Here is a 57,671-nt window from a genome sequence, read left to right as displayed (position 1 = left end):
ATCCAGATAGCGAACAAAATACCAGATAAACTATTGTTATGCTCAAAGCTTTTATAAAGTATAGCTGTATTCCAATGAGGGATCATCCATAGTGAAATAAAAATCAGGATAAAAATAAAAGGATAAACTAAAAGGCTCATTACACGAATTATAAACTTCTGTCCAAAATTAATAATAAAAATTAGAGAAGCAATAGTAATAAAGCTTAAAAGCAGTCTACTAGGAACCTCACAATAGAGTTGATGATAGCAAAAGTTTTCTAAAGTGTTTGTTATTCCGACGCTATATATTAGTAAGATAGGGAATATTGCAAATAAATATAAAATATTAAATAGTAAGCCACCAATTTTACCAAAATAGTTATCAGCTACGGTTGTTATATCAGAATTAGCATTAGGATTTGATATTACAAATCTACATAGAGCTCTATGCGATAAAAAAACCATTGGGAAAATAAATAATAAAACTATAAGTACAGGAATAATCCCTGAGATTCCCGTTTGAATAGGCAAGAATAATACACCAGCACCAATAGCTGTACCATATAAGCTAAGTGTCCACATAAGGTTTTCATTTTTTAGCATAAAAAATAAATCGTAATATTTGGATAAAGAGATACTATATTCTATACAAAAAAATTATAAAATGGCTGTTTTACAGCTCAATACAAGTGTAACAATTTTGTTACAGTAAAATTGATTTATTTAAGAAGTAAATTTAACAAAGCCATTCTAATAGGAACACTTAATCTAACCTGCTCAAAGTATTTAGCACAATTTAGATTATCTATAGATCTATCCATCTCATCAACTCTTGGTAGTGGGTGAAGGATTATAAAATTACTATTATTAGAAATATGCTTTCTGTCTAGGTAGCAAAGGTCTTTATTTTCTAAATAGCTTTCTTCATCTGGAAATCTTTCTTGCTGAACTCGAGTTACATACAGTACATCTAAATCTTCTAGAGCTTCTTTATTTACTTCTTCTAACTCTATAAAAGAATTTTCGTTTTGCTCAACAAAACTTCTAAGTTTCTCAGGTATTTGCAACTCTTTTGAGGAGATAAACTTAAAAGAAGCATTATATTTAGCAAGAATATTGGTTAGTGAATGGACTGTACGTCCATATTTCAGATCTCCTAAAAATCCAATTTTTAGATTATCAAGAGAACCTTTCTCTGAGTAGATAGTATATAAATCAACTAGTGATTGAGTAGGATGTTCGTTTTCACCATCACCAGCATTTATAACAGGAGAATTGACATATTTTGAGAACTCTTCAACACTATGTGGCTTAGGGTGTCGCATAACTATGATGTCAGCATATTGATCCATCATGCGACCTGTGTCATCAAGAGTTTCGCCTTTTTGTGTAGAACTTGAAGAGCCATTTTCTAGCGATATAACTTTACCACCAAGTCTATTCATAGCAGATTCAAATGAGAATCTAGTTCTAGTACTTGGTTCAAAGAAAAGAGAAGCTAATACTTTATCTTCTAAATCTTTGATTTGTTCTGATTTTTCTAATTTATCTTTATAAATATCAGCTTGATTAAACAGTTTAGATAAATCATCTTTGGTAATTTGATCGCCTCGTAGAAGCTTTTGAAATGATAGCATTTGAATACCTTTTAGCTTGTTAAACTACTATAGTACACCTGTACTTTTAAGTTCCTTTATTACATTATGAACACCATTAAAATCAGTATAAATATCTGCATCATTATAAGTATTCTCGCCACCAACAAAAACAGATATATGGGCATTGTCTAACATCATAAAATCATTGTGATCATTACCGAAACAAATAGATTCTTGCATATTCAAACCACACTCTTTAAGTGCTATATATTTATTATTATGATTGGGCGTTATATCAAAAAGACTATCTTTGGTGTGCTTATTTAAATTAAACTTTTCATTGAAGGAACCAAGAAACTCAGTTACCTCGGACTCTTTTGTATTATCTAATATTAGTAATTTGGTTATTCCTTTTTCTATTAAATCATTCTCTAGATATTCATAATTACTTAGTGATTTGATATAGTCATGGAATGGATGTGTGATTTTAGATAACGAATAGTGCCAATCGCCATCTAGTACATAGGGAATATTTCCTTTTTTAAGAAAATTTACTACTTGTTTTATTATATTAGTTTCAAAATGATGGGTTTTTCCAAAATCACCATTTTTATAATGAATGCCACCATTACATCCTATTAGCAAAGATGAGTGAAACTCTTTATTAAGAATTGGTAACATATCTCTTATTGGTCGAGCAGAAGCAAAAACCACATTGTGTTTGTTATATAGAGATTTTATTTCCTCTTGTATATTTTCTTCTATATGCTTTCCATTATCACAAATTGTTCCATCTATATCGAAAATGATATTCATTAGAAAAAGCTCCTTTACAAATATTTTAATAGGCTATTATCAAATGGATAGAGGTTTTAACTATTAATCCACTCTTTTACTGTTTTAACACTAAACGAGTTATCAACTTTAGCCATATCTTTAACAGCTTCTGCAAAAGCTTCAAAAGCACCAGCTGTCGTGACATAAGGTACTCTACTCATAATTGCAGATCTTCTTAATGCCAAGCTAACATTTAACTCTTGTCTAATTGATGTATTAACAAGTAAGTCCACCTCACCATTTTCAATAGCATTTACTGTGCTATGTACTTGAGTGTTACCAATATTATCAGAAGCTTTATCAAATAATTTACACTCTATACCATTTTCTCTTAGAAAGCTTTCAGTACCTTTTGTAGCAAAGATATTAAAACCATGCTCAATAAGTTCTTTTACAGGTTTGATAATCTTTGGTTTATCAGCATTACTTACAGATATTAAGATATTTCCTTTTAATGGTAATTTGTTGAAAGCCATTTCTTGAGCTTTGTAGAATGCTACACCAAAAGTTCTATCCATACCCATTGCTTCACCAGTAGATTTCATTTCAGGCCCAAGATAGCAGTCTACATCCTCAAATCTACCGAATGGGAATACCGCTTCTTTCACCGAGAAATGTCTAGGAATTGGATTATTTAGTATAAAGTCAGCAAGCTTTTTGCCGATCATAAGCTTAGTGGCAATATTAGCGATACTATTACCAGTAGCTTTTGCAACAAATGGCACAGTTCTTGAGGCTCTTGGGTTTACCTCAATCACAAAAAGTTCATTATTTTGATATGCAAACTGGACATTCATTAGACCAATTACATTTAGCTCTCTAGCTAGCTTGATAGTAGCTTGTTTTACTTCTTCTATTTGTTCATAAGTTAGCGAACGAGTAGGGATAGAGCAAGCTGAATCACCAGAGTGAATACCAGCTTCCTCGATATGTTCCATAATACCTGCTACAAAGACTCTATCACCGCCATCAGCTAGAGCATCAACGTCTAGCTCAATAGCATTTTCAAGGAACTTATCAATTAAAATTGGACCTTCAAGAATACATTTAGCATTTTTCTCAATATAAGTATCTAGCTCTTCCTTAGAGTGAACAATTTCCATTGCTCTACCACCAAGTACATTAGAAGGCCTAACAACTACAGGGTAACCAACATTGACAATTTTTTTCTTCAGTTCATTGATAGTGTATGCAATTGTGTTGAGAGGTTGTTTCAGACCAACTGTATCAAGTAGCTCTTTAAATCTCTCTCTATCTTCAGCTAAATCAATCATATCAGGATCTGTACCTAATATAGGAATATTATTCTCATGAAGAGCTGATACTAGTTTTAGAGGAGTTTGACCACCAAACTGAACTATCACACCAAGCACTTCGCCTTTACGCATCTCATTTTTGATGATGTTTAAGACATTCTCAGCCATTAATGGTTCAAAATATAATTTATCAGAAGTATCATAATCTGTAGAAACTGTCTCAGGATTACAGTTAATCATAATTGTTTCAATACCTTCTTCTTTAAGAGACTTAGCAGCATGAACACAAGCATAATCAAACTCAATACCTTGACCAATACGGTTAGGGCCGCCTCCTAGGATTACAACTTTTTTCTTGTCAGAAATCTCAGATTCACAATCACGAACAATCTCTTCATAACTATAATGCTCATAAGTTGAATATAAGTACGATGATTTAGATTCAAACTCAGCAGCACAAGTATCTACGCGTTTGAAAGTAGGGTAGATTTCATTTCCAAAACGGAAGTTTCTAACATATCTTTCTGTTCTACCAACAAGTTCAGCAATTTTTGCATCAGAGAACCCAATATTTTTATAAACTGAGAATTCTTCTTTACTATTTGGTAGCCCTGATTTTTTAAGAGCTTCTTCTGCAGCAACAATATTTGCAATTTGCTCGATAAACCAAGGATCTATTTTAGTAGCTTCAAAAATTTCTTTTTCAGATAATCCGTATCTCAGAGCTTGAGCAACTCTTAAAATTCTCATTGGGCAAAGCTCTTCTAGAGATTTTAGTATTGCAGCTTTATTTTGTTCAGCAGAATTTGTCTTACTATAACCTGTGATTTCAACTTCATCCAAACCTTTTAGGCCAGTTTCTAATGATACTAAAGCTTTTTGTAAACTTTCTGAGAATGATCTACCGATAGCCATAGCTTCACCAACTGATTTCATTTGTGAAGATAAATTAGCTTTTGTTGTTGGGAATTTCTCAAATGTAAATCTAGGAACTTTTGTAACTATATAGTCAATTGTTGGCTCAAATGATGCAGGCGTAACTTTTGTAATATCATTATCAATCTCATCAAGTGTATAGCCAACTGCTAATCTTGCTGCTACTTTTGCAATAGGGTAACCAGTGGCTTTTGATGCTAATGCAGATGAACGAGATACTCGTGGATTCATCTCGATTACAACAAGCTTACCAGTATCTGGATTTACAGCAAATTGTACATTTGAGCCACCAGTTTCAACACCAATCTCTCTAAGCACAGCAATCGAAGCATCACGCATAATTTGGTATTCTTTATCAGTCAATGTAAGGGCCGGAGCTACTGTGATACTATCGCCAGTATGGATACCCATTGGATCAATATTTTCAATCGAGCAGACAATGATTGAGTTATCAGCTTTATCGCGGATAACTTCCATTTCATACTCTTTCCAACCTAAGATGGACTCATCAATTAGTACTTCATTTGTTGGTGATAAACTTAGACCATTTTTAACAATGCTTTCAAATTCTTCTTTAGTGTTAGCGATACCGCCACCGCTACCACCAAGTGTAAAGGATGGTCTGATAATCGCAGGTAGTCCAATATCTTCTAGAGCTTTATGAGCCTGTTCCATTGATTGCACTACAACATTTCTAGGAACTTCTAAGTCAATTTTTGCCATTGCTCTATTAAATCTTTCTCTATTTTCTGCTTTATCAATAGAGTCTGCTTTGGCACCAAGCATTTCAACATTATATTTTTCTAAAATACCTGCTTTATCAAGTTCTAGAGCACAGTTAAGAGCTGTTTGACCACCAACAGTTGGTAGGATTGCATCTGGTCTTTCTCTTTCTATAATTTTACCAACACTTTCAACTGAAATAGGTTCAATAAAAATTTTATCAGCAGTTGTTGGATCTGTCATGATTGTTGCAGGGTTTGAGTTTACTAGATAGACAGTGTAGCCATCTTCTTTTAAAACCTTACATGCTTGAGTTCCTGAATAATCAAACTCACATGCTTGACCAATAACGATTGGGCCAGCACCTAAAACTAAAATACTTTTTATATCTGTTCTTTTTGGCATTTTTATCCCCTTATTGACCTTTTTTGCTTTCTGCTATCATTTCAGCAAATTCATTAAATAAATATTTACAATCATGAGGACCTGGCGAACTCTCTGGGTGATACTGTACTGCAAAAGCTGGTCTATCTTTGAATCTTAAGCCTTCGACAGTTCCATCAAATAATGAGCTCATGTGAATCTCGATATTATCTGGTACAACATCATCACACACTACGAAACCATGGTTTTGGCTTGTGATAAGAACTTTCTTGGTATCAGTATCTAATACTGGCTGGTTTACACCACGATGACCTTGGTGCATTTTCTTAGTTTTTAAGCCTGCTGCTAATGCTAACAACTGGTTACCAAGACAGATACCAAAGATTGGCATTTTGATTTCTAGTAATTTCTTAATAACAGGCATTGTATAATCTATTGTAGCAAATGGATCTCCAGGACCATTTGACAAAAACACACCATCAGGATTGTGCTTCATAATATCGTCATAAGTACTATCAGCAGGAACTACTGTTACTTTAAAACCAGCATCTACAAGATTTCTTAGAATATTGTATTTAACACCGTAATCAATAACTACCACATTGTATTTGTAGTCTTGTTGGTGTTTGTAAGTTTGCTGACCTAATTCAAAAGTATGTTCATCCCACTCATATTCTCTATTTGTAGTTACACTGATTGCTAGATCTCTACCACTTAGGTTTGATTTATTCTTGATACGCGATCTTACATAGTTGGCATCTAGAAATTCACCTGGTTTTACCGATAGAATTGCAACCCTTACAGCGCCTTCTTTACGTACTTTACGTACAATTGCACGAGTATCTACACCACATATCCCTACGATATTTCTATTTTTAAGCCATGTATCGATGTGTTTCTTTGATCTAAAATTTGATGGGCTAGTTAGATTCTCTCTTACGATTAAACCTTTGGCAAATACGCCTAGTGATTCGTTATCTTCGTTATTTATACCAACATTACCGATATGCGGAAATGTAAATGTAATAATTTGACCAGCATATGATGGATCTGTCAAAGTTTCTTGGTAACCAGTCATGGAAGTATTAAAACAAATTTCGCCATCTGTCCAACCGCGAACACCTATTGATCTACCTAGATAGTATGTACCATCTGGAAAAACCAATATAGCATTAGTCATTTCATTTGCTAATATCATAATATAACAGCCCTTCTGTAATCAGTGAAATTAAAAGAAAAAATGTGTCTGAAAAAGTTTTTTATCATTTACTTTTTGTAAAGTTGATAGATAAATTGAAAGTATTTTAGGGACTCGATGAGTATATGTAAAGACTGTTTTTTTAAGTTTTATATAATTTACACTTTTGTCTAGTTTTAAGCCTAGTTTTATAATACAATTAACTTTTATTTCTTATAATTTCCTTAGTAATAATACTTATGCTAAATTCATAACTGGTGGAGGAAACGAACCAGTAGATGAATGACCAACAGGATACATCCCTAAACCAAAACTTGTAGTTGCTAGAGAAATTGTGATTGCGATTGTTAATATTATTTTTTTCATTTTAGTCACCTTTTAAATATTTTATTTTGAATTTTTTCTAAATCTGTGATCATTATTACAGACTCATGTTATAAATAAAAATATATTATTCTTATCTTGTATATAAGTTTTATTGATGTTTGAGTCATTTTTTTATTTTTGAAAATTCTTGTTATAAATAAGTAAGCTATATAATTTTCTACAAGTCTTAGTTTTTGACTTTTAAGGTGTTAATATTGTTTCAATAAAATATTTCATCCAATACTTGAATATGAAAAAAATTATAACAGCCTTAACTTTGCTAGTGTTTTTAATACCTGTAGCGTATTCACAAGGTAAACTAGTTTTTGTATCTATGATCACACGTCATGGTGATAGGGCGCCATTTGCAAATATCGAGAAAGCGAATTATGACTGGGGTACATCTCTATCTGAGCTTACACCTATTGGGATGAATCAAGAATATAATCTTGGTAAGCAACTTAGACAAAGATATGTGAAGCAATTCAAACTTCTGCCAGAGCATTATCAAAATCAAAGTATATCTGTATTATCAAGTCATACAAATAGAACTGTTGAAAGTGCACAAAGCTTACTTATGGGGCTTTATCCAGCTGGTACGGGACCTACTTTAGCAGATGATAAGCCAGCAATCAAAGGTGGCTTTCAACCAATACCAATAATGACTTTATCTGCAGATTCACGACTTATACAGTTTCCTTATGAGCAGTATTTGGCAGTATTAAAAGAGTATATTTATAATACTCAAGTATGGCAAAGTAAAACTAAAGAAGTTCAAGAAAATTTTGCTAAATGGCAAGAGATACTAGGTAATAAAATAACTGGTTTAAATGATGTTATAACTGTTGGTGATGTACTAATAGTTGCAAAAGCTCATAGCAAACCATTACCTAAAGGTCTGTCTCAAGATGATGCTAATAAAATTATTCATTTAACAGATTGGGGCCTAGCACAGCAGTTTAAATCACAAAAGGTTGCTTATATTTTAAATGGAGAGCTAACTAATAAAATTATCGATGATCTTCAAAATGCTGCAGATGGTAAAGCAAATTATAAGATGACATATTATTCAGGTCATGATCTTACACTGCTAGGAGTTATGGGTACTCTGGGAGTTCCTCTTGATGAAGCTCCTGGGTATGCAAGCAATATGCAGTTCGAGTTGTATAAAGATGGTAAAAACTATACTGTTAAGATTAGATATGATGGTAAGTTTGTAAAATTACCTATTATGGGTAAAGATAATAGTTGTTCTCTTGATGCATTAGTGAAATATATGCAAGATATTAATAATAAATTCAAAAAATAAACTCTAAATCTATACTCTTATTTTCTTATATAAGTTTTATAATATTGAAACGTTATTCCCTCAGCTTTTCTATAATCAGGTATATTTTCTCTTTGTTCACTATCAATTAGTTTAAATTTGATATCTGGATAGAAGTTTTTTATTAACTCATCTTGTGTAACACTATAAGGAGGAGTTTGAGATTTTTTGTCATGTTCCATTACTAATAGGAGTATTTGTGTTTTATCAGAGCATACTTCTAGCATCATTTTTGCATACTTAGCTCTTATGTCATGTGGCAAAGCAATATAAGCACCTCTATCATACCAAATATCAAACGTTGGTAAATTCTTGGCTATTTTAGGTAAGTTGAAAATATCTGATACATATATTACAACATCTTTACCTTTATAATATTTATAGCCATTTTCTTCAATAGTTTCATATTTGATATTATTTTGCTTGAAGAATGATAAAACAGCTTTTTCTGATAGCTCGATACCTACTACTTTTATCCCTTTTGATAGGAAAAATAATATATCAATACTACATCCACACATAGGGATTAAGCATACAGAGGATTCATCTACTTTCAATTTAGGAAAATGTTTAACTAGAAACTCATTCGGAGCATCTTGACAGAAATTTTCAACATCATTATTTTGCCATCTGTTTAACCAATATTGGTTATTATTAGTTTCGACTTCGTTCATGTTGATCGTGCGTATGATTGTTAACTTACTATACATATTAACATGAACGATTAGATAAATATTATTTTTAAAGATGGCGATTTATACTAGGGTTCTTTATAATTTCGATAGGTCATAAAGGAGGAAAAATGCAAAATCAAACATTACTTATCAAAAACGCTACAGTTGTAAATGAAGGTAAAACATTTAAATCTGATGTTCTGGTTGAAAATGGTAAGATTGCTCAAGTTGCTGCAAATATAGATAAACCCGCAGATAAAGTTATAGATGCTACAGGTCTTCACTTACTACCAGGTATGATTGATGATCAGGTGCATTTCAGAGAGCCTGGACTTATGCACAAAGGTGAAATCGAAACAGAATCAAAAGCTGCTGTGATGGGCGGTATTACTTCATATATGGAAATGCCAAATGTAAATCCAGCAACTACAGTTGTTGAGCGTTTAGCTGAGAAAAAAGAGCGTGCTGCGGCTAGATCACATGCTAATTATGCTTTTTATCTAGGTGCGACAAATGATAATGTCGAAGAACTAAAACGTCTAAAGCCAAATGATGCTTGTGCTATCAAGATATTCATGGGTGCTTCAACAGGTAATATGTTGGTGAATAATCCAGAAACGTTAGAAGGTTTTTTCAAAGATAGTCCACTACTAATCGTGACACACTGTGAAGATACACCAATGATTACTGAGAATGAAAATAAAGCTCGTGAAAAATATGGTGAAGATGTGCCATTTGATTTACATCCAGAGATTCGCTCGCGTGAAGCTTGCTTCAAATCATCTGAACTTGCAGTTGGTCTTGCTAAGAAATATAACTCAAGATTACATGTGCTGCATCTAACTACAGCTGAAGAGATGGTACATTTTGATAATTCCATTCCATTAGAAGAGAAACGAATCACAGCAGAAGTTTGTGCGCATCATTTATTTTTCTCACGCAAAGATTATGCTGAGAAAGGCGCACTAATCAAATGTAACCCAGCTATTAAAGAAGAGTCTGATCGCTTAAAACTACTAGAATGTGTTGCAAATGACACTATTGATGTCATCGCAACAGATCATGCTCCACATACTTGGGAAGAGAAACAAGGTACTTACTTTAAAGCTCCGGCAGGCTTGCCACTAGTTGAAGAGGCTCTTATCTCTGTATTAGAGCATTATCACAATGGCTTCTTAACTCTTGAGCAAGTTGTGCAAAAGACAGCTCATGCTCCAGCTATAGTATACAAAGTCAAAGATCGTGGCTTTATCCGAGAGGGCTACGCTGCAGATTTAGTTCTTGTGAATTTAAACGAGTCTCACACTCGTACTGATGAGATAAGCCATTACAAATGTGGCTGGACTCCATTTGCTGGGCGCACTTTTAAATCAAAAATTCAAACTACAATTGTGAATGGTGTAGTGAAATATCATCAAGGTAAAGTTGTTAGTGATCAAAGAGGGCAGTGTTTAGAGTTTAATCATGATTTTTAGGGTTCAAAAATATGTTTGAAGCTTCAAGAAGATTGAGAAAATTGAAGCGTGAATTAATTAAAGAACTGCCATTTTACCCTAATAATAATGAAACAAAAAAAGAGTTAGAAGATACGCATAGTCGAAATCTATTACTTTATTATTTGCATTGGAAATCTAGATTAATCCCTTGTAGGAAAAGAAAAATCATATATATGCCAGAACTTACAAATGACCCTAGATATAAAACTCTCAAATTAAATATCGATCAGTTATTTCATAAGGTTAGAAATGCTGAGAATATTAATCATTGTCTATCATCAAAAGTTTATAGAAATGGCTATGTTTCTGAAGCTCATAAAAAAGCAGGAAAATTAAGTATTTGGGATGATAAAGATTTTGTGTTGAATACAATGGGGTATCATCACTTTCATCTTAGTTTAGATAAAGTAAATAACAACATTTCAGGAAGAACCAACGAACTGTTGTTTGCTCAAGTTACTAGGGATAGTTTTAAAGCTATAGCTATTTTTGATCATTCTGTTTTTGATAATAGTAAAATGTCAGAGGAAAGAAAAAGGATGTATGATATTTTCACGAAGTATGCAGAAATGTTTCTTAAACCTGGGTCTATTTATATACCATCAGTGATAGGTGGAAACGGCCATCCTTTTCATATACTTCAATTATCAGATGAATATTCTCGCTATATATATGAATTAGATCCTCAGTTGGATGATAGAGCTTTTGTCAATAAACTTTATCGTGACTGTAATCTTGAAGTGCCAAATAGATATGAATTTATTTGGAGTTTTTATGGGTTAGATTTAAATCTTCTTAATAAGAAAGACAAAAAAGAGTTTGTTATTCGAGAGGGATATATTTAGATGATTTCGCTACTTACTCCGTAAGTTTTAGCGACATACTTTTTTTCATGGCAGCCACACCCCGTCATTAAAATGGCACCCCTCTCAAGAGGGGAATTTATGCAAAACTGCCTAGCACTACGCTACCGTAGTTTAAAACAAATGATTAGAAAATAAAAAAACTCACTTCGTTCAAACAGTTTTATTTTCTAATCATTTGTTTTTGAAACTACTAACCGCTAATGTGCAAACTTCCCGATCCATTGAGAATTAAAATAGAAGCTTAAAGAATAGACTCTACGATCGAGTCGTAGAATGACAAAACGAGTTATTTTACATACTCATCAAACCAGGCAATCTGCTTAGCTAGTATTTTTTTTAAAGGTTCACCCTCATAACATTCATAATGACTAATACCCTCTAGAATCATTAGCTCTTTTGGCTCATTAGCTTTTTTATATAATATATGTGACTCTTCAACTGGGTTTACAGAATCTGTGTCTGAAGCAACTATTAGTACAGGGATTTTTAAATCACTAATATATTTCTCAGGCTTATGCGACATAGTTTCATTAACTGTAAGAAATGGAATCTTGATATCAAAAGCATCATACTCTTTGCTATATCTTTCATAAAATCCTTTTGATTGCTCATCTGTAAGTACTTTATGTAAAGGTACCATCATTTCTTTGCCAGTCTTTTCTTTTTTAGCTAGCATCTTATCAATCATACCTATGAATTTCTCTTTTTCATCATCAGGCATATCACCTGTGATTACTCTTTCGCCATTACCAAAAGTTAGTTGAACTGATAGACATTTTACCAGATCATTTTGTGCAGCAGCTGTGATAGCATTAGCACCACCATATGATGTTCCCCAAAGTCCAATCTTATTAGAATCAACAAAACCTAAACCAGCTACATAATTAATCGCAGAGTGAATATCTTCAATTTGTAGTTTTGGTACTAGTCGACCTCTTTCACCTTCACTCTCGCCAAATCCTCTATAGTCAAAGTTAAGTACAATATACCCAGCCTTTGCAAAAGCCTCGGCATATGCAGGTAGCAACACTTCTTTGAAACCAGCAAAGCCATGACAAAGTACTATTGCAGGATATTTAGAGTTTTGATCAAAATTTTCAGGCTTATATAATAAGGCAGCTATGTTACATCCGTGAGATGTGAAGTTTACTTTTTCCATGTTTCTTCTAATTATTAGTTATATATTTGTAATCTCATTTTAACAGAAATTGAGCAATGTAACTTGTAGAAGAAGTTTTTATATAAACTTATTATGACAAAAGAGTATACTAAAGGTAAGTAAACCTTATCATAAATATTAAATATGGATAAGAATCAAGTAATTACCGCTACACAAAATTGGGTCAGGACATTTGTTGTAGGAATGAACCTCTGCCCATTTGCTAAGCGTGAAGTTGTTAAAAATAGAGTTCGCTACTTTGTTTCAGAAGCAACGACTACCGAACAATTATTACTTGAAGTACAGGCAGAACTAGAGCTATTAGAGAGTGATGCGAATATTGAGACAACTTTAGTCATTCACCCATCTGTTTTACAAGACTTCTACGATTATAATGATTTTCTTTATGATACAGATAACCTTTTAATTGATATGTCATTGGAAGGAACCTATCAAATAGCAAGTTTTCATCCAGATTATCAGTTTGAAGGAGTAAGCTCAGATGATGTTGAAAACTATACAAATCGATCTCCTTACCAGATGTTACATCTAATTCATGAAGAATCTTTAGAAAGAGCAGTAGCTAATTATCATAATCCAGATGATATTCCTCAAAGAAATATCGACTTAATGAATAAGCTGGGAATAGAAAAAGTAAAAGCATTGCTAAAGTTTTGCTTTGATAGTTGATGTTATAAATTTATTTAATAGGTATCATAACTTCATTAGTACGCATAAATGGTATCGTCCATGGTGGATTATAGCCAGCAGCCTCGGGTTGACCAACTATTTCATAGTTATTTGATTTTATCCAAGTCTTAAGTTTTGTAGTATTAGAATCAATAGTATCTTTATCTAAGAAGCCACTAAATGTAATCACAGCCATTTTAGCTTCAGGCTTTTCAACTATTTTAACTTTATCATTAGTTGGCGTAGGAGCATTTTTGAGAGTGTATTGAGCCGGTAGTACAAAAGCTATAGTCCATGAATTATCATCTCCCGCTATCATTACAGGAGCAGTCATCTGAATTTTTTGTGATTCTTGTTCTATTTTGACTGGAGTCGTCATTTGGATATCTTGTTTAGATATATTTGCTCCAGTTATATACTTAAATAGATAATTAAAACCTTTGTTAACAGCAGACTTATAATTTGAATCTTCAACTGTTACTTGAGCTTCTGTAAGAGGCGCATATAATCTGACAGAGAAGTTATCGTCTTTTTTTATATCTTTATATTTAGCTTCTGGCACATTATTAATACCAAAGATACTGCAAGAAGATAGAGCAATACTTGAAAGTATAGAAAATGATTTTTTTAGCATATCTTGTACTCCTTATTATAAGTTGCTGTAAAAGATACTATATAGTTATTATAAGATAGATTTCGTTGTGAAATAGTTAAAATTTTGTAATCAAAAATAGCATTTTTCAAAAAAACCTAAAAAATCACATTTTTTTACAGAAAGTACTTGCAATTGGGTAAGTGTATGCGTATTATATGTCTTCACCGGCTGGGAGTGATCCAGTGGGAAGCTAGACAGGGAGTAGTTTTCAGGTCTTAGATATTTAATAGATATATTATATACAAACACTTTGTTAAAGAATTTGAGTATCAGTAGTTAGAGTCAGAATTTGAGAATTAAACTGAAGAGTTTGATCCTGGCTCAGATTGAACGCTGGTGGCATGCTTAACACATGCAAGTCGAACGGTAACAGTAGAAGCTTGCTTCTAGCTGACGAGTGGCGGACGGGTGAGTAACGCGTAGGAATCTGCCCATCTGTGGGGGATACCAGTTGGAAACGACTGTTAATACCGCATAATATCTGCGGATTAAAGGTGGCCTTTGTGCTGCCGCAGATGGATGAGCCTGCGTTAGATTAGCTTGTTGGTGGGGTAAAGGCCTACCAAGGCTGCGATCTATAGCTGATTTGAGAGGATGATCAGCCACATTGGGACTGAGACACGGCCCAAACTCCTACGGGAGGCAGCAGTGGGGAATATTGGACAATGGGGGAAACCCTGATCCAGCAATGCCATGTGTGTGAAGAAGGCTCTAGGGTTGTAAAGCACTTTAGTTGGGGAGGAAAGCTTATGAGTTAATAGCTCATGAGAAGGACGTTACCCAAAGAATAAGGACCGGCTAACTCCGTGCCAGCAGCCGCGGTAATACGGGGGGTCCGAGCGTTAATCGGAATTACTGGGCGTAAAGGGTCTGTAGGTGGTTTGTTAAGTCAGATGTGAAAGCCCAGGGCTCAACCTTGGAACTGCATTTGATACTGGCAAACTAGAGTATGGTAGAGGAATGGGGAATTTCTGGTGTAGCGGTGAAATGCGTAGAGATCAGAAGGAACACCAATGGCGAAGGCAACATTCTGGACCGATACTGACACTGAGGGACGAAAGCGTGGGGATCAAACAGGATTAGATACCCTGGTAGTCCACGCTGTAAACGATGAGTACTAGCTGTTGGATTCGGTGTAAAGGATCTAGTGGCGCAGCTAACGCGTTAAGTACTCCGCCTGGGGACTACGGCCGCAAGGCTAAAACTCAAAGGAATTGACGGGGACCCGCACAAGCGGTGGAGCATGTGGTTTAATTCGATGCAACGCGAAGAACCTTACCTGGTCTTGACATCCTGCGAACTTTCTAGAGATAGATTGGTGCCTTCGGGAACGCAGTGACAGGTGCTGCACGGCTGTCGTCAGCTCGTGTTGTGAAATGTTGGGTTAAGTCCCGCAACGAGCGCAACCCCTATTGATAGTTACCATCATTAAGTTGGGTACTCTATTGAGACTGCCGCTGACAAGGCGGAGGAAGGTGGGGACGACGTCAAGTCATCATGGCCCTTACGACCAGGGCTACACACGTGCTACAATGGGTATTACAGAGGGCTGCGAAGGTGCGAGCTGGAGCGAAACTCAGAAAGGTACTCTTAGTCCGGATTGCAGTCTGCAACTCGACTGCATGAAGTCGGAATCGCTAGTAATCGCAGGTCAGAATACTGCGGTGAATACGTTCCCGGGTCTTGTACACACCGCCCGTCACACCATGGGAGTGGGTTGCTCCAGAAGTAGATAGCTTAACGAATGGGCGTTTACCACGGAGTGATTCATGACTGGGGTGAAGTCGTAACAAGGTAGCCGTAGGGGAACCTGCGGCTGGATCACCTCCTTAACGGAAATACGAAAAAAAGAATAAGCTTTAGCTATTGATTTCAAGTGATTTAACTTAGTGTTTGTAGATAATATATTTTAGTGTAAATAGAATACGGGTCTGTAGCTCAGTTGGTTAGAGCGCACCCCTGATAAGGGTGAGGTCGGTAGTTCGAGTCTACTCAGACCCACCAGTTTTTTTGGGGCCATAGCTCAGCTGGGAGAGCACCTGCTTTGCACGCAGGGGGTCAGCGGTTCGATCCCGCTTGGCTCCACCATATTTTATTTGCATGAAGATAGAGATATTTAACAATTTAGTATAGAAATAGACTTAAGAAAATAAGTGCAAGCGGTGGATGCCTTGGCATTCAGAGGCGATGAAGGACGTGATAATCTGCGATAAGCTTCGGTTAGCTGGTAAATAAGCTTTGATCCGGAGATTTCCGAATGGGGGAACCCACCTAGCATCAGTTAGGTACTCACTCGATATAGAGTGTAGAGCGAACGAGGGGAACTGAAACATCTAAGTACCCTTAGGAAAAGAAATCAATTGAGATTCCCATAGTAGCGGCGAGCGAAGTGGGAAGAGCCTGGTATGATTTAGCATGATATATAGTAGAACAAGTTGGGAAGCTTGACGATAGAGGGTGATAGTCCCGTATACGAAATATACCATGTGGAACTAAGCATACGAACAAGTAGGACGGGGCACGTGGAACCTTGTCTGAATATGGGGGGACCATCCTCCAAGGCTAAATACTACTGAATGACCGATAGTGAACTAGTACCGTGAGGGAAAGGTGAAAAGAACCCTTATAAAGGGAGTGAAATAGAATCTGAAACCGCTTGCATACAAGCAGTAGGAGCATGATTTAGTCATGTGACTGCGTACCTTTTGTATAATGGGTCAGCGAGTTACTTTTAGTGGCGAGGATAACTGAATAAGGGATCCGTAGCGAAAGCGAGTTTTAATAGGGCGACTAGTCGCTAGGAGTAGACCCGAAACCGGCGCGATCTATCCATGGCCAGGTTGAAGGTTGGGTAATACCAACTGGAGGACCGAACCCAATAATGTTGCAAAATTATGGGATGAGCTGTGGATCGGAGTGAAAGGCTAATCAAGCACGGAGATAGCTGGTTCTCCCCGAAAACTATTTAGGTAGTGCCTCGTGTATAACTGATTGGGGTAAAGCACTGTTTCGACGATGGGGGTTTTACGACCTTACTGACTCGATGCAAACTCAGAATACGATCAAGTTCAATCACGGGAGACACACTGCGGGTGCTAAGGTCCGTAGTGGAAAGGGAAACAGCCCAGACCGCCAACTAAGGTCCCCAAGTCATAGCTAAGTGGGAAACGAAGTGGGAAGGCCCAGACAGCCAGGAGGTTGGCTTAGAAGCAGCCACCCTTTAAAGAAAGCGTAATAGCTCACTGGTCGAGTCGGCCTGCACGTAAGATTTAACGGGGCTAAGCTATGCACCGAAGTTGCGGAATATATATAGTATATTGGTAGGGGAGCGTTCTGTAAGCCGATGAAGGTGAATTGAGAAGTTTGCTGGAGGTATCAGAAGTGCGAATGCTGACATGAGTAACGTAAAATAAGTGAGATTCTTATTGGCCGAAAACCCAAGGATTCCTACGCAATGTTAATCAACGTAGGGTAAGCCGGCCCCTAAGGCGTAGCTGAAGAGTGAAGTCGATGGGAAACAGGTTAATATTCCTGTGCCGCTTATATGAACGAAGGAGGGACGGAGAAGGTTAGGTAGGCCTGGCGAATGGTTGTCCAGGTGAAAGTATGTAGGTAGAGTTATTAGGCAAATCCGGTAACTTGTTGATCTGAGATACGAGACGAAGTCAAATTTTATTTGACGAAGCTATTGATACCACGCTTCCAGGAAAAGCTTCTAAGTATATTGTATAAGCGACCGTACTCTAAACCGACACTGGTGGGTAAGTAGAGAATACTAAGGCTATGAGATAACTCTGGTGAAGGAACTAGGCAAAATGACACCGTAACTTTGGAAGAAGGTGTGCCCTTGATGGTGAAGAGACTTGCTCTCTGAGCTGTTGGGGGTTGCAGATACCAGGTGGCTGCGACTGTTTATCAAAAACACAGCACTCTGCTAAATCGTAAGATGAAGTATAGGGTGTGACGCCTGCCCGGTGCTGGAAGGTTAATTGAAGGGGTTAGCGCAAGCGAAGCTCTGGATCGAAGCCCCAGTAAACGGCGGCCGTAACTATAACGGTCCTAAGGTAGCGAAATTCCTTGTCGGGTAAGTTCCGACCTGCACGAATGGCGTAACGACGGCCACACTGTCTCCACCAGAGACTCAGTGAAATTGAAATCGCTGTGAAGATGCAGTGTACCCGCGGTTAGACGGAAAGACCCCGTGAACCTTTACTACAGCTTTGCACTGGACTTTGAATATTTATGTGTAGGATAGGTGGGAGACTTTGAAGCACGATCGCTAGATTGTGTGGAGTCGTCCTTGAAATACCACCCTTGAATATTTGAAGTTCTAACTCAGGAGAGATTCGAGGACAGTGTATGGTGGGTAGTTTGACTGGGGCGGTCTCCTCCCAAAGAGTAACGGAGGAGTACGAAGGTGCACTCGGTACGGTCGGAAATCGTGCCAAGAGTATAAAGGCAAAAGTGCGCTTGACTGCGAGAGTGACGGCTCGAGCAGGTACGAAAGTAGGTCTTAGTGATCCGGTGGTCCTGTATGGAAAGGCCATCGCTCAACGGATAAAAGGTACTCCGGGGATAACAGGCTGATTCCTCCCAAGAGTTCATATCGACGGAGGAGTTTGGCACCTCGATGTCGGCTCATCACATCCTGGGGCTGAAGCAGGTCCCAAGGGTATGGCTGTTCGCCATTTAAAGTGGTACGCGAGCTGGGTTCAGAACGTCGTGAGACAGTTCGGTCCCTATCTGCCGTGGGCGTTAGAGATTTGAGAAGAGTTGCTCCTAGTACGAGAGGACCGGAGTGAACGAACCACTGGTGTTCCGGTTGTTTCGCCAGAAGCATTGCCGGGTAGCTACGTTCGGACGGGATAAACGCTGAAAGCATCTAAGCGTGAAGCCTCCTTCAAGATTAGATCTCTCTAGCTTAGCTAGTAAGGAACGTTGGAGACTACGACGTTGATAGGCTGGGTGTGGAAGTACAGCAATGTATGAAGCTTACCAGTACTAATGATCCGAGAGACTTAAGTCTATTTCTATGCTGAATTGTTAAATATTTTTATTCCAAAACATAAAGTTTTGGCGATGATAGCTTGTAGGAACCACCTGATCCCATTCCGAACTCAGAAGTGAAACTACAACACGCCGATGATAGTCTGGCATTGCCCAGGTGAAAGTAGGTAGTCGCCATCTTATTACAAATAAAAGACTTATCGTGATAAGCAACAACACAAAGCCTCATAGAAATATGGGGCTTTTTTGTATCTAAAGCACAAAAAATACTTGCTGTAATTTATTGTTTATTTATATAGAACAATGGTAAGCAATTGATAAATATTAGCCTAGCTTTCCAATTATATATCTAGGACAGCCCTTTAATTTATTTATAGTATTTTAATTTATGATACTTAATATATATATTTACTATGTTAATTATCTTAAAAAATAAATAGTTTTTAATATTTTAAAATTGAGGTATAGTTTTACCGTTATTAATTTATAAAACTGCATAAGGGAAATATATGAAAATAATAATTATGGTCATTTTAGCATTAGGTATAAGTGTTAGCTTATACGCATCAGTTAATACTGTTCAAAATGAAAATGGGGCTCAAGAGCAACTTAAATCATTGAGTAAAAATGATATTAAGGTGAATAGTAGTGCTACAAATAGCACAGGAGTCATAACTGTAAAAAACAGCAGACAAAGTAGTGTTGAAGTTGATGGGAAATTACTTGAGAAAGGTGAAACTGCGAGGTTTGAGCTTATTGGTACATCTTTTTGTACAGCTCACACAAGCAAAGGTAAATACCGATTCATGTGTGAAATTCCAATAGGTGATAGAATATATATTCTATCAAAAAATTATGAAGGTGATGATTTATGGAGAACAAAGTTTAATCATGGTATAACTCGTCAGCCATATATCACTCTTGATGTCGAAGATAGAGGAGTATTTGCTCATCCTTGTGACACAGGTGGTAGTTGTATTATTCATTCAATCTAATTCCAATTTTGTACAAATATTCTAATTGAATCAATTAATTTGAAGCTAACTCTTTAACTTAAGTTGCACCTCAATTGACAAACTAACACTCGAAAGGCTATATTTATATTTGCACTTAAAAGTGTTTAATCAAGTCATAGTAATTTATATGCTTTGCTATTAAATATTTAATATTAAATCTTAGTATACTTAGGATGATTAATGACTCTTTTATATAAAAGATGTCAAATAAAAATTAGAAATATTTCACCTAAAGAGATTAAAAAATTAATGACCTTTACTTGAAGCTACTTAATAAAAGTGTTTATATTAATGCAAAAGGGAGTGTTAAGTATTAAGTTCTTTCGAGCTGTATTTATACCTAATAACTTCATCCTTTTTAGGACCCGTTATCTCCCATATTAGTTCCACACAGTTATCTAAGACTTTAAGTTTAGCTATATATAGATCATCAATACAAATATGTGGTTGTATGCTTTGCCATGTTGTTTCATCTATTTGCTTTAAATCAAAAAGCTTGACTAAGTTGTTATAACCAAAACGAGCGTGAGATAGGCTTATTTTACTAGGTGATATCTGTTGCCAAACATATTCGTTAGATATTTTGTTTTGTTTTGAGGTGCCATCTAGTTTAAATACCCCTTCTTCTTTGAAGTAGATTGTGTCATATTCTCTTGTCGTTATGACTTTACCTTTACCACTACCACTCCAACCTGTTTGCGATTTTTCTCCAGAAGAAGATTTAAACTCAAAGGAGTTGATCGTAAGGAGTCTCGAGAAAAGATCCATTTGTATGTTTTGTTTTTATTACCTTCTAGAATTATAACTTCAATTAAAATAATTTTGTAAGTATAATGCAGCATTATTTGCTTAGTAGATAGAATCGATATATCATTCAAAATGATTTTCAACAAACTTAATTAATATATGAACTCAAGATCTATTGGCTCAATTTTTTTGATAATAGGAACAACTATTGGGGCGGGAATGCTTTCTTTACCCCTGATTGTTGCATCATGCGGTTTTGTGATGGCTGTGATATTGCTAGTTTTATCGTGGAGTGTAATGTATATAACAGCGCTTAAGCTATTAAAAGTATGTGCTGAACATCCTCTTGGGGTTAACTTCACAACAATGATGTCATCACGAGTATCTAAAGGGTATTTGATATTCTTTAGTATTATATATTTACTATTGTTATATTCTTTAATGTCAGCATATACAACACAAGGATCATCTCTGGTTGGTGCTTTGAGTAATATTAAAATCTCAAATAAATTAGATGTAGGCCTATCAGCAATTATTTTTACAATAATATTTGGTGTGTTAATGTTTAATTATAAAATTAGCGATTATGCGAATAGATTCTTTGTAATTTTAAAATTTATGTTTTTTGCTATTGCTGTTGTAATTATGCTTTTTTATATTAATCCAAAATATTTAGATAGAGGCCCACTTACTTTATCAGCATTTATATTTGCTTGGCCAACATTGTTACCTTCATTTGGCTTTCATAATATTATCCCTGTTATATATGAGTATCAAAAAGGAGATATAAAACTTATCAAAAAAAGTATATTAATAGGTAGTTTGAGTGTACTTGGCATTTATATTGTATGGGTACTATTAGCTTTAGCACTCATTCCTCAACAAGGTCTACATAGTTATCAAGAGTTATATATCTCGGGTAATAATACTCCTGCTGGTTTAGCAATGCAGATAAAAACCTTGTTAAACTCAAATATGCTTGAAATTGGTTTAAATTCCTTTATTCATATTGCCATCATTACTTCTTTTATAGGTGTAGGCATTTCATTGATACATTATGTTAGAGATTTATTTACTAGATACGGTAAGCAGATAAATAATATAGCACTTTGTTTGATATGTTTTGTTCCTCCTCTTATATTCACAATTTTTTACCCGCGAGGATTTATCTTAGCTCTACAGTATGCAGCTATTTTTGCAGTTATAATATTTGTTTATACCCCGTCATTTTTAACTAGGAAGCCAGATCTTAAAGTCTACTTCTCAAACACTTATGTTATTGCTATGGGAAGCATAGTGATTCTTTTTCAATTATTTAACTTATGTTTTGATATTAATCCATTTGGAAGTTTTTAAATAGTCAATGATAATTTTTGTCATAACATATATAATACAATCAGCATATTATAAGTATAAGATTTTGATATTATGAGATTTGTAGATGAAGTGACAATCAAACTTCAAGCTGGTAAAGGTGGAAATGGGTGTGTTAGTTTCCGTAGAGAAAAATATGTACCTCGTGGAGGACCTGACGGCGGAGACGGAGGTCATGGAGGTAGTATTTACCTAAAAGCCGATGAAAATGTTAATACTCTGATTGATTATCGATATAAAAGAGAGTATCAAGCTGAAAATGGCAGACCAGGAGAGGGTCGTAACTGTTATGGTAAAGCTGGTGAAGATCTATATCTTATAGTGCCTGTTGGTACAAGTATATTTGATTCTGAAACCAATAAAAAAATTGGTGAGGTGCTTAAGCACGGTGAAATATTAAAGCTTGTTTCAGGTGGTAATAGAGGAATTGGCAATACTCACTTTAAGAGTAGTACAAATCAGGCTCCAAGGAAGTTTACACTTGGTGAAGAGGGTGAGTATAAAGAGGTTCGTTTGGAACTAAACCTTTTAGCAGATATTGCTCTCCTTGGCTTGCCAAATGCTGGTAAATCTACTTTGATTCGTTCAGTATCTCAGGCAACACCAAAAGTGGCCGACTATCCATTTACAACTATGTATCCACATCTTGGCGTTGTTAAAGTTGGTGTAGATAGTTTTGTGATGGCAGATATTCCGGGAGTTATTGAAGGAGCTGCTGAAGGAGCTGGATTAGGCCTTAGATTCTTGAAACATCTAACAAGAGCAAGATGTGTTCTGCATGTGGTTGATATTAGTCCTTTTGATGAGTCTGATCCTGTTGAGAATTATTTTGCTGTTGAGAAAGAGCTTGAAAAGTATAGTGAAGATTTATTAGCTAAACCAAGATTTCTAGTTATAAATAAAGTTGATTTGCTAGGTGATGAAGTTGAACAAAAGTGTCAGGAATTTGTCGAGAAAATTGGCTATACAGGCAAATTTTATAAAATATCTGCAGCGATGAAGAAAGGTACAGATGAGTTAGCTAAAAAGTTAAATGAGTTTTTGCAAAAGCAAGAGTAAAAAATAGATGAAACTAAAGAATCTTATATTTGGCTCTCCAATTCCAAATGCAGAACAGCAAGATCAAAAAATTGGTTTGTTTGCTGGCTTTGCGATATTGTCATCAAATGCTTTATCATCTGTTTCGTATGCAACAGGAGAAGTATTTATAGTTTTGGCAACAGCTGGTGCTGCAGCAGTTACGCAATATTCTATTAGTGTTGCTATTATGGTAGTTTTATTGATATTACTAATGGGATTCTCATATGCTCAAGTTGTAAGAGCACACCCTGAGGGTGGAGGATCTTATTCTATTGTGAAGAGTCATTTTAATGAGAAGCTACTTTTACTTACCGCAGCATCATTGATTATTGATTATATTCTTACAGTTGCTGTATCTGTTTCTACTGCATCGGTAGCTATTAGTTCAGCCTTTCCAATACTTAATAGCTATAGCATTGAACTAGCACTAATTCTTTTAGCTCTTTTGATGATTATAAATCTTCGTGGTGTGAAATCTACGGCAAAGATTTTTATATGGCCAACATATATGTTTATTGCTTCAATTTTGATAATGATAGTCTTCGGAATCTATCAATATAATCACGATAGTTTACAAACATTTGAGTACTCACAAACCTATGTTGATCATATGCAAACGTCTGTTGGAGTCCTAACTCTAACCCTTGTGCTTAGGGCTTTCTCATCGGGTAGTGCTGCCTTGACAGGTATAGAGTCTTATGCAAATGGAGTGTCTGCTTATAAATCCCCAGTTTTGTCAAAAGCAATTACTGGGATGATGTTAATGACACTTCTATCAATAATTATGTTTGCTGGTGTTACTTTTATTGCTGCAAAAACACAAATTTATCCAGGTTTTTCAGAGAGTGTTTTATCTCAAGTAGCACATCAAGTGTTAGGCCATGGGTTTTTTTATTATTTCTTACAGGCATCTACTTGTTTGATTCTACTTATGGCGGCAAATACTTGTTTTACAGGTTTTCCAACATTAGCATCTATTATAAGTAAGGACGGTTATTTACCTGAGCAGTTACAAAGAGTAGGTGATAGGTTCGCATTTAGAAATGGAATAATAATGCTAACTGCTTTATCAGGAGTATTGATTGTAATATTTGAAGCAGAGGTTAGCAGATTAATTCCTTTATATGCTTTTGGTGTATTTATTGCTTTTACACTTTGTCAAGCAGGTTTAGTTAAGTATTGGTACCGTAACAAGCGCTTATATAAAAGCTGGAGTATTAGAGCCTTTATAAACGCATTTGGATGTGTAGCGACTTTTGTTGTACTTTTAACTATTGTAGAGAGCAAATTCTTTGAGGGTGTTTGGGTTGTAATAATAGCTATCGCAGTTATTATGTATGTTCTTTATGCAATTAAGAACCATTATATAACTAGACAGCATAACTTGACACTAAGTATTGATGAGGCTATTGTAAATGCAAGTGTGCATGATAATGCTAAGCCTAAAATTATCTTATTAGTATCACGTATACATCGAGGAACAATAGAAGCACTAAGATTAGCGAGAAATATATCAGATGATATAACACCTGTTTTTGTATCAGCAGATGAAAACAAAATTGAGAAAGTTAAAACACAATGGAAAAACCTAGCATTTAGAGAAAAATTACTAATTTTACGACCAGTGTATAACTCATTTATAACACCTGTATTGCAAATATTGCATAAAAATGATCTTAGAGATCCTGAGAGAGGCTATTCGGTGGTAGTTATTCCAGAAGTTGTTAATACTAAATGGTGGCACTTTTTGCTTCATAATCAGAACTCTCGCATGGTTAAGCTAGCTATTGCAGCCATGGATAAAAAAGATGAAAAAACAGCTACTAGGGTGGTTATCTCAGTTCCTTATAAGGCTGAGTAATGTCTTTTATTAGAGATATTTACTATATTCTCAAGCCCTTCTTTAGCAGAGCTACTAATTATAAGATTATAGTCTTTGCGATCGTTATATGTGTCGTGTTAGAGTTTGTAGGTGTAGGCTTAGGAGTATGGTTAAACTATTGGTATATAGACTTTTATGACTCTTTAGCCAACTATAACCAACAACTTTTAATACATCAAATAATAGTTTTTATATTTATAATGTTATTTACTCTTGTTAATACTTTCGTAGCTTATTTAATTGGTCAAGTAGTAGTTATTAAAATCAGGCAGTATTTAACTATTTATTACACTAAGAGATGGGTGCAAACAAAACCTTATCTTCAAATGTATAATTGTGATAATCCTGATGAGCGAATAAGCAATGACATAAAGCAGTTTATAACTTTATTAAAAACTTTATCTTTAGGGTTTATCGCTAGTGTGCCTACATTTGTAGTATTCTCAGCTATTTTATGGAGTTTATCAGGCAGCTTTGAGCTTAAAGTTTTAGGCTATGAGATTAAAGTGTATGGTTATTTATTTTGGTTTGCTTTAATATTAGCGGGTATTAATATAATAGCTATTATAAAGGTTGGTAAACCTCTTCGAAAGCTTGTTTATGATAAGCAAAGATATGAAGCAAACTTTAGATTTGGCTTGGCTGAGCTACGGATTAATAATGATTATGAAAACAACTCTAAAATATTTGAATTAAAAAAACATTTTTCAAATGTCGTAGACAATTTTTATCAACTAACGTTTAGAGAGATAAAGATAAATGTAGTAACAAATTTCTTCTCCCAGATATATGGAATAATAGGCATTTTTTTATCTTTACCTCGTTACTTTCTAAAGGCTATTAGTTTTGGCCAAGTTATGCAGATAAACTCAGCTTTTTTAAAGGTTGTGACTCCTCTTCTTTTCTTTGTGTACAGCTATGAGCAAGTCGCAGAGTTAAAAGCAAATGTAAAAAGATTAAAGGAATTAGTTAAGCAGATTGATAGAAGTGAAATTAATGATTAATTAGTAAATGAACAATGATGCTGGCAAAATAGCCTATAGCAATAACCCAAGTCCATTTTAGATGCCCCATAAAAGTATATTTGCCTTTAGCTTTACCCATAACAGCAACACCTGCTGCTGAACCAATAGCCAGTAAGCTACCACCTACACCAGCTGTAAGTGTGATAAGCAGCCATTGAGCATGTTCCATCGTTGGGTTCATACTAAGCACAGCAAACATCACTGGGATATTATCAATAATAGCTGAAAGAACTCCTATAATAGTGTTTGCTTGAGTGTGAGCGTCAAATAGTGATGGTGCAATCGATTGCATATCAATATAGATATACTGAGAGGCTACACCAAGGTATCCAAGAGCTGCTAGACCCTGTACAGAAACGAGTATTCCATAGAAGAAAAGTAACGTATCCCATTCAGCCTCTTTTACCTTATCAAAAATATCAAAAGCATGAGGAGGCATTTTGCGGCCATTTGGATTTCTGTTCTCTACAGCCACTTTTAATCCATATAGATAGTTATATATCATTACATAACCAAAACCTGTCATCATTCCTAATGATGGTGGTAAGTGCAATAAATGCTCAAATGAAACAGCAGTTGCAATTGTTAGTATGAAAAGTAGAATAACAGGAACTGCTCCTCGTTTAAGTTCTACTTTTTCTTCTATTATAGATTGAGTCTCCATTTTTGGCATAAAGAAGCTCATAATAATCGCTGGAACTAAAAAGTTCACAAGAGAAGGTAAGAATATAGCAAAGAATTCAGTGAATTTGACAACACCTGTTTGCCAAACCATAAGAGTTGTAATATCTCCAAATGGTGAAAAAGCACCACCAGCATTAGCTGCAACTACTACGTTTACACAAGCCATCGTTATAAATTTTTTGTTATCTTTACCTATAGATATGACAACAGTACTCATAACTAGAGCAGTAGTTAAATTATCAGCAACAGCTGATAAGAAAAACGAAATAATACCAGTAAGCCAAAAAGTTGCTAAGTATCCGAAGCCAGCTCTTAGAAGAGTGCTTTTTAGTTTAGCAAATACATTTCGATCTTCCATAAGGTTGATATATGCCATTGCAACTAATAGGAAAAGGAGTAACTCGCCATACTCTGTCATAATATGATTAAAGTTTGTATGGACAATATTGTCTGCACCTAGAGATTTTCCAACCAGTGCTACAAGTATCCAAATAATTCCAGCTGCTAAAATCACAGGTTTGGATTTATTTAGTTTTGTAAAATCCTCAGTCATAACTAATAAATAAGCTAATATAAAGACTACAATAGCGGCAATTGCTAAGGGATGATCGATAGCGTGTACGCTAACAGCGCTTAGAGTCTTTTCACTTTGTGCAAAAGACAGCATTGGCAGCATAATTGCTGACAATAGTAGAATGATTTTTTTGTACATTATTTTAGAGTAAAAATTTTCTATGTTGTTTATTATAACATTAGAGTCTATATAATTAAGTAAAATCCTATCTAAGGAAGTAGGTCTTTTATGTCGTATACTAAATCAGTAACATATTTTAAATATTCTGTTATAATAATCCGCTACTTAATAATAAAATAAGAGGAATTTCTTATGTGGAAATATTCTCCATTAAAAACTATTCTGATCTTAGGGCCTATGGTTTTTGCTTTTGCACTAGCTATGGATGTATATATGCCTGTTCTACCTGAAATGCGTCAATCTTTAAATACAACTCAGCAAATGGTACAAATAACATTGTCATTGTTTTTGGTTGTTACAGGAGTAGGGCAGTTATTTCTTGGACCGCTATCTGATCAACTTGGTAGGTTTAAAGTTATTTTGATTTCATCAATATTATTTGTCTTCGGTTCTATCCTATGTGCGCTATCTAGTACCATTGAGTTTTTAATAGCTGCTAGGGTAGTTCAAGGGCTTGGGTGTTGTGGGCTATCAGTCTGCGCATTTGCTATTATTAGAGATGCATACTCAGGTAAGACTAGTTCGATGATATATAGCTTTATAAATGCCATTATTTCAATATCACCTATTATAGGTCCTTTGATAGGTGTACAGTTAGCTATGCATTTTCAGTGGCAATCAGCATTTATATTTCTTACTGGCTTGGCTTTTATATCATTCTTGATAGTTGTAATTTTTGTAAAAGAAAGCCTTCCTATTGAAAGACGTAAAAAAATGTCCTGGGATGTGTTTGCAAGATATTTGTATGTTGGTAAATCATTACAGTTTTGGGCTTATTCACTTACAGCAGTATCTGGTATGGCATCATTCTTTATATTGTTTTCAATGACGCCATATATTATTACTTATTTAGGATATCCAATATCTGAAATATATGTTGTATTTGGTTCAGCTGGATTAGCATTTATGATTGGTTCACTTCTATCAGGAGCTATAGTAAATAAGTTAGGAGTTTATAAAACAGCTATATTTGGTGTTGCTTGTGTATTTTTAGCAGGAGTTACTTCTTTGACTATATATTTGGTATATGGCTTAAGTTTATGGGGCTTCTTTGCACCATGTTTTTTTGCAACATTTGGTGCGGCTTTTACAACTGGTACTGGTGCTAGTGGTAGTCTAGAGCCTTTTTATGAGATAGCGGGAGTTGCTGCAGCATTATTTGGAACTATGGAATTCGCTATTAGTGGAGTAATAGGTAGTATTGCTATGCTTTTCCCTGCAACAAGTTCTTTGCCAATAGCTATTACAATGATTATTATGTCTGTAATCTGTTTTGCTCTGCTGATTATATTAAAAGAGCCAAAGTAAGGCTTAAATTTGAATTATACGATCAACTAAAAATTAATTTTATTACTTCAGGTTCTTAATCATTAAGGCAAACTTCATATCTTCAGAAGTGACATTATCAAATCTAACTTTTGTTTGATAGCCACTACCTTTTGCTTCTTCCATGTGATTACCATCTTTATCTAGCATATTGTCTAGGATAATTTCACGGCTTCCTGATGGTAACATTAGTTCAATGCTATCACCGATTTTCATTTTGTTGCGAACGTTAATATCAGCATAGCCTGTTTGCTCATCAAAATTAGTAATTTCACCAACAAATTGCTGAGTAGAACTACGTGAGTCAGAGTTTTCGTATTTTTGATATTCATCATGGACATGGCGACGATAAAAACCTTCTGTGTAACCTCTGTGTGCAAGACCTTCAAGTTTATCCATTAGTGACATATCAAAGGGCTTACCAGCTAAAGTGTCTTTGATGGCTTGATCATATAGCTGAGCAGTTCTAGCAGCATAAAAGAATGATTTTGTGCGCCCCTCAATTTTAAAGCAATCAACTCCCATCTTTGTCATCGCTTCAACATGCTGTATTGCACGTAGGTCTTTTGAGTTCATGATGTATGTACCATGTTCGTCTTCAAACATTGGGTTATATTGGCCAGGTTCTTTATCATTTTCTATTAGTACAACTTTGTCAGATGGAGTACCTAGCCCAAGTGTAGATTGTGTTTGAACAGGTTCAAAATCTCCCCACTCATTTTGCTTAGCTTCAGCTACTTTGTAGTTATTACGACAAGCGTTATTACAAACACCTTGATTGGGATCTCTATGGCTATAGTAGCCTGAAAGTAAGCATCTTCCAGAATATGCCATACAAAGGGAGCCATGTACAAAAGTTTCAATTTCCATATCAGGAACATTCTCTTTTATTTCTGCGATTTCTCTTAGTGATAGTTCACGAGATAACACAACTCTTGTAATTCCAAATTTTTGCCAAAACCTAACAGTTTCGTAGTTTACTGCATTTGCCTGTACTGATAGGTGAATTTCTTGATCTGGGAAATGCTCTCTTATTAACATAATCATACCAGGATCTGACATAATCATAGCGTCAGGTTTTAAAGCCATTACAGGGGCAATATCTTTTATATAGGTTTTGATCTTGGCATTATGTGGGGCAATATTGTTTGCAAGCATTATTTTTTTGCCTTGAGCATGAGCCTCATTGACAGCAGTTTCAAGAATCTCAAGTTTTGAGAATTCATTGTTTCTAGCTCGTAAACTATATCTTGGTTGCCCAATATATACAGCATCTGCACCATAAGCAAAAGCATAACGCATAGCTTTAAGTGAACCTGCTGGTGATAGAAGTTCTGGTCGTTTCATTGTTTAGTTTCCTTGAATTTAGTTATTGCTAGTATGTTTGTACTAACAAAAGAAATATTATTTTTTTAATAAAATTAGCTATAGAATTTTATCTTTTTTTGTAGAGATTTCCAAATCTAAAATTTAGGATAGTTCCTTTTATAGTGCTGTTATGGTATTATCTGGTATTTGAAAATGTACAAATTTATTTCTAAATATTAAAGGTCTTATACTATGGATTTCGAGTTTGCTAGAGAAAATATGGTAAAACAGCAGGTGCTTACGGAAGGACTTTCTTTAGACGGTGTAGCTAAGATTATGGCAGATATTCCTAGAGAAAAGTTTTTACCTAAAGAGATTCAGGGCTTAGCTTATTGTGATACGCCTCTTGTTTTTGGCGATAGAGAGCTAAGAAGTCCAACTCTTACAGCAAGGATGATAGAGGCTCTTGATGTACAGCCAAACAGTTCTGTTTTGAAACTTGGTTTAGAATGCGGTTATCCTGCAGCATTGTTAGCAAAGATGGCTGAGAAAGTTGAGTTAGTTGATTATGGTGAAGATAGATTAGCTATAGCTAAGCAACAACTAGCTGAGATTGGCATAAATAATGTTGAATTTGTTCATGCTGAGAGTCTACATGAAAAAGCTAGCAGCCAACAGAAATATGATCGTATATATATATCAACAGTTTTGGAAGAAGACGAGCTTGATGAATCTTTATTAGTGTTTTTAGACATGAATGGTAAGGTTGTTTATGTGGTACGTACTTGCATTTGTGATAAAGTATATAGTGTGACAAAGACATCTAAAGATGGATATGAGAAAACATTTCTTTTTGATGTATATAACAAATAGTGAATAGATTATGATGAAAAAAGTCGGCTTATACCTTTTTGGGATATTTGGGTTATTAACTGCTTTTGCTAGTGAAAATACCCCTGTTCCAAAATATAATGATGTAGGCAGACCTATAGGCACAGATGTTGCATCAAAACCATACAGTGTTGAGAAACAATATGCAAAAGCCGATCAGATAAAAGAAAACAATGCTTTTTATAATCTTAAAAAAGCCGATGAAGTGGCTATGGTCGGAGATACTGAAGACAAGTATTACAGCCTAGTAGATATTTATGTTTTAGCTGCTGAGCATAATGCTGATTATCAAGCAGCTAGATCAACTTTCGCGGCAAATGTTGAAACAGTACCTACAGCTTTAGGTGCTTTGCTTCCTCAGATCGATGCCAGTTATAATTTGCGGAGAGACTTATATAAGCAGTTTGGTGGAACTGTGAATGATACTGTCAATTTGGTCAATTTTAGTGGTTCACAAACTCTTTTTGATTGGGGTAAATGGAAAACATATACTCAAGCAACATATTTACAAAAATCCTATGCGATGATTTATGCAAAGGCAGAGCAAACTTTAATTACAGATACGGTAACAGCATATTTTGAGCTTTTAAGATCAGAGCAAGCTTTACAGTTTCAATTTGCGAATGAGGCATGGAACAAGAAGTTATATTTGACCCAAAAGTATCAATATAACTCAGGTATGGTATCTTATGCTGACTTTAAAACAACCGATGCTCAATATCGTCAGGCGATTGCAGATAGAGTCAATGCTCAGAGAAATTTAATTAATGCAAAAGCCGTTATGGCGAAGCTTATTGGTAAGCGAATAAGCTCTATTTTATATATATCAAAAGATACTGAATTTGGTAATCCTGTTCCTGATGATATTAATTATTGGCTAAATACAGCTGAGAAATACAACTTAGATATAGCACAGAAAAAGTTTGAATATGAGGCAGCTGGTGAAGGTGTTGGGATAGAGTGGGGTAATTTTTTTCCAAATGTTAATCTTACAGGTGGTATTTTGATGTCAAGCAACAATCTTTCTGGTGCTAGAAATCAGACTCAAAATATTCCTAAAAAATATGATGTTGCTAATATAGGCGGAGAAGTTAATTGGAATTTGCTTAGAGGTGGTTCTGATTATGCTAAGTTGAAGAAGGCTAGTTATGATAATCAAGCAGCTGATTATGCGCTATTACAAACAAAAAGAGAAACTTATGCAGGTACTGTTGAAGCGTATCAGACAGTTGTTTTAGACGCTGTTAGGATTGATGCATTTAGAAAATCAGTATATTCAGGTATTGCCTCTGTAAAAGCTATTTTAGAAGGGTTTGAGGCTGGGACACAGACTATTGTTGACTTACTTAACCGTCAGGCAATACTTGTCCAAGCACAGCTTTCATTTGCTGATTCAATATTTAATTATGTTGAGGATTATGTCAGATTAAAACAGTTACAAGGAAGTCTAACATATAAAGATGTTGAATATATCAATAGTATCCTTGGTAAGACAGATATTATTTCGCAGATTGCAACGGAGTAACATTTTATATGTCAGAAATCTCAGCTTTTATTTTAGATTTTAAAAAATATAAAGCTGAGCTCCTTAAGTCTTGGCTGGTATCACGAGTTGAAAAAGAAAAGCTTACATCAGATCAAAAAATATTTTCACAATTTATTCGTTATTTTGTTTTTGAAAAGTTTTTTGATATTTCACCAGTATTCTCAATAACAAATTCTAAACCTTATTTAGCAAATGGTAGTTTGTTTTTTAATATTAGTCATACACAAGATCAGATAGTTATGACTGTATCTAATTCTGAAGTTGGTATTGATGCTGAAGAGGTTAACAAAACTCGGAATATATTAAAAATTGCAAAGAGATATTTTGATACTAATGAGTATGCTTCGTTAGTACAAAATAGTCAGCAAAGTGTAGATTTTTACACACTGTGGACATTAAAAGAAGCTCAAGTTAAAAGGAGTTCTTTAGGTATTGCAAAAGAGCTAAGAGAAGCAATATTTTATAAAAATGAAAATCAACAATGGCTTAGTGAAAAATATCAAAATGACTTCGTGACTGTCTTTCATAATGATTTGGTTATATCAATCTGTTGTGAAAACATTATGCAGAAGCAAATAAGTTTTTTTGAAATAGATAATTTTGAATTTAAAAAAGTTTGAGGTAAAGGGAGGAAGTAGTGGGGCTACATAGTAAGAAGAAAGTAACAGATGATTTCGATTTTTTCGAAGAGTCATTGCCGAAAATTGAGATTCCAAAAAACACTCAGGATCCAATGCAGGTTTATCAAGAGATCAAAGATGAACTAATGCTTGATGGTAATTCAAAACAAAACTTGGCTACCTTTTGCCAGACAGAGGTCGATGATTATATTCATAGATTAATGAATGACTGTATTGATAAAAATATGATTGATAAGGATGAATATCCTCAAACAGCAGAGATAGAGTCAAGATGTGTCAATATTCTAGCTAATCTATGGAATGCTACATCTGATAATACGGTTGGTTGCTCAACTACAGGTTCATCAGAGGCTGCTATGCTTGGCGGTATGGCAATGAAGTGGCGTTGGCGTGATAAAATGAAAGCACAAGGTAAAGACTATTCAAAGCCAAATCTTATTACGGGGCCTGTACAGGTATGTTGGCATAAGTTTGCAAGATATTGGGATATTGAGCTTAGAGAGATTCCAATGTCTGATGAGAGTCTGATAATGACTCCAGAAGCTGTAATTGAGAGGTGTGATGAAAATACTATTGGAGTAGTGCCAACGCTTGGAGTGACTTTCACAGGACAATATGAGCCAGTAGAAGAAGTATGTAAAGCTCTTGATAAATTTGAGAAAGAAACAGGTTTAGATATTCCAGTGCATGTGGATGGAGCTTCAGGAGGTTTTTTAGCACCTTTTATAAACCCTGAACTGAAATGGGACTTTAGACTGCCAAGAGTTAAATCAATAAATGCATCAGGCCATAAGTTTGGGCTATCTCCTCTTGGTGTCGGTTGGGTTGTTTGGACAGATAAAAAATATTTACCAGAAGATCTGGTGTTCAATGTCAATTATCTTGGTGGTAATATGCCAACATTTGCACTTAACTTTTCGCGACCTGGTGGACAAATTGTTGCACAATACTTTAATTTTGTTAGATTAGGGTTTGAAGGATATAAGAAAGTTCATCAAATAAGTTATGACGTTACAAAGTATATTGCTAAAAAGCTTAAAGAGTTAGATAGGTTTGAAATTATCCATGATGGAGATAATGGTATACCAGCTGTTAGTTGGTCATTAAAGAAAAGTAAGAACTATACATTGTTTGATGTATCTGAAAAAATTCGAGCTAGAGGGTGGCAGATAGCTGCATATTCGATGCCTAAGCACAGAGAAGACCTTGTCGTAATGAGAGTGCTTGTACGTAAAGGTTTCACGCTTGATTTAGCACAGTTGATGTTAAGAGATTTAAAATCTGTTATTGACTCTCTGGAAAATAAGAATGATTTAAAGAATAAGGAAACTTTTTCTCATTAGAATTTTCAATGATTTTGATTAATTTATTGTGTTAAATATTGGTATAATATGTCTGTTAATAATGAATTAAAACTAAAAGTAGTTGGTGGTTTATGTGTGGAGTAATTGGGGTTGCTGGACCTAATCAGGTTAGTTATGCGTTATTTTATGGGTTGAGTTTGCTACAACATAGAGGTCAAGATGCTGCTGGTATTGCTACCATGGATCAAGGGCATTTCTTTATGCGCAAAAATACAGGGCTTGTAAGTGATGTATTTACAGATGATAAACTTGAAAAATCAAAAGGCAATATGGGGATTGGACATGTTAGATACCCAACAGCTGGAAGTCTTGGAGCTGCAGACAGTCAACCTTTCTATGTGAATAATCCACATGGTATTGTTTTTGCCCATAATGGTAATCTTACTAATGTTCCAGAGCTTGCACAGATGTTGCATGATATAGAAAGACGCCATTTAAATACGACTTCTGATTCTGAATTGCTGCTTAACTTCTTTGCTTGTGGAATGAATAAATCCAAAGGTTGTCCAACTATTCAAGCAGTATACAAAGCATGTGATTTTGTATTTAAACATGCTCGAGGTGGATATGCTTGCACAGCAATGATTGCTAATTTTGGTTTAGTAGCTTTTAGAGATCCGTATGGTATACGACCTCTTGTACTAGGTGTTAAAGAGTATGATGATGGCGAAAAAGCCTATATGGTTGCAAGTGAGAGTGTTTCATTGGATATATCAGGGTTTAAAGTACTGCGAGATGTAGAGCCTGGCGAGGTTATAATAATTACAGAAGATAGAAAAGTTCACTCAAAAGTTTGTGCTAAAAAGCCAGTCCTAGCTCCTTGTCTATTTGAATATGTATATTTTGCCCGTCCTGATAGTATTATGAATGGTGTTAGTGTTTATCAAGCTCGAGTAGATGCGGGTAAAGCTCTCAGTGAGAGAATTAAAGATGTTTGGAAAGATAAAGAAATTGATATTGTAATTCCAGTACCAGAGACGGGTAGAGCTTCAGCTCAAGAAATTGCTACAGCATTGGGTGTTGAGTATCGTGAAGGTTTTGTTAAAAACCGCTATGTTGGTAGAACGTTTATTATGCCAGAGAATGTTGATAGAAAGAATTTCGTCAGAAGAAAGCTAAACCCAATTCCAGCAGAGTTTAAAGATAAAAATGTCCTGCTTGTAGATGACTCTATTGTCCGTGGTACAACGTCTAAACGTATTATCGAGATGATTAGAGATTTTGGTGCTAAGTCAGTATATCTTGCATCTGTATCACCAGCTGTTTGCTATCCAAATGTATATGGTATAGATATGCCAGTTAAATCAGATCTTATTGCTCATGGTAAATCTTTAGAGGAAATTCGCCAATGGATAGGTGTTGATGGTTTGATATATCTACCTTTATGTGATTTGAAAGAAATTGTACAAAAACAAAATCCTGGAATTACAGAGTTTGAAGATAGTGTTTTCTCTGGTAATTATATTACAGGAGATGTTGATGAAGCTTATTTAGACGAGTTAGAAAGACATCGTAAAGAATTAAAAGAATTGGAAAAGAAATACAAAGGGTTTGATAACTAATGATTAGAGTTTTTGAAGGTTTAAGTGCACTATCTCCATTTAGAAGAGAGAAAGTTTTAGCAGATGTTAAAAAGATATCAAACAAAGTAGAGTCAATATCGGCAGAATATATCCATGTCGTTGAGATTGATGAAGAGTTAAGCGAGAGCCAAGAGCAGATTATCAAATCGCTGCTTAACTACAATAAAGAGTATGGTTCTGCAGAGCCAAAGGGCCACACATTTATAACAGCTCCAAGAGTTGGAACAATCTCGCCATGGTCGTCAAAGGCTACTGATATTATTCGTAATACTGGAATTAATGCTGTCAAAAGAGTAGAACGAGCAGTTCTATTTGGTGTAGAGGGACAGGTTTCTGATAGCGAGATAAAAGCTATAGAAGCTTTAGTTTATGATCGTATGGTCGAAGAAGTTTTTACATGCAAAGATGACTTGCACAGATTATTTAGTGTTACAGCACCAAAAGAGCTTGAGTTTGTCAATGTTCTCGAAAATGGTGTGCAAGCTATCAAAGATGCTGATAAAAAGCTTGGTTTAGCTCTAAGTGAGCAAGAAATTGAATATCTAGCAGATGAGTATACAAAGCTTGGCAGAAACCCTACAGATACAGAGCTATATATGTTTGCTCAAGCAAACTCTGAGCATTGTAGACATAAGATTTTTAATGCCAAATGGACTATTGATAACCAAGAGCAAGATAAATCATTGTTCAAGATGATTCGTAATACTACTGAAAAATCTCCAAAAGGTGTGCTTTCGGCATATAAAGATAATGCTGCTGTGATAGAGGGTACAACGGCTCAAAGGTTTTATTCAAATACTCAAACAGGTGTTTATAACTTCAATCAAGAAGAAGTTGATATTCTAATGAAAGTTGAGACACACAATCATCCTACAGCTATTGCACCACATAGTGGTTCAGCAACAGGTATTGGTGGTGAGATTCGTGATGAGGGTGCTACTGGTCTTGGAGCTAAGCCTAAGGCTGGGCTTACTGGTTTTACAGTATCAAACTTAAATATCCCAGGTTTTGAACAAGCTTGGGAATCTACTAAGTATGGTAAACCTTATCATATCGTAACACCTCTACAAATTATGCTAGAGGCACCTATTGGTGGAGCTCATTACTCAAATGAATTTGGTCGTCCTAATATCAATGGCTACTTCCGAACCTTTGAACAAGAGGTCAATACTTCGGCTGGTAAAGAGATGTTTGGTTATCATAAGCCAATTATGATTGCTGGTGGTATGGGTAATATCAAGAGAATGCATGTTGAGAAAGGCGATATCGATGTTGGAGCTAAGCTAATCTGTCTTGGTGGTCCTGCAATGCGTATTGGTCTAGGTGGTGGTGCTGCGTCATCTGTTGTATCTTCTGATGCTAACTCTGAGTTGGATTTTGCTTCTGTACAGCGTGATAATGCTGAGATGGAGCGTCGTTGTCAGGAAGTTATAGATAGGTGTTGGCAAATGGGTGAGCATAATCCAATCACATTTATCCATGATGTTGGTGCTGGTGGTATTTCAAATGCGTTTCCTGAGCTTGTTAAAGATGGTAATGTTGGCGGCCATTTTGAGCTTAGAAAAGTAAATGTTGGTGAAGAAGGACTCTCTCCGTTAGAAATATGGTCAAATGAGTCACAAGAAAGGTATGTATTATCAATTGATCCGCAAAGCTTAGAGTTTTTTGAGCAGCTTTGTAATAGAGAAAGATGTCCATTTGCTGTAGTGGGAGAGGCAATTTCTGAAAAGCATATTACGCTAAATGATGAGTATTTTGATAATAAACCGGTTGATTTACCAATGGGATTATTATTTGGTAATACTCCACAAATGCATATTGATGTAAAAACTGTCAAAGTTGAACAAGATGCTTTTGATACAAGTGCTATCAAGCTTGAGGATGCAGTTGAAAGAGTACTAAAAGTACCAGCTGTAGCTTCTAAGTCTTTCTTAATCACAATTGGTGATAGAAGTATTACAGGCATGGTTGCTCGTGATCAGATGGTTGGCCCATGGCAGGTCCCTGTTGCTGACTGTGCTGTGACAACTGCTACAGTAGATAGTCAAGCTGGTGAAGCAATGGCAATGGGTGAGAGAACTCCTGTTGCAGCTATTAATGCGGCTGCTTCTGGTAGATTAGCAATTGCTGAGACTGTAACAAATTTGTTAGCTTCTGATATTGAGAAATTAAGTGATATTCGCCTATCTGCTAACTGGATGGTTGCTGCAAGTCAGGGTGATGAAAACCAGAAGCTATATGAGACTGTAAAAGCTGTTGGTATGGAATTTGCTCCAGAGTTAGGTATTGCAATCCCTGTTGGTAAAGACTCAATGTCAATGAAAACTAAGTGGTCAGATAATGGTCAAGCCAAATCTGTTACATCGCCTTTATCGCTAGTGATTTCAGGTTTCTCACCAGTAACAAATGCGCGTAAGACTCTTACACCAGTTTTAGTTGATGATAATGATACGACTTTTTTACATATTGATCTATCTAATGGTGCTGGTAGACTTGGTGCTTCATGTTTAGCTCAAGCTTATAACCAAGTTGGTAATGTTGCTCCAGATGTTGAAGCAAGCAAGTTGAAAGTGCTATTTGAAAATATCACTAAACTAAAAGCTGAAAATAAAATCTTAGCATATCATGATGTGTCAGATGGTGGTGTATTTGCAACTCTAGCTGAGATGTCGTTTGCTGGGCGTAAAGGTTTAGATATCAATCTACAAACCCAAAATGTGCTAGTGAAACTCTTTGCTGAAGAAGTTGGAGCTGTTATCCAAGTTAAAAATAGCGATCTAGCACTAGTTGAAGAGATGTTTAAAGATACTCAAATTCACCTGTGTGCAATAGCTAAGCTAAACTCTAGCGATGAGTTAAATATCTTTGCAAATGGTGAGAAAGTATATTCAAATACGCGTGTAAACTTACAAAGATGGTGGGCTGAGACTTCTTATCAGATCCAATCAATTCGTGATAATAGCGAGTGTGCTAAACAGGAGTTTGATAGTATCTTAAATACTGATGATAAAGGTATCCATGTTGAGGCGAGCTTTGATCTTGAAGAAGATATTACAGCTAGATTTGTTAATGTTGAGAAGCCAAAAGTTGCAATTCTAAGAGAGCAAGGTGTCAACGGTCAAGTTGAGATGGCAGCAGCATTTACTACAGCTGGTTTTGAAGCTCATGATGTTCACATGTCAGATTTACATGCTGGGCGTGTATCTTTGGCAGATTTTAAAGTATTAGTGGCTTGTGGTGGTTTCTCGTATGGTGATGTTTTAGGTGCTGGTGGAGGCTGGGCAAAAAATATCCTCTTTACCGAGAAGCTAAAAGTCGAGTTTAGCAAATTCTTTGGTCGTGATGATACTTTAGCATTAGGTGTGTGTAATGGTTGTCAAATGTTGGCTCAACTTAAATCACTAATCAAAGGAGCTGAAAACTGGCCGATATTTATTAAAAATAAATCAGAGCAGTTTGAGGCAAGGGCTTCTATGGTTGAGATTCAAGAGTCTGACTCTATTTGGTTTGCTGATATGGCAGGTACAAAAGCACCAATTGCAGTAGCTCATGGTGAGGGTCGTCCATTATTTGAAAATGACAATCAGCAACAAGCTATGCTAGCAAGTTCGCAAATAGCTCTTAAATATATCGATGGTCAAGGTCAAGCAACTGAGATGTATCCATATAATCCAAATGGCGCAGTAGATGGTCTAACAGCTGTTACAGCACTAAATGGTCGTGTCCTTGCAATGATGCCGCATCCAGAACGCGTCTATAGAGCTATTACAAACTCGCATATCCCAGCAGAGTATGATGAATATTCAGTGTGGATGAGAATGTTTAGAAATGCGAGAAAGTGGGTTGGGTAGGTAGTGTTAGGTTGGCTCAATCAACATAAAAATACTCTTATAGTCACTATTATTGGTGGAGTTATTGTTGGAGTTCTTTTATATTTGTTTCTCCCACAAAGTCAGGCTAATATAGTTGTTACTGAAAATACTAGTAAAGATTGGTGCCAGCAAGTTTACGGAATCAAAACACCTTCTAAATATATACAAAATCATAGTACTAAGAAGTGCTTTTATCCGCTAATTTACACAGTTATAAAGGGAAATCATCTAGAAGTGCAAGTTCGATAGTGCTTTAGATAACATCTTATATGGAAATATATACACATCTAGTTATCAGCTTAATATAGGGAGTTTCTCAAATAATAGAAATTTAAAAAACCTAACTGAAATAAAAATTAGAGTTAAATCAGAAGAACGTGTTGTTATTTCATGCAGTTCAGAAATTAGTGATGATAAAGGTGCCGTAACAATCTATGAGTCTATTGAGGGTGGTAAAGCATTATATTGTGCAATAACAGTACTATCTAAAAAAGAAAGTATTTCAAAGCCTGAAGTTAATGTGATGAACTTCGAGATTGATTCTCAGGAGATTAAAACTTCACTGTGGAGAAAAGATGTTGTTGGGTTTGATAAATTTTATACTGAGAAAGATATATTTAAGCCTATTAATGATGCTTTTGATGAAAAGGGGATACGATGCTCTTTAGTAGCATAGATAAAATAAATAATCAAATTCCACTCCATTTATGAAGGAGAATCGCTATAGTTAGAATCTTTGTTCGTCAATAATATGCTAAAATACTAATAGAGTGTTTTAAATCTTAGATTTTCAATTGCTCATTTTTACTGAAGGTATTGAAGTTAACCCTGAAGAGGGTATTGTATGGTAACTACTTCTAGTGAGATTAAGCCTAATGCAAATTGTACCTCTTCACTAACATAGAAGGGGATTCTTATGATTAAAATCAAAAATGATAATTTATTAGTAGAGATTAGTGAGCTAGGGGCCGAAGTTCGAGCTGTTATCAATGCTACAACTAATCATGAGTATATGTGGTCTGGAGAAGGGAGTATATGGGCGGGAGTCTCGCCTGTACTATTTCCAGTAGTGGGTAAATCTCACGATAATAAAATTAGATATCAAGGTAAAGAGTATCCCATGGGCAATCATGGGCTGGCTCGCCATACTGTATTTGATATTGTGTTGCATAGTGAGAGTAGTGTTACTTTAGCAATGGATACTACAGCAAAAGATTATCCGTTTAGATTAAGGTTTGAGGTTACATATACTCTTGGAGCTAATAAACTTATCACAGAATACAATATCATAAACTTAGATGATAGTGTTGCATCGTGTGGTTTTGGAGCGCATCCAGCATTTGCCTGCCCTTTTGATGATAAGCATAAGTTTAGTGATTATGAGATTGTATTCTCTGAGCAAAAATTGGATTTTCATGCTATTACACCAGAGGCATTTTATACTGGTGAAACTAAGCATTTCAAACTATCTAAGATTGAGCTAGACAATCATACTTTTGATAATGATGCTCTTGTGTATAGCGGTTTCACAGATAAAAGAGTCAGATTAGCTGAGAAAGGTTCTGATCGTTATATTGAAGTAACTTTTGATGGCTTTGAATACCTTGGCTTATGGTCAAAACCTAAGGCAAATGCTCCTTATGTATGTATTGAACCATGGTGCGGTAGAAGTGATACATTAGGTATGGATGTTGATATAGAGTATCGTATTGGTAATGTGGATATAAAACCTCAGCAAAATCTCTCTCGTTCATATACAATAGAATTTAGTTATTAATTTAGTAACTAAAGGAAAGAATCAAAATATGATAGATGAGCAGAGTCGAATGTGCTCAATGATTTTTTCACATTTATTCAACAAACTTTTAGTTATATTTATCTTCAGGAGCAAAGTTGTTTATACTTGGGTTGGCACTAGGATTATGAGATATAGACTGTAAGATATCTAAATATGTATCAATAAGTATATATCCTTGGCTATCAGGTTTTGCTTTTTTTGTGATAAAAGGTTTATAAAAACTCATAGGTCCCATACTTTTAGCAATACTTTGGGTTGATGCATACTTCATTACACTATTACTAATTTCATCCGTGCTAGTATTTGCATATTTAGGTTTATATGACATTTTCATTTCTTTTCTAACTGTGCCTATATTTTTACAAGTTATCTCATCTGTTGTCAGTTTTAAATCAAGAGTTTCTGTAGGCGTGATTGTTTCAAATAATATATTTACACAGTTATTATAATTATTGTTATTTATCTGTATTTTAGGGATTATCTTGTATGCTAGTAGTTTCTCTTGAATAGGTCCAAACTTATCATTATTGCTTATCTGTATTTCATCACCTAGCTCCATTCTTGCAGGAAGTAGTAAAGTGCCACTAGGATATAGACTATCAGTGAGGAAAACATCGCCAAAGAAATTTACTTTATATGTTTCATAGAATTTTTCTATAACTTTGTTCTTATCATTTTTTACAGTTACATAGTATCTGCACTTTGACTGATCTTTATTACAGAACTCGATATCTAAATCTATAAATATTGATTTCTTAGCTTCTAGGGCAGTTCTTTTATAGTGAAATTGTGTATCTGGTTGCATAGAGACATAGTCGCCCCCTTTGATTATAGTATTGTTAGTAGAGCAACTAGATAGTAGGATCACTGTAGTAACAGTTATGCTAAGATAGAGTTTATTCATGAATTATTTTGATTCTACTGATGAAAGAATAGTTTTGTAAGTAACAGGATCTTTTGATTTATGAATCTCTTTAAGGTTTTCTTCAACCAAGCCAACTCCTTTACAGTAGAATTCTTGGCTTTCAACCTTATGCTCTTTGTTTTTGTAATTAACAGTAGTATCTGCTTCAAGCTCAATACAATCTTTATAGGTTTTAGAGCCAACATTCATATTAGGAATTTGTTTTTTAAACTCATAAATTTTTGAGATGTTACCATCTTTAAAAGAGCTACTTTCTGTTCTTTTTTTGTTAAACTCTATAGTAGCTGGTAAAAATAAAAACTCTTTACCTGAGCCCGTAAGATCTGTATAAACAGAACCATCCTTTTTAATATTATATGAATACTCATATTTAGAGTCAGAGGCTTTTTCTTCAGAAGAGCTTTTTATCTGGCTAGTATACTGACAAGAGCTTTTATTTTCGTTACAACTTTTTACAGTAGTTTCAATCATGAAACTGTCTTTATCATCCGCATTTATTCTTTTGTAGTTGTATGTTTCTCCGACTTTAGTAGAGATGTAATCACTACCTTTTAAATCTGAACTATAGCCAACTGATGCAAGTACTAAAAAAGTCATTGAAGTAAATAAGATTTTTTTCATTATTTTTTCCTCTCTAGATTTTCTAGTTTGACTTTATCATATAGCGTAATAAATATGTATTCTAAATCAAAAAAATTATCGAGTAAATTTATAGCAGTTCAGTAAAAGTTATATTTGGTGCGTAATATCAGTTACTAAAAACATTGACAATGAAGCTCCATTTGAGAAAATTAAAATACATTTACCGTAACATTAAAGTGAACTCATGGCGATGTGTGTCAAAAACATTCATATATGCCTGTGTTTTATTCAATAGGGACAATCAAGATGATAAAAAGATATGATGTAGCAGAAATCTCAAAGATTTGGGCAGATGAAAACAAATATACAAAAATGCTTGAAGTTGAATTAGCTATTTTAGAAGCATTAGAAGAAAAAATGGTACCAAAAGGTACAGCTGCTGAAATTCGTGCAAAAGCAGAAATTAGACCAGATAGAGTTGATGAGATAGAGAAAGTCACTAAGCATGATATTATTGCTTTTTGTACTTCTATTGCAGAGCAATTTACTGCTGAAACTGGTAAGTTTTTCCACTTCGGTGTGACATCATCAGATATTATTGACTCAGCTCTTAGTTTACAACTTCGTGAGTCTATGGATTTTGTTGTTAAAGATTTAGAGGCTCTTTGTGAGTCATTACTAGCAAAAGCTCAAGAAACTAAAGAAATTATTACGATGGGTAGAAGCCATGGTATGTTTGCAGAGCCAATGAGCTTTGGCCAAAAATTCCTTGGTGCTTATGTTGAATTTAAACGTAGACTAAAAGATCTTAAAGAGTTTCAAAAAGATGGTCTTACGGTTCAATTCTCAGGTGCAGTTGGTAACTACTGTATCTTAACTACAGAAGATGAGAAAAAGGCTGCTGACATTTTAGGTTTACCAGTTGAAGAAGTATCAACTCAAGTTATCCCTAGAGATAGAATTGCTAAGCTTATATCAATCCATGGACTTATAGCCTCTGCTATTGAGAGATTAGCTGTTGAAATTAGACATTTACATAGAAGTGATGTTTTTGAAGTATATGAAGGTTTCTCTAAGGGTCAAAAAGGTTCTTCAACTATGCCACATAAGAAAAATCCAATCTCTACAGAGAACTTAACAGGTATGGCGAGAATGCTTAGGTCTCATGTATCTGTTGCATTAGAGAACTGTGTACTATGGCATGAAAGAGATATTTCCCATTCTTCAGCTGAGAGATTTTACTTACCAGATAACTTCGGCATTATGGTTTATGCTCTGCGTAGAATGAAAAATACTATTGATAATCTTGTGGTTCAAAAAGATATTATCGAAGATAGAGTTAGAAGTACAAGTGCATATTTATCAAGCTTCTACTTACATTTCTTAGTAGCAAATACTGAATATATGCGTGAAGATTGCTACAAAATTGTTCAGCAAGTTGCTTTTGATCTTAAACCTGATGATTCATTCTCGAAAAATCTACAAAAAGTAATGAAAGATGAGCATGGTTATGATTTAGATATTCCTGAAATGGATTTTGAAGGTATCAAAAAGACTTATCTAAAAGAAATAGATCATGTATTTGAGAGATCTATTAATAGCTAATTTACCTTTCTACACCCTAATTAAAATTAATCTTCTAAAGTAGACATTCTAAAAATCTAGATTATACTAAAAAGGTACTGATTGGAGGTTTTTAGATCATATGTTATATAAACAAATTAAAACGGTATTAAAGATACCTAGGCATACTGTATATACTCTGATTATATATAGTTTGTTACTAGGGTTTTTATCTCTTACTATTCCTGTGTCTGTTCAAACGCTAGTGAACTTAGTGGGAGTTAGCTTATCTATTAGGCCAGTGATATCATTAATAACTATATTATTTATATTGCTGACAGCAGCTTTTTTCGTCAGAATTTTTCAGCTAAAATTGGTTGAGGATATTCAAAGAAAAGTTTTTGTTGAGACTGTATTACGTATAGTCGCAGCTATTCATCGTGTTGATTTTAATGACCTGATGAAAATAAATGTCAGAGAGAAAATTAATCGTGCTTTTGAGCTGAAGTTTTTACAAAAATCTGTTTCTGTGATTTTTATAATTCTACTTGATATCTTCTTACAGACGCTATTTTGTGTGATTATTTTAGCTTTTTATCATCCAATGTTTTTGGTCTTTGATATTTTGCTGATTACATGTATTGTATTGGCTATATTTATACCTTTAAGAGCAGGTTATGATGCTGGTATAAAAGAATCTAGCTCTATATATGATATCGTATACTTCTTTGAAGAAAAAACCGCTGAGTTTTTGTCATTTAGGCAGCGCCCAGAGGAAAGCTCAATGAAAAAAGCAGATGCTAAATTATGTGAATATCTTGATGCGAGATCTGATTTCTTTAGTGTTGTTTTTAGGCAACATGTATATATAGGGTTAACATATATCTTCATCAATATTTTGCTATTAGGTATAGGAAGTTATCTAATAATAAGCGGACAACTTTCTATTGGTCAACTTATTGCTGCAGAGCTTCTTGTAAATATTGTATTGCTTGGTCTACTTAAATTTAGCCAGTATTTGTATGATTGTTATGGGTTTCTTGTAGCGACGCGTAAGATTTTGGATTTGTTAGAAATATCTAAAAAAGAAGAACTTCCTTCAGAACATAAGCGTGCTGAATTTAAAGAAGATGTAAGACTTATTGAAATTGCACTTTCTGATGGGAGTAAGTCAACTTTTGACTATACCCAGAATCATTTTAATAAACTTAGTTTACCAACAAAAGACGCCCAAACACTTTTAAATGCTTTTTTTGATGATAATTCAGATGAGATTATCAAAATAAATGAGGTATGCCTTAGAAACTATACAAAAGAAGAGATTAGTAAGCATATCCATATAGCAAGTGGTATTGAGGTTGTTGCTGGAACAGTTTTAGATAACTTATGTGAAAATGATTTTTCTCAAGAGAGACTTAAGCACTTAAATGAGCTGTTGGATGTATTTGGTATAAGTTTCTTAGAAAAGCATTTTGAAAAGAGAATAGACTCACAAACGATTAAGTATAATTTAGAGTTTGATACTATGGTTGTTCTGAAGATGAATATTATTAGAGCAATTCTTAAGCGACCAAAGCTTATGATATTGATTGACTCGTATGGCTTAACTAATAGAAGTAAAGATATGACTATTACTCAAATATTAGAAAAGTTAGAGATTCCAACATTAATTATATCTATTAAATAGGGGGCTTTTGATGCAATTAAAATCATTTGAAATGCTAAAAAAAGATCCTAGCTTTAAGAAGATAGTTTTCTTAGTCTTATTGAGTATACTTGCTGTAGGCGTTGTACTAGCTCTTATACCATGGCAACAAACGGTCGATGGCTACGGAGATGTTACTACTCTTTCTCCATCTGAGCGTCAGCAAAATATATCAGCACCTATCGGCGGTAGACTTGGTAAGTGGTATGTTTTTGAGGGGGATTATGTCAAAAAAGGTGATCCTATTGTTGAAGTTTTGGATTTGGATCCAGAGGTTGTCTCTCGTTTGGAAGATGAGAAGGCTGCAATTGAATTAGGTATAAAATCTGTGAAGCTTGCAATTAAAAATACCCAGAATAATATCGAGCGTCATAAATATTTAGTAGATAAGGGTGCAAGTACTCAAAGAGTCTATGAGCAAGCTCAGATGGAGATGGTTAATTATACTCAAGAACTTGCTAAGTTGAATATCAGTCTTGCTAAGGTTAAGGTTCAAATTGCTCGTCAACAAAGTCGTTTAGTTAAAGCCCCGACAAATGGTACTATTGTTGATCGTATACATGGTCTTGGTGGTGTAATTGTGAAAGATACGGATGTCTTAGCAACGATCGTACCAGATAGTAAGTCACGAATAGTTGAGTTATGGCTTAATAGTATGGATATTCCGCTTATTAAGATGGGTGATAAGGTTATGCTTCAATTTGAAGGATGGCCAGCTGTTCAGTTTAGTGGTTGGCCTCAAGTTGCCATTGGTACTTTTGAGGGAGAAGTTATGTTTATATCTCCACAGAATAACGCTCAAGGTCAATTTAAGATATTTGTTAAGCAAAGTGGTTCTCGTGATTGGCCAACTTCTGATGTGTTGCGACTGGGGACAAAGGTTCACGGCTGGGTATTATTGAATAATGTAAGCTTGGGTTATGAGCTATGGCGTAGATACAATGGATTCCCGATAAATCTTAATAGTAAACAGTTACATATAGGTGTTGTTAAAGATAGGCCTGTTGAAAAGCCGATGACAGTAAAAGAACAAGTGCAAAAAGGGCCTTCCAACATAAAATAAGTTAAACGTCTTTTCTTGTTTTCACTAGTACTTTATAATCATATTGTATTTATTCAAATATTAATTTATTTAGGTGTGTTATGGATAAGAAATTAGTTAAGCATATCGCTAAACTATCAAGTTTTGATTTAACAGATCAGCAGCTTGAGAAATATACTAAAGATCTTACAAGTATTTGTGAGATTTTAGATACTGTTAAAGAGTTTGATGCACAGGGTGCCAAGCCTATGGTATCTCCTATTGATATTGATTTTAAGTTTCGTGAAGATGTTCCCCAAGAGCAAGATAACAGAGCAAGTTTTGATAAGTTTGCTTGTGAGGTTGAAGATGATTATTTCATGGTGCCACAGGTAGTTAAGTAGGGTAGATAGATGTCATATATTAAACAATTAAGAGCCAAACTAGATAGTGGTAAAATAACAGCTGTTGAGTTGTCAAAACGCTACTTAGCAAAGATTCAAAAGCAAGATCAGGATATAAACTCTGTAATTACTTTATGCGAAGATCAAGCTTTACAAGAAGCTCAAAAAGCAGATGATGCAATAGCTCAAGGCAAACAGAGTTTATTAACTGGGATACCAATTTTGCATAAAGACTTGTTTTGCACAAAAGATATCAAAACAACAGCTGCTTCAAAAATGCTAGATAATTTCGTTGCACCGTATGACTCTACGGTTACTAAGAAGTGTAAAGATAGTGGTATGGTAACACTTGGCAAACTTAATATGGATGAGTTCGCTATGGGCTCTACTAATGAGCATAGTTACTACGGTGCTGTCAGTAACCCTTGGGATTTGGAGCGAGTGCCAGGTGGGTCATCAGGAGGATCGGCTGCTGCGGTTGCGGCGGGATTCTGCCCAGTTAGTACAGGTTCTGATACTGGAGGATCTGTGAGACAGCCGGCGAGCTTCTGTGGCCTGACAGCTATGAAACCAACTTATGGCTCTACCTCTAGGCATGGAATGGTGGCATTTGCATCATCTTTTGACCAAGCTGGTATTTTTGGTCATTATGCAGAGGATGTGGCTATTATGCTTGATACAATTTCCGGAGAGTGTGAGTTTGATTCTACTTGTGTTGGTATTGAGCCAAATATTTTCACAAAAGATTTAGACAAAAGCATCAATGGAAAAATAATTGGTATTGATGAGAATTTAATCAAAGATTTACCTGAGCAAATTCAACAATCCATCCAAGTAACTCTAGATAACTTTAAAAAACTAGGAGCTGAAATAAAATTTATAAAAGTTCCGGATTTAAAAGAAGCTCTTTCAACATATTATATAATCACACCAGCAGAGGCCGCGGCTAATTTAGCTAGGTTTGATGGCGTGCGTTATGGTTATCGTAGTGATAAAGCACAAAACCTCGATGAGCTGTATAGATTCTCTCGCACAGAAGGTTTTGGTGAGGAAGTTAAACGCAGAATTATGATCGGTAACTATGTATTAGCATCTAGTCAGTATGATTCGTATTATAACAAGGCTCAGCAGTTGCGTAGAGTTATGACAGATCAAATGAATGATATCTTCAAAGAGGTTGATGCAATCTTTATGCCAGCATCGCCAAGTGAAGCATTCAAAAAGGGTGATAAACTAGATCCTGTTTCAGCATATCTGTCAGATGTGTATACAATTCTAGCAAATATCTCTGGTTTGCCAGCGATATCTTTTCCTATTGGTTTTGCCAATGGCTTACCAGTAGGCGGGCAGCTTATGGGTAAAGCGTTTAATGACAATGTTTTAACACAGCTAGTTGCACAATACCAAAAAGAGCATGGCGTTGAAGATTTTATATTAGAACAGGCGAGGATTTATTAGATGAATTGGGAAATGGTAATAGGACTTGAAGTTCATATTCAATTAAATACAAAATCTAAGCTTTTCTCAACTTCGGCAACTAAGTATGGGCAGCATCAAAATACACAAGCATCGTTTCTAGACTTAGGTTTACCAGGTACTTTACCTGTATTAAATAAAGAAGCTGTTCGTAAAGCTATAATTTTTGGACTAGCTGTAGATGCTAAAATTTCAAAAGATAGTTTCTTTGCGCGTAAGAACTATTTTTATCCGGATTTACCAAAAGGATACCAGACAAGTCAGTCGCATAACCCTATAGTACAAGATGGTAAGCTCGAAATAGAAACTTCAAATAATCAAAAAACTATCCGTATTGAGAGAGCTCATCTTGAGGAAGATGCAGGTAAGTCGATTCATGGCTATGTAGTAGGGGAGACTGGTTTGGATTATAACCGTGCTGGAACTCCATTGCTTGAAATTGTTACTCATCCTGATTTTCGTTCAGCAGAAGAGGTTGTTGTATACTTGAAGAAGTTGCACCAGCTAGTTAAGCATTTAAATATTTGTGATGGTAATATGCAAGAGGGTTCATTTAGATGTGATGTGAATCTCTCTACAAGACCAACTGGACAAAGGGAATTTGGTACTCGTGCCGAGCTTAAAAACATTAATTCATTTAAGTTCATTGATAAAGCTATTGAGTATGAGTTTAACCGTCAAATTACGGTGTTAGAGTCTGGAGGAGAGGTTGTTCAAGAGACACGTCTATATAATGCTGACGCCAATGAGACGCGTTCTATGCGTGCAAAAGAAGATGCTTTTGATTATCGCTATTTTCCTGATCCTGACCTATTACCGATTAAGCTTACAGATGAATATATAGATCAAATCAAAAAACAAATGCCTCTGAAGCCTGAGGAGCGTGAGGCTGTATATCGTGAGCATTTGATAGATCAAGAGGTTGAGTTTTTATTATCTAATCTTGAGATTGCTGATTATTATGATCAAATTGCACCTAATGTTGGCTATAAGGTTGCTTATAATTGGGTAACTGTTGATCTTGTATCTACATTGAATAAGCTTGATAAAGAATTCTCTACAAGTATTGTACCTAGTGAGTTTCTACTGGAGATTATTACTAATGTACAAAAAGATATTATCTCACAAGCTAATGGTAAAAAGGTTATCGCAAGCTTTATTGAGAATCCTCGAGCAATAGATGTTATAATTGAAGAATTAGGTCTTAAACAAGTATCTGATGAAGGCGCGATAAGAGAGTTAGTGCAATCTATAATCTCTGCAAACCCTCAGCAAGCAGCTGACTTTAAAGCTGGTAAGACCAAACTGATGGGCTTCTTTGTTGGCCAGGCGATGAAAGCAAGTAAGGGCAAGGCTAATCCTAAGCAAGTTAATCAAATTGTTCAAGAAGAACTAAATAAGTAGGAGCACGCAATGAATAACAAATATTATTATGATCTTATGAAATTAAATGTGCTAAGTAGTAACTATGTTGATGATGCTTATAAAGCTGCATGGGAGGGTAATGTTTATCCTTTCTTTCATGATAGTAAGTATGAGTTTCACTATGAAGTAGCTAAACACTTTGATAGAGCTGAAGAAAAAACTATGGATAAGCTTTGTGCTAAATTGGATGACTATGTCGATGAGAAAGCGGATTTTACTGATTTTGAAGAGAAAATAGAAAAAATAGTCGGTAAGGGTAATGTTTTTTATGTATTAAATTATATCTTCCAAGCAGGTCAGTATAAAAAGCTTTTGGAAAACATAAAGCTTAATAAGCTTCATTTTAGTCAGCACTTTATAGATCGTTTTGAAGCCAATGGATATTGGTAGAAAGTATAAGTAACCTTATATAAGATTAATTGTTTTTTTAACTTTTAAATATATATAGAAATGTCTAGTGTAACTGTATTCATATGTTTTCCGTTGTAAAGTTTTTGATAAACATATTCTGGACCAAATAAGACATTATCATCAAAATAAGCTCTCTGAGTTGATAGGATTATCTGGTTTTTTATACCTGAAGTTGATTTAGCAAAATATAAAGGTGATGCAGCAAGAGGCATAGTTATGTTAGTTGCATTATATGATTGCCCATAAGAAGCTCCGAAATTGGTATTCCTTCCACCTAAAACTAAAGAGTAGTTTAAAGCTCCATACATTGCACCAGCTAGAACTTCGTTGCTATCACCATTAAAATCTTTCTTGTTTGTAGTAGTAGCCCAGCCTAACCCGATATTTAAGAATCCACCACCTAAAGAGTAGGTTATATTTCCATTGATATCAAAACTACCTATGATATCGTTAGGCTTTTTTTGAGTTTGCAAAAAGCTACTTAATGATGAGTTACCTGCCCCAGCCATATTATATACGTATCCAGTATTAAAGCCTACAGCTATATCTTGAGTCCATCTTTGAGCATAAAAAAGTCCTGTTGAAAAATTTGCTTGATTATCGTTAGATCCAAAAACAGCAATATTTGCATTCCAAATATCATCTTTATAATTAAGCGAGACATTTGTAACTTTACCTGGCGCCAAGAAACTCTTCGTTATGCCTCCTGTCCACGGTCCACCTCCACCAAAAGCTCCAACTGAGAGCTTATTTCTTCCTGCAGTTAGGAAAAATGGTGAAGTATCTAAATTACCAAATATTACAAAAGCATTTCCGAGTCCAAAGCTACCTAACTCAGTAGTGTCAAAGTCAAACTGTGCTGTTACATAATGTCCAATATTAGATAAAAAGTATAAATTCGCAGCAGTTAGATATATATTTTGTCCATTACTAGGTAAGGAGGTGGATGTATTAACAATGTTCTTACTTCCAGACCATATTTGAGCGTCAATCTCAATTTTGCCTCCAAAAAAAACAGAATAGTCATCGAACTTGCCTCTTTGGCCAAATAGCGTTGAAGCAAAAAGGTTACCAGAAATCATACCTATTGGAATAGTATTGTTTCCTGAGTAAGAACCTAAATAAGTTACCTCACCTTGAGTAGTAATAGCTGGGGCATTCCCCACATTTATTCCACCATCTTTATCAAAAATTCCACCAATTGATTTATTTTTTGAGTTTGCAATAGAGCTTTCTTCATCAATATTTGTCAAGATTTCGTATGTATTAGTTGTGTCATTAGGCTTTAGGTCTATGATATCTTCTACTTTTGAATTGTATGTTGTAAATCCATTATTACTATTATGTTGCTTTAGGTTATTTATCTCTGTTTGTAGTTCTTGAATTTGAGACTGAAGCTTAGATGTCAACTGTTTAGAGCCTAAATTATGTTGATTTGACGATGTGCCTGCATTACAAAAAGATATTTTAAAAGTGAATAATATTAGAATAAAAAAGAGTAATAAGTACTTGAGTATATTAATCATTTTTTTAGTAGAGAGTTTTGAATTTTTGTATGATAGTTTAAATAATAATGATAATCAATATCATTTAAAGCAAGAGTTGATAGATTAGCTTTTCTTGATATAAAAAAACCACATTGCAAAAGAGAATAAGCTTAAAGTAGTTATTAAAATTGCAATAGGAGATAGGGAGTCTATAGAAAGATGACTTGTTATGAAGCTGCTAAGAGATGACAGTAAGAACTCTAGTGATAAGGCACAGGCCATCGCAGTACCAATCATTCTAGGGAATGGTGAAACTACACCGACTGCGGCTGTTGTCATAATAAAACCAGTTCCTAAGAAGTAGATAAACATTGCTGAAATCGTTATATATGGACCATCAAAACCTAATAATGAAGTAAGTAGTAAAAAAAACCCAGCAAAAACTAAAATTAATGCTCCTATTCCTGTCAGATTAGATATTCCTTTTTTAACAACATAGCGTCCACATATTACAGCTCCTAATAGGTGAGCAACCAATAGGCTTGACATCATTGCACCATAGACTTTTACTGAGATTCCGTAAGTTTTTACCATTAAAAAAGCTGAATTTGTATTAAAGGCTGACTCACCAGCAACCATTAGACCTGTGCACATTAGGTAGCCAAAGAAAACTGGGTGTTTAAAGATAGTAGTATAATCTTTAAAAATTGCTATTAAAGATAGTTTCTTCTTCGAATCATCAGCCTGAGTTTCTGGTAAATACTTAAGCATTATTACAAATATAAAGCAGCTATAAATTAGCATAGATATAAAAGCTAGCTGCCAGGTTTTAAAAATTGCTATAATTCCTCCTAGAGTAGGAAGACAAGCAATAATTACTGCAGCCAAAGCAAATAGATAGCCAAAAACATTAGCAGCTTTGTTATTTGGGTATGAATCATTAATAATTACTCTTCCCATCAATATTGTAGCACTGACTCCCAGACCTTGGATGAATCGAAATAATATCAACCATTTAATATCAGTAGCTACTGCACATAAGAGACTACTAAATATGTATAGTAATAAACCGATTAGCATAAATTTACGTCGGCCGTATACTTCAGATAAAGGACCATAGAAAATCATCCCCAAAGCTTTACCTGCTAAAAAAAAAGCTATTATGTATTGAGTTAGTTTGGCAGAAGAGCCTAAATCGTTTGATAGTGTTGGGAGTAGTGGCAGTAGAAAGTGTGTCCCCATATTACCAAGGAACCATGTTGAGAGCACCAGTAACGGGATGTATTTTATATTTTTATCTAAATTCATTTTATAGCCTATTCTATTAATGTTTTTGTTTTTCTCGAAGTATTTGGTAATTATTATTTTTGTTTATTAAGATAACGCTAGGTTTTAGATGAATAAATTCATTATTCCTTGATATATTGTAAGCACCTAAGTTATCAACTAGAATTTGATCTTTATATTTTAGTTCTGGTAATAATATATTTTCAGCTAAGTAATCATGTTGCATACAACTAGGTCCCAATAGAGAGGTTTTTTTTGAAGTTGAGCTATTTTGGTTAAAACTATAAATAGGGTGATTATATACTCGAGTCGTAGGGGCTATGTGAATTCCAGCATCAGCTATTAAAACTTGTGAATCATAAGAGTTTTCTCTTGATCCAACAATAGTACTAATCAAGGCTGTTGAATAATCTACTAGTGATCTTCCTAATTCAAATATTAACTTTGTTTGGTTATTAGTTTTTGTTAAATATGTTTTAAGGGGTGAGATTATACTTTCTGCATAAAGATCAAGATCATAGGGAGAGTATGGAGCAGATTTATTATCATCTAATTTTGGACTAGTGCCTGCTAATCCTCCTCCTAAGTCGATCCAGTCTAAGGTTTGACCATATTTTATAAGGATTGCTTCAGCAAGTTTGGCTATGTTTGTAGACATTGCATTAAAGCGTGATAGATCTCTAATATTTGTACCTATATGGCAGTGTATTCCAGATAGTTTTAATTGAGGAATATTTTTTATATCATTAATGATTCTAAATATATCACAATTGCTGTTATCAATATTTTCTAAAGCAAAACCAAAACGAGACCAATTTTCAGGTGTTGAATTGTCGCATACTCTTAACCCTATACTTGCTATAACCCCCATATCGCTAGCTATATTAGAGATGCGTTCTATTTCATCATAATGATCACAATTTATTATTGAGTTAGGTAATGAAAGAGCTTTTTTAAGACTTTTATCTGTTTTATATGGTCCATTAAAGATTATGCCTTTATTATTAAGTTTAAGCTTTTCAATAAGATCAAATTCATCACTTGACACGACCTCTGGTATAAAACCAATTTCATAAAATCTTTTAATAACCTTTGATAAAGGTTGAGTTTTAACGGAGTAAGCAGCTATAGAGTTTTTGTATTGAGACGTCAAAGCTTTCTGAAGAGCAATGCCACGTTTGACTAAAGCTTCTTCATCTATTATAAAACATGGTGATCCAAAAAGTGTCGTAATTTCTTGTGCTTTATTTTTAGTAATCTTTTTGAAAATACTGTTAGAGTTTTTAAGTTCAGGCATTAATAGCCTCCTTATTTTGTATATTAGATATTGCTGGGCTAAATAAGTATAGTAGGCATATATACATTATTGCTAAAGCAACATAGACTAGACTTGTAATATAAAAAACTGTTTGCATGTTAGATAATTGAAATATTATTCCACCAATAAAAATACCAGTTAGGTTTCCAAATTTTGAAAAGGAATTGCAGTATCCTATTAGGTAACCAAAGTTTGTACCTTTAACCTGACAAGCTAAACTAAATAAACAAGGTAAAGCACCCGCAAAAGAAATACCTAGGATAAGTCTGGAAATTATTATTAGATAAATATTATGAGTAGTAGCATGTGTATATATAGCTAATGAAGCTAAAGTAAAGAGGATAATAAAGTATCTGTTAGCAAAGTAATATTTTTGATTATTTCTTTTTAACAATTTATCAAATAAGTGTCCTAATGGAGCAGATATCAAGAGTAAGCTAAAAGCTGGGGCTGCATAGATGGCACCTATAATCATGGGGTTTGAGCTAAAGAAATTTTCTGCATAAATTGCAAAGAAAGATAAAGGTAAGAATTTTGCAGTCTGAGCTAAGAATATACTTAGAAAAATTATACTAAAGTATATATGAATAGATCTATTTTTCTCTTTGTTCTGAGGGCTGTGTTCTTTAGTTTCTTTTTTTGAATAGTTAGTAGGGCTTATACTTTTTAGTTTAAAAAGAAGTAGTATAAATGTTACGCCAGCAATTAAAGCACTAATTAAAAAAATATGGCTATAATTTAATATATTGGCTAGTAATCCACCAAATAACGGACCTAAAGCTATTCCTATCGCTGTTGATGTCTGTAGCCATGAAAGAACTCTACTTCTATATTCTTTAGATACAATAACTACAGCATAGCTTTGAGATGCTAGAAGATATCCAGCAATTGCGCCTTGAATAAACCTAAGAGTGGTAAAAATTAATATATTATCAGTTATATATATTAGGAGTTGGATGACTGCTAAAGCTCCCGCTGCCCTTAGAATCATAGTTTTATAACCAAATTTGTCTGCATATTTTCCCCATATAGGTGAGAATATAATTGCTGAGACAAGCGGTAAAGAATACGCCATCACACTCCAGGTGTTGGAAGATAGTAGTCCATAGTTGGCTAATGATTGTAAATAGATAGGTAGAAAAGGGTTGCTCATCTCCATTGCTATTATGACTATAAGCTGGCAACAGCAGAGCAGAGCTATTTGTGATTTTACTGAATTGCTCATTTTTAAAATATTAATGGATTTTGAAGGTTAACGTAGATATCTCCTTGCATATCATCTTTATCACAATCTAGCTTGTCATTTAGACGCATTCTTGTAAGAGCTTTCATTGTCCAAGGTTTTTCTAATATCTCAGAATATTCAATATTATATTTGTCACTATTTATTCTGGGTTTTAGATCTTTAAACCTTTGTTGTATCTCTTGTTTTACAATTTTCCAGAAGTATTGCTCGTTAATTTTATAGTGTAAGCTTAGTTGTAATACAAGTTCGCCAATGTTACTTTGTAAACATGCGTGTATAAACTTACGCCTAGTAGTTGTTTGCGAATTTGTGAAGGTTAATGAAAAGGTTCCTTCTGGGAGACTTATTCCAGTCTCACTTAAGCTTGGTAAATGAAGTCTCATACCACCAAGGTCTCTTACCATTAATCTTTGAGGTTTGTTGTCTTTGAAAACTACTAGAGTATTTTGTTGATGTGCTTCTAGAGCAATTCCATATAGTAGATATAAATCTAGGCATGATCTTAGAGCTATTTTAGTATAACCTCTAAAGTATTCTAAAATTTCATCTTTGCTACGACAGCCTAATAAATCTAAAATATCACATATAAGTGGTTGGTTGTCTGGAGTTTTAACAAATAAGCTAGCTAATGGCGTAATTACTTCTCCTTCATTTAAATATTTATTGGGGTTTTCTCTAAATATTGCAGATAATTGTCTTATATCATCTTTACGGCAAGCTTTTGTCGTATGTATGCCTATTGAGTCAGGAATAATATTCATACTTTTAGATATTTGG

The 57,671-nt window shown here is 34.8% G+C and carries 44 protein-coding genes, 2 tRNA genes and 3 rRNA genes (2 of these 49 only partly in view); 30 read left to right on the top strand and 19 right to left on the bottom strand.

Annotated features, from left to right (window positions below):
* The 6 genes from QI37_RS05945 to QI37_RS10420 all read right to left on the bottom strand — a co-directional run.
* A protein-coding gene (locus QI37_RS05945) for an aromatic amino acid transport family protein (protein WP_040009489.1) crosses the window boundary here: on the bottom strand, nucleotides 1-584 show its start. 640 nt of this gene lie to the left of the window's left edge; 584 of the gene's 1,224 nt are visible here — the first part of the coding sequence; it begins with the start codon at nucleotides 582-584; its stop codon lies beyond the left edge, outside the window.
* Between the two features lie 116 nt (nucleotides 585-700).
* Nucleotides 701-1,618 carry an aspartate carbamoyltransferase gene (gene pyrB, locus QI37_RS05940; RefSeq protein WP_040009486.1) on the bottom strand — a complete coding sequence of 306 codons (918 nt, stop codon included), beginning with the start codon at nucleotides 1,616-1,618 and terminating at the stop codon, nucleotides 701-703.
* A gap of 27 nt (nucleotides 1,619-1,645) precedes the next feature.
* Complete coding sequence (locus QI37_RS05935; RefSeq protein ID WP_040009483.1) at nucleotides 1,646-2,395, bottom strand: HAD hydrolase family protein; 750 nt, start codon at nucleotides 2,393-2,395, stop codon at nucleotides 1,646-1,648.
* 56 nt (nucleotides 2,396-2,451) lie between these two features.
* Nucleotides 2,452-5,736, bottom strand: coding sequence for a carbamoyl-phosphate synthase large subunit (gene carB, locus QI37_RS05930; protein WP_040009480.1), 3,285 nt, complete (start codon nucleotides 5,734-5,736; stop codon nucleotides 2,452-2,454).
* A 10-nt stretch (nucleotides 5,737-5,746) separates the two neighbouring features.
* On the bottom strand, nucleotides 5,747-6,913 hold the full coding sequence (gene carA / locus QI37_RS05925; protein WP_040009479.1) for a glutamine-hydrolyzing carbamoyl-phosphate synthase small subunit: 1,167 nt from the start codon (nucleotides 6,911-6,913) through the stop codon (nucleotides 5,747-5,749).
* 237 nt (nucleotides 6,914-7,150) lie between these two features.
* Nucleotides 7,151-7,279 carry a hypothetical protein gene (locus QI37_RS10420; protein WP_268746163.1) on the bottom strand — a complete coding sequence of 43 codons (129 nt, stop codon included), beginning with the start codon at nucleotides 7,277-7,279 and terminating at the stop codon, nucleotides 7,151-7,153.
* A 250-nt stretch (nucleotides 7,280-7,529) separates the two neighbouring features.
* Here QI37_RS10420 and QI37_RS05920 point away from each other — a divergent pair, with 250 nt between their 5' ends.
* Nucleotides 7,530-8,588, top strand: coding sequence for a histidine phosphatase family protein (locus QI37_RS05920; protein ID WP_052399197.1), 1,059 nt, complete (start codon nucleotides 7,530-7,532; stop codon nucleotides 8,586-8,588).
* Nucleotides 8,589-8,605: 17 nt separating this feature from the next.
* Here QI37_RS05920 and QI37_RS05915 read toward each other — a convergent pair whose 3' ends face one another.
* A complete protein-coding gene (locus QI37_RS05915) occupies nucleotides 8,606-9,280 on the bottom strand; it encodes a thiopurine S-methyltransferase (protein ID WP_040009475.1) in 675 nt (224 codons plus the stop codon).
* Nucleotides 9,281-9,408: 128 nt separating this feature from the next.
* Between QI37_RS05915 and QI37_RS05910 the strand changes: the two genes are divergently transcribed.
* Together QI37_RS05910 and QI37_RS05905 are read left to right on the top strand one after the other, a co-directional pair.
* Entirely contained in the window at nucleotides 9,409-10,755 is a 1,347-nt protein-coding gene (locus tag QI37_RS05910) for a dihydroorotase (RefSeq protein ID WP_040009474.1), read from the top strand.
* 11 nt (nucleotides 10,756-10,766) lie between these two features.
* Nucleotides 10,767-11,621: a hypothetical protein gene (locus tag QI37_RS05905; RefSeq protein WP_040009469.1), complete on the top strand. Its 855-nt coding sequence runs from the start codon at nucleotides 10,767-10,769 to the stop codon at nucleotides 11,619-11,621.
* Between the two features lie 307 nt (nucleotides 11,622-11,928).
* Here the strand turns inward: QI37_RS05905 and uilS are convergent, their stop codons facing one another.
* Nucleotides 11,929-12,801: a UilS family quorum-quenching N-acyl-homoserine lactonase gene (uilS, locus tag QI37_RS05900; RefSeq protein WP_040009467.1), complete on the bottom strand. Its 873-nt coding sequence runs from the start codon at nucleotides 12,799-12,801 to the stop codon at nucleotides 11,929-11,931.
* A gap of 144 nt (nucleotides 12,802-12,945) precedes the next feature.
* Here uilS and QI37_RS05895 point away from each other — a divergent pair, with 144 nt between their 5' ends.
* Nucleotides 12,946-13,491: a DUF1415 domain-containing protein gene (locus QI37_RS05895; protein ID WP_040009465.1), complete on the top strand. Its 546-nt coding sequence runs from the start codon at nucleotides 12,946-12,948 to the stop codon at nucleotides 13,489-13,491.
* A 10-nt stretch (nucleotides 13,492-13,501) separates the two neighbouring features.
* On the opposite strand, the gene QI37_RS05890 is transcribed toward QI37_RS05895, so the two are convergent.
* Nucleotides 13,502-14,125: an SOUL family heme-binding protein gene (locus QI37_RS05890; RefSeq protein WP_040009462.1), complete on the bottom strand. Its 624-nt coding sequence runs from the start codon at nucleotides 14,123-14,125 to the stop codon at nucleotides 13,502-13,504.
* A gap of 319 nt (nucleotides 14,126-14,444) precedes the next feature.
* Here QI37_RS05890 and QI37_RS05885 point away from each other — a divergent pair.
* From QI37_RS05885 to QI37_RS05860, 6 genes are all read left to right on the top strand, one after another.
* Nucleotides 14,445-15,978, top strand: a 16S ribosomal RNA gene (locus QI37_RS05885).
* Nucleotides 15,979-16,073: 95 nt separating this feature from the next.
* A tRNA-Ile gene (locus QI37_RS05880) sits at nucleotides 16,074-16,150 on the top strand.
* An 8-nt stretch (nucleotides 16,151-16,158) separates the two neighbouring features.
* Nucleotides 16,159-16,234 (top strand) — tRNA-Ala (locus tag QI37_RS05875).
* Nucleotides 16,235-16,285: 51 nt separating this feature from the next.
* Nucleotides 16,286-19,172 (top strand): 23S ribosomal RNA (locus QI37_RS05870).
* A gap of 46 nt (nucleotides 19,173-19,218) precedes the next feature.
* Nucleotides 19,219-19,333 (top strand): 5S ribosomal RNA (gene rrf, locus QI37_RS05865).
* Together the 16S, 23S and 5S rRNA genes with 2 tRNA genes alongside form the textbook arrangement of a ribosomal RNA operon.
* A 329-nt stretch (nucleotides 19,334-19,662) precedes the next feature.
* Nucleotides 19,663-20,148 carry a hypothetical protein gene (locus tag QI37_RS05860; RefSeq protein WP_040009459.1) on the top strand — a complete coding sequence of 162 codons (486 nt, stop codon included), beginning with the start codon at nucleotides 19,663-19,665 and terminating at the stop codon, nucleotides 20,146-20,148.
* 327 nt (nucleotides 20,149-20,475) lie between these two features.
* On the opposite strand, the gene QI37_RS05855 is transcribed toward QI37_RS05860, so the two are convergent.
* Entirely contained in the window at nucleotides 20,476-20,937 is a 462-nt protein-coding gene (locus tag QI37_RS05855) for a DUF6314 family protein (RefSeq protein WP_040009456.1), read from the bottom strand.
* Nucleotides 20,938-21,075: 138 nt separating this feature from the next.
* Here QI37_RS05855 and QI37_RS05850 point away from each other — a divergent pair, with 138 nt between their 5' ends.
* The 4 genes from QI37_RS05850 (at nucleotide 21,076) to QI37_RS05835 (ending at nucleotide 26,256) form a co-directional block, all read left to right on the top strand.
* The gene (locus QI37_RS05850; protein ID WP_040009453.1) at nucleotides 21,076-22,272 is read left to right on the top strand and encodes an amino acid permease; all 1,197 of its coding nucleotides are present in this window, start codon (nucleotides 21,076-21,078) and stop codon (nucleotides 22,270-22,272) included.
* A 72-nt stretch (nucleotides 22,273-22,344) separates the two neighbouring features.
* Nucleotides 22,345-23,349 carry an Obg family GTPase CgtA gene (gene cgtA / locus QI37_RS05845; RefSeq protein ID WP_040009450.1) on the top strand — a complete coding sequence of 335 codons (1,005 nt, stop codon included), beginning with the start codon at nucleotides 22,345-22,347 and terminating at the stop codon, nucleotides 23,347-23,349.
* 7 nt (nucleotides 23,350-23,356) lie between these two features.
* On the top strand, nucleotides 23,357-25,231 hold the full coding sequence (locus QI37_RS05840) for an APC family permease (protein WP_040009447.1): 1,875 nt from the start codon (nucleotides 23,357-23,359) through the stop codon (nucleotides 25,229-25,231).
* Nucleotides 25,231-26,256, top strand: a complete 1,026-nt coding sequence (locus tag QI37_RS05835) for an SbmA/BacA-like family transporter (RefSeq protein ID WP_052399162.1) — start codon at nucleotides 25,231-25,233, stop codon at nucleotides 26,254-26,256. The genes QI37_RS05840 and QI37_RS05835 overlap by 1 nt, the downstream gene beginning before the upstream one ends.
* Here the strand turns inward: QI37_RS05835 and nhaD are convergent.
* Entirely contained in the window at nucleotides 26,246-27,673 is a 1,428-nt protein-coding gene (gene nhaD, locus QI37_RS05830) for a sodium:proton antiporter NhaD (RefSeq protein ID WP_040009444.1), read from the bottom strand. The genes QI37_RS05835 and nhaD overlap by 11 nt on opposite strands.
* A gap of 174 nt (nucleotides 27,674-27,847) precedes the next feature.
* Between nhaD and QI37_RS05825 the strand changes: the two genes are divergently transcribed.
* On the top strand, nucleotides 27,848-29,023 hold the full coding sequence (locus QI37_RS05825; protein WP_040009441.1) for a multidrug effflux MFS transporter: 1,176 nt from the start codon (nucleotides 27,848-27,850) through the stop codon (nucleotides 29,021-29,023).
* 42 nt (nucleotides 29,024-29,065) lie between these two features.
* On the opposite strand, the gene trhP is transcribed toward QI37_RS05825, so the two are convergent.
* Nucleotides 29,066-30,388: a prephenate-dependent tRNA uridine(34) hydroxylase TrhP gene (gene trhP, locus QI37_RS05820; RefSeq protein WP_040009438.1), complete on the bottom strand. Its 1,323-nt coding sequence runs from the start codon at nucleotides 30,386-30,388 to the stop codon at nucleotides 29,066-29,068.
* Between the two features lie 213 nt (nucleotides 30,389-30,601).
* Here trhP and QI37_RS05815 point away from each other — a divergent pair, with 213 nt between their 5' ends.
* From QI37_RS05815 to QI37_RS05780, 8 genes are all read left to right on the top strand, one after another.
* Complete coding sequence (locus tag QI37_RS05815) at nucleotides 30,602-31,222, top strand: protein-L-isoaspartate O-methyltransferase family protein (protein ID WP_040009435.1); 621 nt, start codon at nucleotides 30,602-30,604, stop codon at nucleotides 31,220-31,222.
* A gap of 13 nt (nucleotides 31,223-31,235) precedes the next feature.
* Nucleotides 31,236-32,765, top strand: coding sequence for a TolC family protein (locus tag QI37_RS05810; protein ID WP_040010726.1), 1,530 nt, complete (start codon nucleotides 31,236-31,238; stop codon nucleotides 32,763-32,765).
* A gap of 8 nt (nucleotides 32,766-32,773) precedes the next feature.
* Nucleotides 32,774-33,406: a 4'-phosphopantetheinyl transferase family protein gene (locus QI37_RS05805; RefSeq protein ID WP_040009432.1), complete on the top strand. Its 633-nt coding sequence runs from the start codon at nucleotides 32,774-32,776 to the stop codon at nucleotides 33,404-33,406.
* Nucleotides 33,407-33,423: 17 nt separating this feature from the next.
* Nucleotides 33,424-34,770 carry a glutamate decarboxylase gene (gene gad / locus QI37_RS05800; protein ID WP_040009429.1) on the top strand — a complete coding sequence of 449 codons (1,347 nt, stop codon included), beginning with the start codon at nucleotides 33,424-33,426 and terminating at the stop codon, nucleotides 34,768-34,770.
* A 92-nt stretch (nucleotides 34,771-34,862) separates the two neighbouring features.
* Nucleotides 34,863-36,353: an amidophosphoribosyltransferase gene (gene purF, locus QI37_RS05795; RefSeq protein WP_040009426.1), complete on the top strand. Its 1,491-nt coding sequence runs from the start codon at nucleotides 34,863-34,865 to the stop codon at nucleotides 36,351-36,353.
* On the top strand, nucleotides 36,353-40,225 hold the full coding sequence (purL, locus tag QI37_RS05790; protein ID WP_040009422.1) for a phosphoribosylformylglycinamidine synthase: 3,873 nt from the start codon (nucleotides 36,353-36,355) through the stop codon (nucleotides 40,223-40,225). The genes purF and purL overlap by 1 nt, the downstream gene beginning before the upstream one ends.
* A 544-nt stretch (nucleotides 40,226-40,769) precedes the next feature.
* Complete coding sequence (locus QI37_RS10250; protein WP_158409068.1) at nucleotides 40,770-40,922, top strand: hypothetical protein; 153 nt, start codon at nucleotides 40,770-40,772, stop codon at nucleotides 40,920-40,922.
* 240 nt (nucleotides 40,923-41,162) lie between these two features.
* Entirely contained in the window at nucleotides 41,163-42,023 is an 861-nt protein-coding gene (locus QI37_RS05780; protein WP_040009416.1) for an aldose 1-epimerase family protein, read from the top strand.
* Nucleotides 42,024-42,111: 88 nt separating this feature from the next.
* Here QI37_RS05780 and QI37_RS05775 read toward each other — a convergent pair whose 3' ends face one another.
* Together QI37_RS05775 and QI37_RS05770 are read right to left on the bottom strand one after the other, a co-directional pair.
* Nucleotides 42,112-42,948, bottom strand: a complete 837-nt coding sequence (locus tag QI37_RS05775; RefSeq protein WP_052399161.1) for a hypothetical protein — start codon at nucleotides 42,946-42,948, stop codon at nucleotides 42,112-42,114.
* Between the two features lie 3 nt (nucleotides 42,949-42,951).
* The gene (locus QI37_RS05770) at nucleotides 42,952-43,590 is read right to left on the bottom strand and encodes a hypothetical protein (RefSeq protein ID WP_040009414.1); all 639 of its coding nucleotides are present in this window, start codon (nucleotides 43,588-43,590) and stop codon (nucleotides 42,952-42,954) included.
* Nucleotides 43,591-43,857: 267 nt separating this feature from the next.
* On the opposite strand from QI37_RS05770, the gene purB reads away from it, so the two are divergent.
* The 7 genes from purB to QI37_RS05735 all read left to right on the top strand — a co-directional run bounded on the left by purB (nucleotide 43,858) and on the right by QI37_RS05735 (nucleotide 51,535).
* The gene (gene purB / locus QI37_RS05765) at nucleotides 43,858-45,156 is read left to right on the top strand and encodes an adenylosuccinate lyase (RefSeq protein WP_040010724.1); all 1,299 of its coding nucleotides are present in this window, start codon (nucleotides 43,858-43,860) and stop codon (nucleotides 45,154-45,156) included.
* A gap of 100 nt (nucleotides 45,157-45,256) precedes the next feature.
* Nucleotides 45,257-46,801 (top strand): ATP-binding cassette domain-containing protein, encoded by a 1,545-nt coding sequence (locus QI37_RS05760; protein WP_040009412.1) that lies wholly within the window; start codon nucleotides 45,257-45,259, stop codon nucleotides 46,799-46,801.
* A gap of 10 nt (nucleotides 46,802-46,811) precedes the next feature.
* Nucleotides 46,812-47,882 carry an HlyD family secretion protein gene (locus QI37_RS05755; RefSeq protein ID WP_040009410.1) on the top strand — a complete coding sequence of 357 codons (1,071 nt, stop codon included), beginning with the start codon at nucleotides 46,812-46,814 and terminating at the stop codon, nucleotides 47,880-47,882.
* Between the two features lie 80 nt (nucleotides 47,883-47,962).
* Nucleotides 47,963-48,244 (top strand): Asp-tRNA(Asn)/Glu-tRNA(Gln) amidotransferase subunit GatC, encoded by a 282-nt coding sequence (gatC, locus tag QI37_RS05750; protein ID WP_040009407.1) that lies wholly within the window; start codon nucleotides 47,963-47,965, stop codon nucleotides 48,242-48,244.
* 9 nt (nucleotides 48,245-48,253) lie between these two features.
* Nucleotides 48,254-49,702, top strand: a complete 1,449-nt coding sequence (gatA, locus tag QI37_RS05745; RefSeq protein WP_040009405.1) for an Asp-tRNA(Asn)/Glu-tRNA(Gln) amidotransferase subunit GatA — start codon at nucleotides 48,254-48,256, stop codon at nucleotides 49,700-49,702.
* Complete coding sequence (gatB, locus tag QI37_RS05740) at nucleotides 49,703-51,124, top strand: Asp-tRNA(Asn)/Glu-tRNA(Gln) amidotransferase subunit GatB (protein WP_040009403.1); 1,422 nt, start codon at nucleotides 49,703-49,705, stop codon at nucleotides 51,122-51,124.
* Nucleotides 51,125-51,133: 9 nt separating this feature from the next.
* On the top strand, nucleotides 51,134-51,535 hold the full coding sequence (locus QI37_RS05735; RefSeq protein WP_040009401.1) for a hypothetical protein: 402 nt from the start codon (nucleotides 51,134-51,136) through the stop codon (nucleotides 51,533-51,535).
* 44 nt (nucleotides 51,536-51,579) lie between these two features.
* Here QI37_RS05735 and fslE read toward each other — a convergent pair whose 3' ends face one another.
* The 5 genes from fslE to fslA all read right to left on the bottom strand — a co-directional run.
* On the bottom strand, nucleotides 51,580-53,082 hold the full coding sequence (fslE, locus tag QI37_RS05730) for a rhizoferrin import outer membrane protein FslE (protein ID WP_040009397.1): 1,503 nt from the start codon (nucleotides 53,080-53,082) through the stop codon (nucleotides 51,580-51,582).
* An 84-nt stretch (nucleotides 53,083-53,166) separates the two neighbouring features.
* Nucleotides 53,167-54,351 carry a rhizoferrin import MFS transporter FslD gene (fslD, locus tag QI37_RS05725; RefSeq protein ID WP_040009395.1) on the bottom strand — a complete coding sequence of 395 codons (1,185 nt, stop codon included), beginning with the start codon at nucleotides 54,349-54,351 and terminating at the stop codon, nucleotides 53,167-53,169.
* A gap of 16 nt (nucleotides 54,352-54,367) precedes the next feature.
* A complete protein-coding gene (gene fslC / locus QI37_RS05720) occupies nucleotides 54,368-55,627 on the bottom strand; it encodes a rhizoferrin biosystnesis N-citrylornithine decarboxylase FslC (RefSeq protein ID WP_040009392.1) in 1,260 nt (419 codons plus the stop codon).
* On the bottom strand, nucleotides 55,620-56,873 hold the full coding sequence (gene fslB, locus QI37_RS05715) for a rhizoferrin export MFS transporter FslB (protein ID WP_040009390.1): 1,254 nt from the start codon (nucleotides 56,871-56,873) through the stop codon (nucleotides 55,620-55,622). Before fslB ends, fslC begins: the two co-directional genes overlap by 8 nt.
* Nucleotides 56,874-56,875: 2 nt before the next feature.
* On the bottom strand, nucleotides 56,876-57,671 hold the 3' portion of the coding sequence (fslA, locus tag QI37_RS05710) for a rhizoferrin biosynthesis protein FslA (RefSeq protein WP_040009387.1). It continues 1,115 nt past the right edge of the window; only the last 796 of its 1,911 coding nucleotides appear in the window; the start codon falls outside the window, past its right edge — the gene reads right to left on this strand; the stop codon is at nucleotides 56,876-56,878.

It is taken from the genome of Candidatus Francisella endociliophora (assembly GCF_000764555.1).
GTDB lineage: Bacteria > Pseudomonadota > Gammaproteobacteria > Francisellales > Francisellaceae > Francisella > Francisella endociliophora.
Note: the sequence above shows the minus strand (reverse complement) of the source record. Positions and strands in the feature narration are given on the sequence as shown.

Bases quoted from the DNA above. Each gene is read 5' to 3' on its own strand.
- pyrB (WP_040009486.1), bottom strand. From the start codon at position 1,618: ATGCTATCATTTCAAAAGCTTCTACGAGGCGATCAAATTACCAAAGAT.
- QI37_RS05935 (WP_040009483.1), bottom strand. From the start codon at position 2,395: ATGAATATCATTTTCGATATAGATGGAACAATTTGTGATAATGGAAAG.
- carB (WP_040009480.1), bottom strand. From the start codon at position 5,736: ATGCCAAAAAGAACAGATATAAAAAGTATTTTAGTTTTAGGTGCTGGC.
- carA (WP_040009479.1), bottom strand. From the start codon at position 6,913: ATGATATTAGCAAATGAAATGACTAATGCTATATTGGTTTTTCCAGAT.
- QI37_RS10420 (WP_268746163.1), bottom strand. From the start codon at position 7,279: ATGAAAAAAATAATATTAACAATCGCAATCACAATTTCTCTAGCAACT.
- QI37_RS05920 (WP_052399197.1), top strand. From the start codon at position 7,530: ATGAAAAAAATTATAACAGCCTTAACTTTGCTAGTGTTTTTAATACCT.
- QI37_RS05915 (WP_040009475.1), bottom strand. From the start codon at position 9,280: ATGAACGAAGTCGAAACTAATAATAACCAATATTGGTTAAACAGATGG.
- QI37_RS05910 (WP_040009474.1), top strand. From the start codon at position 9,409: ATGCAAAATCAAACATTACTTATCAAAAACGCTACAGTTGTAAATGAA.
- QI37_RS05905 (WP_040009469.1), top strand. From the start codon at position 10,767: ATGTTTGAAGCTTCAAGAAGATTGAGAAAATTGAAGCGTGAATTAATT.
- uilS (WP_040009467.1), bottom strand. From the start codon at position 12,801: ATGGAAAAAGTAAACTTCACATCTCACGGATGTAACATAGCTGCCTTA.
- QI37_RS05895 (WP_040009465.1), top strand. From the start codon at position 12,946: ATGGATAAGAATCAAGTAATTACCGCTACACAAAATTGGGTCAGGACA.
- QI37_RS05890 (WP_040009462.1), bottom strand. From the start codon at position 14,125: ATGCTAAAAAAATCATTTTCTATACTTTCAAGTATTGCTCTATCTTCT.
- QI37_RS05860 (WP_040009459.1), top strand. From the start codon at position 19,663: ATGAAAATAATAATTATGGTCATTTTAGCATTAGGTATAAGTGTTAGC.
- QI37_RS05855 (WP_040009456.1), bottom strand. From the start codon at position 20,937: ATGGATCTTTTCTCGAGACTCCTTACGATCAACTCCTTTGAGTTTAAA.
- QI37_RS05850 (WP_040009453.1), top strand. From the start codon at position 21,076: ATGAACTCAAGATCTATTGGCTCAATTTTTTTGATAATAGGAACAACT.
- cgtA (WP_040009450.1), top strand. From the start codon at position 22,345: ATGAGATTTGTAGATGAAGTGACAATCAAACTTCAAGCTGGTAAAGGT.
- QI37_RS05840 (WP_040009447.1), top strand. From the start codon at position 23,357: ATGAAACTAAAGAATCTTATATTTGGCTCTCCAATTCCAAATGCAGAA.
- QI37_RS05835 (WP_052399162.1), top strand. From the start codon at position 25,231: ATGTCTTTTATTAGAGATATTTACTATATTCTCAAGCCCTTCTTTAGC.
- nhaD (WP_040009444.1), bottom strand. From the start codon at position 27,673: ATGTACAAAAAAATCATTCTACTATTGTCAGCAATTATGCTGCCAATG.
- QI37_RS05825 (WP_040009441.1), top strand. From the start codon at position 27,848: ATGTGGAAATATTCTCCATTAAAAACTATTCTGATCTTAGGGCCTATG.
- trhP (WP_040009438.1), bottom strand. From the start codon at position 30,388: ATGAAACGACCAGAACTTCTATCACCAGCAGGTTCACTTAAAGCTATG.
- QI37_RS05815 (WP_040009435.1), top strand. From the start codon at position 30,602: ATGGATTTCGAGTTTGCTAGAGAAAATATGGTAAAACAGCAGGTGCTT.
- QI37_RS05810 (WP_040010726.1), top strand. From the start codon at position 31,236: ATGAAAAAAGTCGGCTTATACCTTTTTGGGATATTTGGGTTATTAACT.
- QI37_RS05805 (WP_040009432.1), top strand. From the start codon at position 32,774: ATGTCAGAAATCTCAGCTTTTATTTTAGATTTTAAAAAATATAAAGCT.
- purF (WP_040009426.1), top strand. From the start codon at position 34,863: ATGTGTGGAGTAATTGGGGTTGCTGGACCTAATCAGGTTAGTTATGCG.
- purL (WP_040009422.1), top strand. From the start codon at position 36,353: ATGATTAGAGTTTTTGAAGGTTTAAGTGCACTATCTCCATTTAGAAGA.
- QI37_RS10250 (WP_158409068.1), top strand. From the start codon at position 40,770: ATGAACTTCGAGATTGATTCTCAGGAGATTAAAACTTCACTGTGGAGA.
- QI37_RS05780 (WP_040009416.1), top strand. From the start codon at position 41,163: ATGATTAAAATCAAAAATGATAATTTATTAGTAGAGATTAGTGAGCTA.
- QI37_RS05775 (WP_052399161.1), bottom strand. From the start codon at position 42,948: ATGAATAAACTCTATCTTAGCATAACTGTTACTACAGTGATCCTACTA.
- QI37_RS05770 (WP_040009414.1), bottom strand. From the start codon at position 43,590: ATGAAAAAAATCTTATTTACTTCAATGACTTTTTTAGTACTTGCATCA.
- purB (WP_040010724.1), top strand. From the start codon at position 43,858: ATGATAAAAAGATATGATGTAGCAGAAATCTCAAAGATTTGGGCAGAT.
- QI37_RS05760 (WP_040009412.1), top strand. From the start codon at position 45,257: ATGTTATATAAACAAATTAAAACGGTATTAAAGATACCTAGGCATACT.
- QI37_RS05755 (WP_040009410.1), top strand. From the start codon at position 46,812: ATGCAATTAAAATCATTTGAAATGCTAAAAAAAGATCCTAGCTTTAAG.
- gatC (WP_040009407.1), top strand. From the start codon at position 47,963: ATGGATAAGAAATTAGTTAAGCATATCGCTAAACTATCAAGTTTTGAT.
- gatA (WP_040009405.1), top strand. From the start codon at position 48,254: ATGTCATATATTAAACAATTAAGAGCCAAACTAGATAGTGGTAAAATA.
- gatB (WP_040009403.1), top strand. From the start codon at position 49,703: ATGAATTGGGAAATGGTAATAGGACTTGAAGTTCATATTCAATTAAAT.
- QI37_RS05735 (WP_040009401.1), top strand. From the start codon at position 51,134: ATGAATAACAAATATTATTATGATCTTATGAAATTAAATGTGCTAAGT.
- fslE (WP_040009397.1), bottom strand. From the start codon at position 53,082: ATGATTAATATACTCAAGTACTTATTACTCTTTTTTATTCTAATATTA.
- fslD (WP_040009395.1), bottom strand. From the start codon at position 54,351: ATGAATTTAGATAAAAATATAAAATACATCCCGTTACTGGTGCTCTCA.
- fslC (WP_040009392.1), bottom strand. From the start codon at position 55,627: ATGCCTGAACTTAAAAACTCTAACAGTATTTTCAAAAAGATTACTAAA.
- fslB (WP_040009390.1), bottom strand. From the start codon at position 56,873: ATGAGCAATTCAGTAAAATCACAAATAGCTCTGCTCTGCTGTTGCCAG.